The organism is Ectothiorhodospira lacustris, from assembly GCF_022227845.1.
In the GTDB taxonomy this organism is placed as follows: Bacteria; Pseudomonadota; Gammaproteobacteria; order Ectothiorhodospirales; family Ectothiorhodospiraceae; genus Ectothiorhodospira; species Ectothiorhodospira lacustris.
In genome coordinates this window covers 56,764-114,434 of the sequence record NZ_JAJNQN010000006.1, presented here as the reverse complement: position 1 = coordinate 114,434, position 57,671 = coordinate 56,764, and the positions used below count along the sequence as shown (strand labels likewise).

The following is a 57,671-nucleotide window of genomic DNA, read 5'->3' as shown; positions in this document are numbered from 1 at the left end:
CTTCCTTGTCACGGATGATCAGCGCCCCAAATGGCTCACGGAAGATGAGGCCCGGCACTACAACGTGGTACTGGTCGATCACAAGACCATCTTTGCCGGGCATGAACAGGTTCTGCCCACATTCAATTCAACGACCATCGAGACGATGCTCCATCGCATACCCGAATTGTCCGAGCGTTATCTCTATTTTAACGACGATATATTCCTGTTGCGACCAACCCGGGAGCAAGACTATTTCGACGACAACGGTGTGCGATGGCGGGGGCGGTTTCAGGAACGCTACACGGTCAAGAAACTGCTCCAACTTCTACGCTGGATCACCAATACACCAAAGCGTGATGGCTATGTGGGTGTGCGTGGAGAACAGTCCATCCTTGGTAGGAAGCGCATGTTCATGCTCGCACATGCACCCTACCCGTTCGTTCTGGGTTTTACTCGGGACGTGATCGAGCATGACGGTCGTATGGAGAGGAACATCGTCCATCGATTTCGCTGCAGGGAGGTGTTCTTCCCGGCGGCTTTGCTGGCCAATGCCGGGTTTTTGCAAGACCGGGCCACAAAGGGGCCGAATGACTGGGAGTACATCCATGCTCACCACGACGAGGATGAAATCCTACAACGCATCGAACGCTGTCGTAGGAATGAGAGGGTCACATCGCTTTGTGTTCAGTCACTGGATATGATGCCAGTTCACCTCCAGAAACAGATCGAAACACTCTTGCGCGAATGCCTGCAAGAGAGCTGAGCGAAGGTGTTTCGCTAGCGCATGTGATGCCGGGTTTCCAAGTTCCTGCGCCACTGGCCCAGCTTCTGGGAATTCTGACACGACCGGGACAATTGATCCCAGTGGCTATGGGCAACCACCTGGACCCGATCCAGCATGTGGATGTGATCACAGGAGTCCACAATGGTAAGTCGGTGTACGACAAGAGCCATCGCCTGCTTGAAAGAGATTCGGTGTGTGAGACCCGATGCCCCAAGCTCACCAGGAGTCTCAGCACCGCAATCTGTCTCGTCTGCATTACCCGTTGCTTCCGATCTTACTTTTCAGATAATGCCTAGAGCCGCATCTGCCAAAGACCTATAATATGGCCTCAATAAAAACTCAACCCGACTTCAGCATATTCATACCAACCTATAATCGCGCCCACACTTTGGCAAGGACTTTAAAAAGCATTCAGGACTCAACCTACAATAATCTTGAAGTCATCATCATTGATGACGGATCCCAAGATAACACCATGGACTTGGTGAAAACCTGGCAGGTAACTGCCCCCTTCCCCATCACCTACGCATGGCAAGAAAACCAGGGCAAGCATGCCGCTCATAACCATGCTCTAAAGCTGGCGCGTGGAAAGCTTTTCATCACTCTCGATTCCGACGATTCCCTATTACCTGATGCCCTGAAGCAGCTCTGGAAATACTGGAAAAATATCCCACAGGACATTCGGGAAAAATTTGCGGGTGTCGCGGGAATCTGCCTGAATGAAGAGGGCAGATTATCCGGGGACCCCTATCCGAAAGATTTCATGGATTCAAATTATCTGGATATATTCCGTCATTGCCGCATGAATGGTGAGCGCAGGGAAGCACTGAGGATTGAGGTGCTCAGAAAATATCCCTATCCCAGATTTCCCGGCGAGCGTCATATGCGCCCGACTCTTATATTGCGCCGTATGGCTCATGAATACATGATTCGCTTCAGTAACACTCCAGTACAGATCAACCGCCATGCGCCGGATGGCATCAGCGCAAACAGATTCAATTATCGTTTTCGCAATCCCCAAGGATTCACGCTGTATTACCAGGAAGAAATCACTTTACACAAAGAGCATCATTTACCAAAGCAACTGTTCCGTCTCCATATTCAGTACCTTCGCTTTGCCCTTCACGCCCGTATCCCAATTGACGAACAAAAATGCCATTGCTGGAAACGACACTGGTGGTACATGGCACTACCCAAAGCCACCAGCTTATACATTCTGGACATACTCAAGGCCAAACTGCGGGGAATCAGACGATGATCCCGGGCTCCCCATCCCGAAAATTGGCGGTATTCCTCGCCACCTCCGGCCACAGTGGGGTTGACCGCATCATGGGCAACCTGCTGCCGGCCCTGGTGGATCAGGGGCTGTCGGTGGATCTGCTCACCCTTGAGGGTCATGGTCCCCACCTGCCTGATCCCCCGCTGGGCCTGCGGATCGTGCCCCTGGGCCGCGCCCATGTGAGCACGTCCCTGCCGGCCCTGGTGGGCTATCTGCGGCGGCACCAGCCTTTGGTGCTGCTCACCGACAAGGACCGGGTCAATCGTACCGCCATCCTGGCCCGTGCCCTGGCGGGCGTGGATACCCGGGTATATGTGCGGGTGGGCACGACCGTCTCCGTCAATCTGGCGGATCGCAAGCCACTGGAACGATGGCGGCAACGGCTCTCTATCCGTCATCTGTATCCCCGGGCCGACGGGGTGCTGGTCCCCTCTCACGGTTGCGCAGAGGATCTGCGACAGATTTCAGGTCAGCGAATCACCCGCCTGCAGGTGGTGCCCAGCCCCATCATCCGTGACGATCTGGAATCGCTGGCCGCCGATCCGACCGCCCTGCCCGTGGACATGGACGGTGACGATCCCTGGGTGGTGGCCATCGGAGAGTTGTCCCGACGCAAGGATTACGCCACCCTGCTGCGGGCCTTTGCCCTGGTGCTGAAACAGCGCCCGGCCCGGCTGATGATTCTGGGCGAGGGCCGGGAAAGGCCTACTCTGGAAGCTCTGGGCCGAGATCTGGGCATCGCCGACCGGGTGAGTCTGCCCGGGTTCGTGGGCAATCCGTATGCCTGCCTAAGCCGGGCGAGGGTCTTTGCCCATGCCTCCCGCTGGGAAGGCATGCCGGTGGCACTGATCGAGGCCATGGCCCTGGGCATCCCGGTGGTATCCACCGATTGCCCCAGCGGTCCCCGGGAGGTGTTGGACGGAGGACGCCTCGGCAGACTGGTGGACGTGGGGGATGCACAGGCCATGGCAACGAGCATTGGTCATTGCCTGGATCATCCCGCAGACCCGCGGACCCTGAAAAGTGCGGTGACCCGATATCGGGTCGCCGATAGCGCCAGGGCGTACCGGGAGGCCATGGGACTGTGAAACGCGATCTCTCCTCACCTCATCTGGCCATTCTCATCTCCCTCTCCGGCGAGGGCGGCGTCGAACGCATGGTGCTGAACCTGGTCCGGGAACTGACGGGCATGGGCCTGTCCATTGATCTGGTACTGATCCGCGAGGAAAGCCGGCATCTGCAGGCGCTGCCGGAGACCGTCAACATCATCCGCCTGGGCACCCGCCACAGCGCCCTGAGCATCGCACCCCTGGCCCGCTACTTACGGGAACACCGCCCGGTCCTGCTGTTGGCCGCCAAGGATCGGGCCGGTCGGGCGGCGCTCAAGGCCCGACGGCTGGCCGGCGTGGACACTCGCGTCTTTATCCGCCTGGGTACCACCCTGTCGGAGGCACTGGAGGCGCGTTCGGGATTGCGAAAGTGGATGCGTTACCGCCCCATGCGTCGGCTCTATCCCCTGGCGGACGGCATCATCGCGGTGTCCCGGGGGGTGGCCGATGATGTGCGCGGGATCACCGGCCTGCCCGAAGAGAAGGTGCATGTGGTGCGCAACCCGGTGATCACCCCCGACCTGGAAACCCTGGCCGCCGAGCCCGCCCCTCATCCCTGGCTAGAGGATGGAGGTGATCCGGTGATCATCGGCATGGGGCGACTCACCCGGCAAAAAGACTTTCCCACCCTGCTGCGGGCCTTTGCCGGGGTGCGGGGGCGGCGGCCAGCGCGGTTGATCATCCTGGGGGAAGGCGGGGATCGGGAAGCCCTGACGGCCCTGGCCCGCTCACTGGGTGTGGCAGACCGGGTGCTGATGCCCGGTTTTGCCCCCAACCCCTATGCCTGGCTGAGCCGGGCGCGCCTGTTCGTGCTGTCGTCGGCCTGGGAAGGTTCTCCCAATGCCCTCACCGAGGCCATGGCACTGGGGCTGCCGGTGGTGTCCACGGACTGTCGCAGCGGACCACGGGAGATCCTGCGGGACGGGCGATACGGGCCGCTGGTGCCGGTGGGGGATGTGGCCGCCCTGGAGGATGCCATGGTCAGGACGCTGGAGGCGCCGTTGCCGGCCGATGAGATCCGGGCGGCGGTGGCGGAATATCGGGCACGGGTAAGTGCCGAGCGCTATCTGGCGGTCATGGGGGTGGGTCCTGGGACGGGGCCTGAGCATGTCCTGAGCCGCGGGATTACCCGTCATTCCCGCGAAAGCGGGAATCCAGTGATAGACTGACAATTTTGAATTCTGGGCTCCCGCTTTCGCGGGAGTGACGGCGGAGAAAACGACAGTTGAAAAACCTCATATTCAGGCAATGCGGCAATGCAGGATGGTGGCTACCAATGCTCTTGGCCGTCGCATTGACGGGCTGGGTGGCTTCGGTTTCGGCGGGGCAGCCCGGTTCCAGAATCATCGGTGGCGAGGCAGTCAGAAGCGGCGAGATTCCCTGGCAGATCGGGGTGGTCAGGGGCCCCGAGGAGGCCAGGGATCTCTTCGCCCAGACCCAATGTGGCGGCACCCTGATCACACCCCAGTGGATCGTCTCTGCCGCCCATTGTTTCGATAACTACACCGACGAAGGCACCCTTTTCGATATCCCGTTTCCGCAAGACCTTTCTATCGTGGCGGGAATCAATGACCTCCTTCACGCCGATGCCGCCATCATCAGGAATGTGGCGCGCCTGATCATTCACCCGGATTATGATCCAGCCGGCAACGATAACGATATTGCCCTCCTTTTTGTCGAAGAGCCGGTGACATGCCCCGCCTGCCTGCCCATTGACCTGGTGACCCCCGCCAACGAAAGGATTGTGGCGGCGCCCGCCACTCTGGGTCTGATCAGTGGTTGGGGCTCCACGGGGGAACGGCAGGAAGGCTCGGAATTCATCCGCATCTTTCCCACCCTCCTGCAAAAGGCACTGGTACCCATTCTGGACAATGCCAGTTGCATGACGGACATGCAGTACATGGATGGGGACATCACCGACAACATGTTCTGTGCCGGTTACCAGGGCGGCGGCAGGGATACCTGTCAGGGTGACAGCGGCGGCCCTCTGGCGGTCCGTTCAAGCGATGGCACCAGTTACCTGCTGGCAGGGGTGACCAGTTGGGGAGAAGGCTGCGCCAAGCCGTACTATCCCGGTGTCTATACCCGTGTCTCCCGTTTCAGCGACTGGATCACCTTCTACACCCAGGAAGATGAGGGATCATCCCGGGGCGGTGGCGGGGCCATGTCACCGGTTGTGATCGGTCTGCTGGTGCTGCTGGTACTGGGCAAGGCCCTGCTGTCGGCAGGGGCCTCCGGCGGCAGAAGGAGATCATGGATGTCATGATGCGCGCATCAATATTCCCGACCATGGTCATGGCCCTCCTTCTGGTGAGCGGCTGTGCCGCCCACCAGAAGGAATCCGGGTCCATGCAGACAAATCCCCTGTTCAACCAGTGGCAATTGAGCATGGTGGAAGAGCAGGCCCTGCGCTGGCAGCCCGATGCACGGATCGCTCCCTTCACCCTGATCCTGACCGCAGAGGACGAGACCGCCCACGGACAGGTAGCCTGCAACCGATGGCACGGGGCGGTCAGGATCGACGGGCAGCAGCTCAGCATCGGACCGTCTCGCAGCACCCGTGCCCGCTGTGTCATCGATGATCCAGCCCATCGCAACCTGGAGCCGCGCTATCTGGCCGCCCTGCAACGGGTGTCCCGATACCATGTGGAAGCAGACCGTCTGGTACTGGAATGGGAAAATGGGGATCGCTGGGTGTTCAGCGCCCGATAACACCGGGCGGATCCGGCCATCTCGGGCCTTTTCCCTTTGACGGGAAAAGGCCCGCTAACAGGCCCGCCAAGGCGCCGTAAAGGTGGGCCTCGATCACCACTTCCCCACCCATCGGCATGGCCGTCGCGCCGGCGCCCGGGGAACACTGTTCTACAGCCAGCTTGAGAATCAGCACTGACAGCAGGACATAACCGGACCAGGGCCGTGCTCGCGCCCGGGTCCACGCCGCTGCCGCCCACATGCCGTGCAGGACACCGGAGAGCCCCACATACCATGTGATGTCAGGGGATAGCAGCCAGAGCCCCAGGTTGATCCCCGCGGCGCTGAGGACAACAGTCAGCAACCAGCGGCCCACCGGCATCGCATCTCCCAACAGCATCCAGATCAGCATCAGCCCGACTGCATTCATCGCCAGATGCGCCATGCCAAGATGGGTCAGGTGAGCGGTGGCCAGTCGCCACGGCTCATGGAGGAGCAATCCCCTCTCATAGCTCAGCGCCTCCAGGCTGCCAAAGGCGGCCAACAGCAGGGAAATGGCTATCATGCCCACAGGCAGGCATACGCCGGTGAGTTTTCCCCATGGGGCTGCAGAGGCTGGCATGGACATCAGGATGGGTTAGCGCACCACGATGGTTTGCATCATCAGGCCTCAAAATAGAGGCAGGATAACGGTTCAAGCTACTCAAGATCGCCTTGGGCCAGGGCCATGGGAGGTATCCTTGGCCCGGAGCATCTGTCCGCACCCCGAGGTCCATGATGGGGGCGTCGCGCAAACGGGTCAATGTCGTGGCAGGTGCCTTCTGATGGACCCTGTTGGTTACTTCTTCATCCCTTTGGGCATAGAATATCCTGTTCGCTCAGAAGGTTTATCCGTTGCAGTCCCGGGGTGAACCGGGAATGTCCTGAACCGGATTACCCATCATTCCCGGATTACCCGTCATTCCCGCGAAAGCGGGAATCCAGTGAGAGACTGACGATTTTGAATTCTGGGCTCCCGCGTTCGCGGGAGTGACGGCAGAGGAAGAAGCAGGAGTGACGGCAAGGGAAGCGGCAGTAACAGCAGGGGAAGCGGCAGCGGCAGTGGCGGCAGCGGCAGTGGCGGCAGCGGCAACGGCAACGGCAACGGCAACGGCAACGGCAACGGCAACGGCAACGGACCTTTTCACAATTTCAGATCCAATCCAGGACTTTCATTCCCCATGCTCCTGTCCCTGAAACACAACTTCCTGTTCGTCCACATCGCCAAGACGGGCGGCACCAGCGTGCGGGCGGCCCTGTCGAAATACCGCTACCAGGGTCCCTGGGGCGTGCCCATGTTCCTCGCCAACAAGCTGGACCAGGTGTCCGGGCATCGCATCGGCACCAAGTTTCCCCGCCATGCCAAGGCCATCGCCGCCCGGGAGATGCTGCCGGCGGAACTCTATGACGGGCTGTTCAAGTTCGTGTTCGTGCGCAATCCCTGGGACCTGCAGGTAAGCTCGTTCTTTCATATCCGCAAGGAACGGCCCCATGTCCTGGAAGGGGTGGAGACCTTCGAGCAGTTCGTCAGGCTGAAGTTCGACCCGGAACGACCCTGGAACTACCTGCTGGATACGTCACGGGAACTGCAGCGGGATTATGTGGTGGATCTGCGGGGTAACCGGATCGTGGACTTCATCGGCCATTACGAGTCCCTGCAGGAGGATTTCGACACCATCTGCGACCGCATCGGCATCCCCCGGGTCGCCCTGCCCCACCGACGCAAGGCGGAGGGGCGGGACGACTTCCGTCGCTACTACACCGACGAGACGGCCCGGATGGTGGCCGAGCACTACCGGGAGGATATCGAGATGTTCGGCTACCGGTTCGATGGCTGAATAAAGCATTCCCTCCTCCCCCTCAGGCCGCATTGCGCCGGCGCTCCGCCAGCATGATCAGGCGCCGATAGAACAGGGCAACGTCCTCACTGACGCGGCCCATGTCGTACTGGCGGGCAAACCGACGGGCCTGGGCCGATAGCCGGGCCCGCAGCACCGCATCCTCCAACACCGTCTGCAGTCGCTCGCCCCACTCGGCGGGATGCTCTCCGGTCTTATAGCCGTTGATGTCGTTCTGCACCACGTCGTCGATCCCGCTGGAGCGCACCGCCACCACCGGCAGACCGGCGGCCATGGCCTCCAGGATCACCATGCCCTGGGTCTCCGCCTGGGAGGCAAAGACGAAGACGTCGGCCAGATGGTAGTAATCGGTCACCGCGTCGGGGGGCACGGCCCCCACCAAGGTCACGGTGCCCGACAGGGCCAGTTCCCGGCAGCGCTGCTCCAGATGGCCCCGCTCGGGTCCTTCACCGATGATCAGGAGGCTAAAGGCCACCGCCGTATGGCGGCGCACCCAGGCCACCCCCTGGAGCAGGAAATCGATGTTCTTCTCCTTGCTCAGGCGGGACACGGTCACCAGCAACAATTCATCCGCCGGGGCATGGCGGCGGCGCAGCCGGTCCACCCGGTCTTTGTCCACCGTCTGCAAGGCCTTCACGTCCACGCCGGTGGGCTTCACCAGAATCTGTGAACGCACCCCGATCACGTGCAGATATTCTTCCGTGGACAGGGTGGGCACGATCACGCCGTCGCACTTGCTGCCGAACCGTTCCACCAGATAGTGGGAAATGAGGTTCCTGAACAGCAACCCCGGCACCGGCACATAGTGGGCGAAATGCTCCAGACGGGTATGGTAGGTGTAGACCACGGGCACCTTCAGCCTGCGTCCCAGCCACAGGCCCAGGGATCCCAGCCAGAAGGGATGATGAACATGGATGATGTCCGGCCTGAAGGCCCTCGCCTCACGGAACAAGCGGAGAGACAGGGGATTGGCCAGCCGGAACGACCCGCCCTCCCCCCAGGCCAGCCACGTCGACACCCGCAGCACGCGAGGGTCCGTCTCTCGCCCCTCCCCGTAGCAGGGAGCCACCACACGCACCTGGGCACCGCCCCGGGTCAGGCCGTCCACCAGTCGCTGAATGGAGATGGGCACCCCGCCGATGAAGGGCAGATAGTTGTTGGTGAACATCATCACCCGCAGGGGACGGCTGGACGGCGGCACGTCGTCCAACTCGAAATCCCGGTAGTAGTTCTTCTCCACGAAGATGGCCCGGTAGAGCCGGATCGCCACCAGGATCACCACGCACACCAGCAGCAGGAAATTGACATAGCCTACGTAGAAGAGGGAATAGACGATGAACCAGAGGTTTTCCAGCAGGCGCAGGACCCGGTTCTGCACCGGGTCCACCGGGACCACCCTGATGCCCACCCCTTCGGGACCCACATCCACCCGCACGAAGTGGTGATAGCTGCCTTCGTCGCCGGACAGCAGGCCGCCGCCGCCCCCGGTCACCACGAACTGGGAGCCATCACGGAACCGGCGGTCATAGATGGGCAGCGAAGCCGAAAACACCGCATCCACCCCGTAGTGCTCGAACAGGCGCAACAGGTCCGCCCTGAACGCCGGCTGTTCGGAGAGACGGAAGGCGTCGGGGTCGTGCATGATCTGCTCGGGCAAAATGGGCTCACCCAGGAAGACGAACAGGTGCCGGGCATTCCGTGACAGGCTCTCCAGTTCCCCTTCCAGCCAGCGCCGCTGCCAGGCATGGGGAGTCTTGCCGGTCACGTCCAGGAAGATGAAACCGGCCTCGCCCACGGAAAAAGAGAAGAAGTAGGGGCCGAAGTAGTCGTAGAAGCGGAAACTGCCGAACTCGCTGTGTTCGGTCTCACCGAAGGTGAGCAGATAGGGGATCTGCAGCCGTCCCAGGGTGCCGTAAATGGCCTGGTAGTTATCTTCCCCGCCGCCGCTGACCGCATTGCCCGCCGAGATCATGAACTGCAGATCGGAACGGTTGAGCACGGGGATCATGCGGCGCTCGAACAGGCCGATGGAGTTGTTGATGTTCCCCACCACAGCGAAGCTGAAGGACTCCCGACCTGCCAAGGTGGTTTCGATACGTTCCAGTTGCTCCACGTGCAGGGCCTCGAAACCGGCCTTGAAAAAGCTCAGGTAGAGCTTGTAGCCCACCAGCAAGATGAGCAGGCACAGGACGATGAAAAAGACGATGCGAAGGCTGCGCTTACGTGGGTGCACGGGGCTGGAAGTCCTTGCGAAACAAATGCAACAGATCCCGGTGAAGGATGATCAACCCGACGACCATGCCCAGATAGATGGTGAGAAAGCGCCAGGCCAGGACCACCAGCAGCAGGTGCCCCCCCGTCACCAGTCCGGAGAAGAAGTGCCCGAAACTGCCTTCGGCGATCCCCGACGCCCCCGGCGTGGGGGCGAAGTAGCTGATGAACGTGGTCACCACCTGGATGGCCAGCACTTGCAGATAGCCCACTTCGTAGCCCAGACCATGGAGCAGGATGGCGGGAAAAGAAAACAGCACCACCAGGAAGGCCAGGGTGCTGAGCACCGCCAGCATCGGGAAACGGTGCCCCCCCGCCAGGAAACCCCGGAAACCATGACGCAGACGGATCAGTTCACGGCGCATCCGGTAGTGCCGGCGCCGTTGCCTGGCCGGTTGGATGAGACCATTGGCCGCCAGCAGACCCAGCAGGGCATCCAGGGGACGAACCAGCAGTCCGGTATGGAAAATGCAAACCCACAGGAAACCCAGGTAGAGGGCGATGAACACTCCCAGAGAGAGGGCCAGCGAAGCACTCCAGGCCACCTTGTCGGCCACCGCGGGGACGGCCATCAGGACCAGAGGAACCGCTGCAAAGATCATCACCATGGCCAGGGTGGTGCGGATGGTGGTGGCGGCGGTGGCGGTGCCCAGGGGCATGCCCGCCTGCTGCAGGTACAACACCTGGACAAAGCCCCCGCCCGTGGCCAGAGGCGTGATGTTGGAGACAAAGAGGTTCACGAACACCAGGCGGGTCATGCACCCCAGCCCCGGCCGGTAGCCCAGGGCGCGGACGGTGAAATAGAGCCGCAGGCCATCGGCCACAAAGTAGAGCAACAGCAGAAGTGCGCAAAAGGCCAGGGTCCGCGGGGAAAACAGCCGGGGATCCAACTGTACGGGTGTGTCGTCGAAGTGGAGGTAGACCAGCCCGGCCCCGGCCAAGGTGAAGAGGGCGAACAGGGCGGTAAAGACCCACAGGCGCCGTTTTTCAAAGAGATGGGAAAGGCGGTCTACGGGTGACGCGGACATGGTGGTATCCAGACGGCTCAACAGCCCTCCGCCTCGCCGTGGGAGAAGGGTGAAACAGACCGCTTCTCCACGGGAAAGCAGGAGGGAAACCGGACTTCACGGCGCCAGATAGCCCGCGTTGCGAATATGCTCCACGATCAGTTCCGCCGCGTCTTCCGGGGTCATGCGGGTGGTATCCACATGGACCTCCGGTGCTTCGGGGGCCTCGTAGGGCGAATCGATGCCGGTGAAATTCTTCAGTTCACCCCGCCGGGCCTTGCGATAAAGCCCCTTGGGGTCCCGGGCCTCCGCCGCTTCCAGGGGAGTATCCACGAAGATTTCCAGGAACTCACCCTCATTGAGCAGTTCCCTCGCCATCTGCCGTTCGGACCGGAAGGGCGAGATGAAGGCGGTGAGTACGATCAGGCCCGCGTCCACCATCAGACGGGCCACCTCGCCCACCCGGCGGATGTTCTCCACCCGGTCCGCATCGGTAAAGCCCAGGTCCTTGTTCAGGCCGTGGCGCACGTTGTCCCCGTCCAGCAGATAGGTGTGGCGCCCTTCCGCGTGCAGCTTCTTTTCCACCAGGTTGGCGATGGTGGACTTGCCCGCCCCCGACAGGCCGGTGAACCAGAGCACGCAGGGCCGCTGGCCCTTGAGCCGGGCATGGGCCTCCTGATTGATATCCACCGGCTGCAGATGGATGTTCTGGGAACGGCGCAGGGCAAAGTGGATCAGGCCCGCCGCCACGGTGTTGTTGCTCAGACGATCGATCAGGATGAAGCCGCCGGTGTCCCGGTTGTCCGTGTACGGGTCGAAGGCCACCGGCCGGTCCAGGCTGATGTTGCAGACCCCGATGGCGTTGAGTTCCAGTTTCTTCGCCGCCGTGTGTTCCAGGGTGTTCACGTTCACCTGATACTTGATGGCGGTGACGGAGGCGGTCACGGTGCGGGCGCCCAGTTTGAGCAGGTACTGGCGGCCCGGCAGCAGGGGCTCGTCGTGCATCCAGATCAGGGTGGTCTCGAACTGGTCGGCCGTGCCCGCCGGTTCCCGGGCGGCGGAGATCATGTCACCCCGGGAAATGTCGATCTCGTCGGCAAGGGTGAGGGTCACGGACTGACCGGCCACCGCCTGCTCCAGGTCGCCGTCCCGGGTGACGATGCGGGCCACGGTGCTCTCCTTCCCCGAGGGCTGGACCCGGATGCGGTCACCGGGACGCACCACACCGCCGGCCAGGGTGCCGGCATAGCCGCGAAAATCCAGGTTGGGACGGTTGACCCACTGTACCGGCAGGCGAAAAGGCGCCGCCTGCATGCGGTCCTCGTCGATCTCCACCGTCTCCAGATAGCCCATGAGGGTGGGGCCACGATACCAGTCCATGTGAGGGCTGGGGCTGACGATGTTGTCGCCCTTGAAGGCGGAGACCGGGATGAAGGTCACTGCCTCCACGCCGATCTGTCGGGCGAAGGCCTCGTAATCATCGCGGATGCGGCGATAGACCTGCTCGGAATAGTCCACCAGGTCCATCTTGTTGACGGCCACCACGATGGCGCGGATCCCCAGCAGGGACACCAGATAGCTGTGGCGCCGGGTCTGGGTGAGAATGCCCTTGCGGGCGTCCACCATCAGGATGGCGGCATCGGCGGTGGAGGCACCGGTGACCATGTTGCGGGTGTACTGTTCGTGCCCCGGGGTGTCGGCAACGATGAACTTGCGCCGCTCGGTGGAGAAGAAACGGTAGGCCACGTCGATGGTGATGCCCTGCTCCCGCTCGGCCGCCAGCCCATCCACCAGCAAGGCGAAGTCAATCTCTTCTCCCTGGGTGCCCCAGCGGCGGGAGTCGGCCTGCAGGGCGGTCATGTGGTCCTCGAACAGCATATGGGATTCATACAGCAGGCGCCCGATGAGGGTGCTCTTGCCGTCGTCCACGCTGCCGCAGGTGATGAAACGCAGCAGGCCCTTGTGCTGGTGGACGTGCAGGTATTGCTCGATGTCGCTGGCAATCAGATCGGAGACGTGAGCCATCAGAAGTAACCCTCCTGCTTCTTTTTTTCCATGGAGGCGGCGCTGTCGTGGTCGATGACCCGGCCCTGGCGCTCAGAGGTGCGGGTGAGCAACATCTCCTGGATGATGGCCGGCAGGGTGTCGGCGGTGGATTCCACGGCCCCGGTGAGGGGATAGCAGCCCAGGGTACGGAAGCGCACGCTGCGCAGCATGGGGGTCTCGCCCGGGTTCAGGGGCATGCGGTCGTCATCCACCATGATCAGGGTGCCGTTGCGTTCCACCACCGGGCGCATGGCCGCATAGTAGAGGGGCACGATGGGGATGTTCTCCAGGTGGATGTACTGCCAGATATCCAGTTCGGTCCAGTTGGACAGGGGGAAGACGCGGATGGACTCACCGGGGAGTTTGCGGGTGTTGAAGAGCTTCCACAACTCCGGGCGCTGGTTCTTCGGGTCCCAGCGATGCTGGGCGGTACGGAAGGAGAACACCCGCTCCTTGGCCCGGGATTTTTCCTCATCGCGCCGAGCGCCGCCGAAGGCCACGTCGAAACCGTAGTGATTCAGGGCCTGTTTGAGGGCCTCGGTCTTCATGATGTCGGTGTGGATAGCGGAACCGTGGGTGAAGGGGTTAATGTCCTTCTCCACGCCATCGGGGTTGATATGCACCAGCAGATCCAGCCCCAGTTCCCGGACCATGCGGTCGCGGAAGGCGTACATCTCGCGGAACTTCCAGCGGGTGTCCACGTGCAACAGGGGGAACGGCGGCACGGACGGATGAAAAGCCTTCATGGCCAGGTGCAGCATCACGGCGCTGTCCTTGCCGACGGAATAGAGCATCACCGGGTTATCGGCCTCGGCGGCCACTTCCCGCATGATGTGGATGCTTTCCGCTTCCAGGCGTTGCAGGTGGGTAAGGGTCATGGGCTGGTGTGGATCTCTGGCCTTGGTTGAACGGATTGTAAACAGGGTGCTTCTTTCTCTTCGGGAATGGAAGGCCCCGGCATTGAGTCACGGCCGGCTTTCCCCCTCATCCCCAACCCTTCTCCCCCGAGTGGAAAAGGGAGATAAAACAAGCCCCTCTCCCCTTGTGGGAGAGGGGTTGGGGTAAGGGGAAGACCTTGGCACGGAGGCTTAGTCCGGCTTTCCCTCCTCATCCCCGGCCGCGCACCCGATCAGTCTTCCAGGGTATAGACCGTGCTGCAGTAGGGGCACACGATGCGCCCGTCCTGGGCATCCTGGATCGGCAGGTAGACCCGGGGATGGGACGCCCACAGGGCGGTGCCCGGCGCGGGACAGTGCAGGGGCAGGTCACGGTGGCTAACGCTGACGGCGACCTGGGTGTTGGCCGTCTGATAGGCGTCCTGGTTCAGTGCGGTCTGTGGATTCGGCATAAGGGCTCCTTATGAGGATAAGCATGAAGGCTGAATTGCCGGTGCGGAAGGAACCTTTTGTTATTGATTTATTAATTTCATATTTGCGCCCCCTGCCGTCACTCCCGCGCCCCTGCCGTCACTCCCGCCCCCCCTGCCGTCACTCCCGCGCCCCCTTGCCGTCACTCCCGCGAAAGCGGGAGCCCAGGGTTGTCAGTCCGTTGCTGGATTCCCGCTTTTGCGGGAATGACGGATCCAAAGCTCAACGACAGATCCAAAACTCAATAACAGATCCAAAATTCGCGGAAATGACTGATTCGAAACATCCCTAGACGTAGGTCAGCCAGCCCTCATGCTTGGGATGACGGCCCTTGACCACGTCGAAGTACAGGGTCTGCAGCTTCTCGGTGATGGGGCCGCGACCGCCATGGCCGATACTGCGGCCATCCAGCTGACGGATGGGCGTGACTTCCGCCGCCGTGCCGGTGAAAAAGGCCTCGTCGGCTGCATAGACCTCGTCACGGGTGATGCGCTTTTCCCGCACCGGAATACCGCATTCCTCGGCCAGGGTCATGATGGTTCGACGGGTGATGCCGTCCAGGGCGGAAGTGAGCTCCGGCGTATAGATCACGCCGTCGGTAACCAAAAAGAAGTTCTCGCCGCTACCCTCGGCCACATAGCCTTCGGTATCCAACAACAGGGCCTCGTCACAGCCGCAGGCCAGGGCTTCCTGCAGAGCCAGCATGGAGTTCATGTAGTTGCCGTTGGCCTTGGCCTTGCACATGGTCACGTTGACATGGTGGCGGTTGTAGGACGAGGTCTTGACCCGGATGCCCCGCTCCATGTTTTCCGCACCCAGGTAGGCGCCCCATTCCCACGCGGCCACGATAACGTGAACCTTGAGGTTATCGGCGCGCAGTCCCATGCCCTCGGCACCGAAGAAGCACATGGGCCGCAGGTAGGCGCTCTTGAGACCGTTGTCACGCACCGCAGCCACCTGGGCGGCGTTGAGTTCGGCAGGCGTGTAGGGGATGGACATGCCCAGGATGTGGGCGGAGCGGAACAGACGGCGGGTGTGCTCTTCCAACCGGAAGATGGCCGTGCCACGCTCCGTCTGGTAGGCGCGTACCCCTTCGAATACCCCCATGCCGTAGTGAAGGGTATGGGTGAGTACATGGGTCTTGGCCTCGCGCCAGGGCACCATCTCGCCGTCGTACCAGATCAGACCATCGCGTTCGGCCATGGTGGGCATGAAACGTTTCCTCTCGAATTTCGATATGGGGTTCCCGGGTCAGGCATGGGACGGCGCGGAACCCGGCGCACACGCCCCTTCATGATCGCTGTTATGTCATCAGGCGCCGCCAGAAGGCGCGCACCTGCTCACGTTCCCGTGCCCAGTCCGAGGCCGGCACCCTGGCGGGCAGTTCCTGCAGGGTCAGCTCGTGGATCCGGTCCCTGAAGCTCCGGTAGGTGTCCATCAGGAACAGGGCGTCATCCCTGGACATCAGACCGGTCTCGATCAGAGACTCCAGGATGCGGATGTTGTCGGGCCAGGTCGTGAGCTGGGGGTGCCGGCCAGCATGGGCCAGAACCAGATATTGCACCATAAATTCAATGTCCGCGATACCGCCGGGGTCTCTCTTGAGGTCAAACCACGCGGGATCGCGGGTGGCATGTTCCTTCCACATCTTCTCCCGCATTTCCCGCACCTCCCGGCAAAGGGCGGCTTCGTCCCGGGGCTGCTGCAACACGCGGGCACGCATGGCCTGGAAGGCCTCGGCGATGCGGGCATCCCCGGCCACCGGACGGGCACGCACCAGGGCCTGATGCTCCCAGGTCCAGGCGGAGTGGCGCTGATAGTCCTCGAAGGCCGCCACGCTGGTCACTAGCAGCCCCGATGCACCGCTGGGCCGCAACCGGGTATCCACCTCGTAAAGCCGCCCCGCCCCGGTGAAGACCCCCAGGAAGTGCAGTATCCGCTGCCCGACCCGGGCAAAGAATTCACTGTTGTCCAGGGGGCGCTCACCGTCGGTCATGGCCCGCTCGCCCCGGCTGTCGTGCAGGAACACGATGTCCAGGTCCGAACCGTAACCCAGTTCCAGTCCGCCCAGCTTGCCGTAGCCCACCACGGCAAAGCCCGGCTCGTAGGGGGCGCCGTCGATGAGGCAACGGGGACGGCCGTGCCTGGCAACCAGTTGTTCCAGCACCAGACTCAATACCCGTTCCAGCACCACTTCGGCGATCCAGGTCAGGTGGTCGCTGACCTTCATCACCGGCAACACGTCCATGATGTCGGCAGCGGCCACCTTGAGGACCTGTACCTGCTTGAACATGCGCAGCCGGTCCATGACCTGTTCCAGATCATCCTGGGGAACCTGAACCAGTTCGTCGTTGAGGGCGTCCATCAGGCCCTGGCGGCCGGGCGGCGCATAGAGGCTGCGGGGATCCAGCAGCTCATCCAGCAGCAAAGGGTAGCGGGTCAGGTGGTCGGCGATCCACGGGCTGGCCTCGCACAGGCGCGCCAGCTGAGACAGGGCCAGGGGGTTTTCCACCAGCAGGGAGAGATACACGGAGCGCCGGGCGATGGTCTGCACCAACCGCAGCAAGCGCTCCAACGTCACATCAGAGGCACCCAGGCCGGTGAGCAACCCCACCATCAGGGGCATCAGCCGATCCAGCCGCTCGCGCCCGGTGGCGGTGAGGCTGCGGCAAGCACTGCTGTCGCGCAGATGCTCCAAGCCGGCCAAGGCCCGTTCGGGATCGGACAGGCCCAGCTCCCCCAGAATGGCCAGGCTCCGATCCCGGTCCAGGGAACCCAGCCAGAGAGCCGCCAGATCCCGCTGGGCCTCGGGCTGGGCGGCCTGCTCGCCGTCCTCATCGGCCCGCTGGGGGGCGGCGAAAACCTGTTCAAACTGCCCGTGCACCCGGCGCATGTGGCGACTCAGGGTGTTTTCAAAGCTGTTCCAGTCGTCAAAACCCATGGACAGGGCCAGGCGCAGGCGGTCCCCGTCTTCGCGAGGCAGGCGATGGGTCTGCTGGTCCGCCACCATCTGCAGACGGTTTTCAGTGCGACGCAGGAAGTCGTAGGCCTCCAGCAGATGACGCACCGCATAGGCCGGCATCAGATCCTGCGCCGCCAGCCGCTCCAGCACGGGACGGATGCCTCGCAGCTGCAGGGAGGGATCACGGCCGGCACGAATGAGCTGGAAGGCCTGGCCGACGAACTCCACTTCCCGAATACCGCCCTCCCCCAGTTTAATGTCCTGATCCTTGCCCTTGCGCGCCGCTTCCCGGTTGATCAGGGCCTTCATGTCCCGCAAAGAGCCGAAGGCGCCGAAATCCAGATAACGACGGTAGATGAAGGGACGCAGCAGTGCATACAGCTGTTGCGCGCTGTCCCGGTCCCCGGCCACGGCGCGGGCCTTGATCAGGGCATAGCGCTCCCATTCCCGGCCGTGGCTCTCGTAGTAATCCTCCAGGGCATCGAAGCTCATCACCAGGGGGCCGGTGTCGCCGAAGGGGCGCAGCCGCATGTCCACCCGGTAGACGAAACCGTCGGGGGTCTTTTCGTTGAGCACCTTGATGAGCCGCTGCCCCAGACGGATGAAGAACTGCGAGTTGTCCAGGCAACGTTCGCCGTCGGTTTCGCCGGTCCGAGGATAGGCAAAGATGAGGTCGATGTCGGAGGAGAAATTGAGTTCATGCCCCCCCAGCTTGCCCATGCCCAGCACCACCAGGCGCTGGGGTTGCCCGTCGGCATCCCCGGGCTCGCCATGACGACGCACCATGTCCGCGTGCAGCCAGTCGAGGGCTCCGTCGATGAGGTGGTCCGCCAGGGTGGAGAGGTCACGCAGGGTTTCGTCCAGCGTCGCCGTCCCGGTCAGATCCCGCCAGGCGATGCGCACCATCTCCCGGTTGCGCGCCTGACGTAAAAGACGCATCAGGCCGGCCTCGTCCTCGGCCGTTTCCAGGGCGTCCCGGACCCGACGGCGCATGTCCCCATCGGCATAGGCCCGCTCCAGATCACCGGAATCCAGCAGGGCCAGGAACCGATCCGGGTGGCGGATGGCCGTGCGGGCGACGAAGTCGCTGTAGTACCAGACCCCGGCCAGGGCCTCGGGCCAGGGACCGGGACTCAAGCCCTGGCCGCGACAGGCGGACAGGTAGTCTTCGGCCAGGTTGAGCAGGCCCGGCCGGGCCGCCTGGGGGATGCCGTCCAGGCACAGGTCTTGGGGAGTGGGCGTGGTCATCGGACCAGCTTACGAGATGGGAGGCAAGGGTTCAATTTCAGTGACGCGGCCTGACCTCAGCCCTGTTCTCGCACGGTCTCGAACTCGGCCTTGCTGATGGCCTGCCGATAGGCCTCCCGACCTGTGATCCGGCCGGCATCCAGCAGACGGCGCAGGGCAGAATCCAGGGTCTGCATGCCCACCAGGGCACCGGACTGCATGGTGCCGACCAGCTGTTCGGTCTTGCCCTCCCGCAGCAGATTGGCCACCGCCGGGGTATTGACCAGGATCTCCACCGCTGCCATGCGCCCCTGACCATCCTGACGGCGCACCAGCTGCTGGGAAATCACACCGCGCAGCGAAGTGGACAGCATGGCCCGGATCTGGGCCTGCTTCATGGCGGGGAAGGCGTTGATAATACGATCCACGGTGGCGGCAGCGCCGTTGGTGTGCAAGGTCCCCAGCACCAGGATCCCCGTCTCCGCCGCGATCATGGCCATGATCATGGAATCCACGTCCCGCAGTTCACCCACCAGGATCACATCCGGGTCCTCGCGCAGGGCATTGCGCAGTCCATGGGCATAACTGGGGACGTGATTGCCCACCTCGCGCTGGATCACCTGGGCGCGCTTGCTTTGGTGCACGAACTCCACCGGATCTTCCAGACTGATGATGTTCACCGCCCGGTGTGTGTTGATGTAGTCGATGATGGCCGCCAGAGTAGTGGACTTGCCGGTGCCGGTGGATCCCGTGACCAGGACCATGCCCTGATGATGTTCGATCAGTGTCTTGACCACCGGCGGCAGACCCAGGCTGTCCAGATTCGGGGCCTGTGCGGGGATATGGCGAAAGGTGGCGCCGATGCCCGTCGCCTTGCGGTAGAGGTTGGCGCGAAAACGCCCCACCTCATCGGTCACGTAGGAGAAATCCAGATCATCCCCCTCGCCGAAACGCTGTTTCTGCGCCGGAGTCAGGATCTCCATGACGTAGGCCTCCAGCTCCCGGGCCGCCAAATCCCGGAAACGGATGGGCATGATGTCGCCGTTCATGCGCAGCAGCGGGGGCAGGCCCACGGCCAGATGGAGATCCGAGCAGCCCTGCTCGCGGGCCAGCTTCAGAAAGGCGTCAATTCTGGGCATGCAGCACCTCGCGCACCTGGGCCATGCTCTGGTAACGGGCCTCCGGGTCCACCGCCATCATCCGGGCCACCACCTCGGCCAGGGCCGGATCGATGGCCGGGTTCAGCTCGGGCAATGGAACCGCCTGACCCTGCACATGCTGATACATGATGGAGACCTGATCTTCCCCCAGGAAAGGCGGACGCCCCGCCAGCATCTCGTAGAGCAACACCCCCAGGGCATAGATATCCGAACGCACCGAGACGGGCTTGCCCAGGACCTGCTCGGGTGCCATGTACTTGGGGGTGCCGATGAGGATGCCCGTCCGAGTCAGGCGGGTATCCCCCGCCCCGGTGACTGCGGCCACGCCGAAGTCCACGATCTTGAGGACGTCCCGGCTATTGATGAGCACATTCCCCGGTTTGAGGTCCCGATGAATGACCCCCACGTCATGGGCGGCGGACATGCCGGCCGCGATATCTTCCGCATACCGCAGGGCACGCACCACCGGCAGCGGGTTTGTCTTCTGCAGGATGGCCCCCAGAGTGGCGGAAGGAAAATACTCCATGGAGATGGCCAGCGCCCCTTGGACCACCAGAAAATCATGGATGCGAATGACGTTCTCGTGGGTAATCTTGCGGGACAGGCGCAGTTCCTGGATGAAGCGTTTGATCATTTCCTCGTCGGCGGCCAGCTGAGGATTCATCACCTTGAGAATGATGGTTTCCGAAATCATGGTGTCGTCCATGAGCAGGACCGTCCCGAACGCCCCCTTGCCGACACGACGAACAAAGCGATACCGATCCCCCAGCATATCACCGGGCTCCAGGGCGTTCAGATCCAGGGCGGCCTGCGTCGGCGCCCTTGGCGTACCGGGCATCTTGCGCACCGTCCCGGTGACACCACCTCCGGTATCATCCCCCAGCATGGAGGTGACATCATCCGTGAGCAATGTCCGCTCCATCACCGCAGCCCCGCCCCCGGTCAGGGCAAACCGGGCACCCAGACGGGCCGAGACGTCCCGCCCCGTGATTTCCAGCTCTCCCTCCGTACCCGAGGCGTGCCGTTCTATCGCCTGCAGGATGCGCTGCACATTGGATGAATCCGCCAGTTGACCCAGGGCCTGCACCGCATCCACGCGGACCGCGTCACTGGCCCCGGCCAGCTGCTTCAGCAACGGCTCCACGGCGCGGTCATCCTTCAGCTTGGCCAGGGCCCGGATGACAGCGGGCGCCGCTTTGGTATCCCGCTCCATCAGATCGATCAATACCGGTACCGCCGCCTGATGACCCAGGTCACCCAAGGCATCCACGGCCCGCTCCCTGACCCACCAGTCCGAGTCATCCAGAGCGACCATGAGATGTTCCAGCGCCCCTTCGTCACGGGTCGCATTCAGGATCTCCACGGCGGAGCGGCGAATGAACTCATCGTCATCCCGCAGCAGTTCCACCACTGCCTTGACCACCCGCGGCCCACCGATCCGGGCCAGGGCATCGGCGGCCCGGGCCCTGACCCACCAATCCTCGTCCTTCACCGAGGTCAGCAGCTGTTTCACGTCGTGGGCCGTGCCGATACTGTTGAGCACCTCCACTCCGGCCCGACGTACATATTCGGACTCATCCCGAAGAATCGGCAGCAGATGGGTCATGGTGGCAGGGTCATGACGGCGGATGACGGCGTCCACGGCCTGCTCCTGTATGTTCATGTCAGGGTCTCGCAGCAGATCGCACAGGGACGCCAGGTCCACGGCGACACCCCGTCCCACCAAAGCGGCCATCGCTGCCTGACGCACGCCCTTGTCGGCATCTTTCAGACAGGCCTCCAGGGTCTTGCGCGCCTCCGGCGTATCGAAACGACCCAGGACCCTGACCACCTGCTGCCGTACCCCCGGGTCCTTACCCGAAGCGCGGTTGATCAGTTCGGGGATCATGGCAGAGTCGGCCACCAGCTCGATGACCTGGAACAGGGCGTTACGATCCGCCGGCTGCAACTGGTGGGCGATCCGTAACAAGGTGCTGCCGTCCAGGCGATCCTTCTGGGCGGTGAGGATCTGGATCAGCGGTGCCTTGGGCAGTTCCGGGACGCTGAACGCCTCGGCCAGGCGATGAGGGTCATAGCCCCGGCCATGGCTGAGCAAACGCATGATTCGCGCCGTCCCACGTTGTCCCGCATCCCCCAGACGGGACAGAATCAAAGGCAAGGTTGACTGATCCAGCAGGCCTTCCAGCATCCACTCAACGGACTTCAACCTGGATTCATCCGCCTCCGGCAACAGGCGCAACAACCGCTCCACCGCAGGCTGTCCCAGCGCCTTGAGCTTGTTCCGCAGACGCAATGACTCGGCGCTGTCCAGGTCCTTTGCCCGCAGCAATCGGGCAATCATCCGCTCTGCGCGAAAATCAGCCAGAAAACTCATGGGACACGTCATCCACCGGCCGCTCTTCCACTCGTACGATATAGGCCTTGCTGACCAGGGTTACGGTCTGGTCGGACAGGAAAAGCCGCACAAAGCGCTGGTCAAAGATATTGATGTAGTCATACAGACGGGCATTGCCGGGAGGCAGTACTTCCCGGATCTTGCCCTCCAGGCGAGAGCCATCCATGAGATAGAGTCGGGCCAGCAGACAGGAGGCATAGTCGGCCTCAAGACGGGCTGCCTGTGCCGAGTACTCCACACGGACCACCGCATGCTTGTTGTAAAACCGCAGTTCACCCGACCGGCTGCGCATCGCAAAGAAGTCATCGTTACCGTTCAGGACCTCCGCCGGCTCCTCCTCCCCATCGTGCTGATTACTTTGAAAGTGGACGAAGATCTCCCCCACAACCAGGCCATCCGGATGCACCCAGACCTTCACCGGAATCAGTTTTTTCGGGATTTTCAGGGAATCGCTATCCATCATTTCTCCAGGATCTTTGGGAAGTTCTGAAAAAGCTCCTCGCCGTCGCTCCCGCGAAGGCCTCTTGTGTCACTCCCACACCGTTCCTTGTGTCACTCCGACACGTTCCCTGCACCACCACGGCACCGTTCCCTGCACCACCACGGCACCATTCCCTGCACCACCACGGCACCATTCCCTGCGTCACTCCCGCCACCTTGCTTACGTCACTCCCGCGAAAGCGGGAGCCCAGGGATTTCAGTCCGCAACGCTGACGTCCCCGAGCTCGATATCCCTTGGCGACGGCAACGTCTCACTACCGACACCGCCGAGGTCATTCGTCAGTATGCAGCAATCCCCGATCTTTTTTTCACCGCCGGCCGCCCGTAATCCCACGTCTGTTAACACGGTCTCAATGACGCTGCCTCAATGGCGCCTCTTTCAGGAGCATCTTGACAGCACTCGAGAAACAAATGACACTCGTTCTTGTTTGCAGTCCGTTTACCGGATTCATCCCAGCACCGGTCCGGCATCCCTCGATCATCAGCACCTGAAGGAGTGATTCACCCCATGGTCAAAGCAACGTTCCAAAAGCCGGCCGCCCTGCTCGTGGCCTGTGCACTGGCATTCACCCTGCCCGTGTCGGCCCTGGCCCAGGGTGAGGTCAACGTCTATTCCGCCCGCCAAGAGGCCCTTATCAAGCCCCTGATGGACGAATTTACCGAACAGACCGGCATTCGCGTGAACATCGTCAGCGCCCAGGCCGACGCCCTGCTGCAGCGCCTGCGCAGCGAAGGCCGCAATACCCCGGCGGATGTGCTCATCACCGTGGACGCGGGCAATCTGCACAGCGCCAAGGCCGCCGGCGTCCTGCGACCGGTGACATCAACCGTGCTTGAAGAGTCCATCCCCGAGAGCTACCGCGACCCGGAAGGCTACTGGTACGGTCTGTCCATGCGCGCCCGCCCCATCATGTACGTGAAGGGCAAGGTGGATCCGGCGGACCTGTCCACCTACGAGGCCCTCACGGACGCCAAGTGGCAGCGCCGCATCTGCATCCGCTCTTCCAGCAACGTGTACAACCAGTCCATGACCGCCTCCATGATCATCGCCAACGGCGAGGCCGAGACGGAAACCTGGGCGCGGGGCCTGGTGGCCAACATGGCGCGCCCACCCATGGGGGGCGACCGGGACCAGATCCGGGCCGCGGCGGCGGGACAGTGCGACCTGGCCATCGCCAATACCTACTACCTTGGTCAGATGCTGAATTCCGATGATAACGCAGAGCGTACCGCCGCGCAGTCCATCGGCGTCTTCTGGCCGAACCAGGATGACCGGGGCGTCCATGTGAACGTGAGCGGCGCCGGCGTGGTGACCCATTCCCGCAACGCGGACAATGCCGTCAAACTGATCGAGTTCATGGCCGGTGACAGTGCCCAGCGCTGGTATGCGGAAGCCAACCAGGAGTACCCGGTCAAGCCCGGCGTGGAATGGAGCGGCACCCTGGCTGAACTGGGTGAATTCCAGGCCGATGCCGTCAACCTGGGCCTGCTGGGCGACTTCAACGCCGCCGCCGTGCGACTGATGGACCGGGCCGGCTGGCGCTGAGTTGTTACCTTCTTCCTCACCCGTCCTTCTCCCCTGGCGGGGAGAAGGACGGGTGAGGAATGACCGATAGCCCCCATGCGGAAAGACCGGCACCACCCATTCCGTCATCCCATGAAAGAATGCCCTTCCGTCACTCCCGTACCCCCTTTCCATCACTCCCGTGCCTTCCCGCGAAAGCGGGAGCCCAAGGCTTGAACGGTTTTGAGGCCATGACCGGATTCCCGCTGGCGCGGGAATGACGGACTCAGACACAGGAATGACTGACCCGGACGCGGGAATGTGATGACCCGGAACATTATTAAGGAGAATCAATCTCCGGATCATTTGTCATCTGCTCGATACGCAGTAGACTATGCCCCTTCCCAAAGACCCGATCCCCAGACACCTCCCCATGACCAGCCACCCGACGACCCCATGAGGACTGCCCCGGTATCCCTGCAAGGGCTGTTCTCGCCGGGCCGTCTCAAACGCCCCGATGCCTGGAGTCTGGGCATCCCCCTGATCGCCGCCATCCTGGCCCTGCCGGTACTGGTGATTTTTGCCCATGTCTTCATCCCGGCCTCGGACGTCTGGCTGCATCTGCGACAAACCGTGCTGCAGGACTATGTCACCAATTCCCTGATCCTGATGGGGGGCGTGGGCGTGGGGGTCCTGCTCATCGGCATCCCCACCGCCTGGCTGGTGAGCATGTGCGACTTCCCCGGGCGACGCCTGTTCGAATGGGCGCTGCTGCTGCCCCTGGCCATGCCGGCCTACATCATCGCCTACACCTATACCGGCATGCTCGACTTCGCGGGTCCGGTGCAGACCCAATTGCGGGAGTGGACCGGCTGGGGCTGGGGTGACTACTGGTTCCCTCAGGTCCGTTCCCTGCCCGGGGCCATCGTCATGCTGTCCCTGGTGCTCTACCCCTATGTCTACCTGCTCAGCCGCGCCGCCTTCCTGGAGCAGTCCGTCTGCGTGCTGGAGGTCTCCCGGACCCTGGGCGCCGGACCCTGGGCGGGCTTTCGTCGCGTGGCCCTGCCCCTGGCCCGGCCCGCCATCATTACCGGCCTCTCCCTGGCCCTGATGGAAACCCTGGCGGACTACGGCACGGTGCAGTATTTCGGCATTCCCACCTTCACCACCGGCATCTTCCGCACCTGGTTCGGCCTGGGCGACCCGGGTGCCGCCGCCCAGTTGGCGGGGATCATGATGACCTTCGTCCTCGTGCTGATCGTGCTGGAGCGCTACTCCCGACGCCGCGCCCGCTTTCACCACACCAGTGCCCGCTATTCCCGTCTGCCCCGCTACCGGCTTCGGGGCAGGCACCTAGCCGCCGCCCTCGTGGTCTGCACCCTGCCCATCGTCCTGGGTTTTATGATCCCTTCCGCACAGCTGCTGCTGTGGGCCCTGCGCACCCCGCACATGTGGATGCAGCCGGAGTTCCTGGGCCTGGTCTGGAACAGCGTCTCTCTGGCCGCCATCGCCGCCGTGCTGGCAGTGGCCCTGGCCTTGATCCTGGCCTACGGCAAGCGCCTGCGCCCCTCCCTGCCGGTCAATGGCGCGGTGCGGGTGGCCGGCATGGGCTATGCCATCCCCGGCACCGTCATCGCCGTGGGCGTGATGCTGCCCTTTGCCTGGATCGACAACACCATCGACGGCTGGATGCGCGACGCCTTCGGCATCTCCACCGGCCTGATCCTCTCCGGCACCCTGGTGGCCCTGGTGTTCTCCTACTGCGTGCGCTTCCTGGCCGTCTCGCTGCAGACGGTGGAAGCAGGTCTGGCCAAGATCAAGCCGTCCATGGATGATGCCGCCCGCTCCCTGGGCACACCGCCGCGGCAGGTCCTGGGCAAGATCCACATGCCCATCATGCGCGGCAGCCTGCTCACCGCCCTGCTGCTGGTGTTCGTGGATGTCTTGAAAGAGCTGCCGGCAACGCTGATACTGCGCCCCTTCAACTTCAACACCCTGGCGGTGCGCGCCTTTGAGCTGGCCTCGGACGAGAGGCTGGCGGACTCCGCCAGCGCGGCCCTGGCCATCGTCCTGGCGGGGATCATCCCGGTGATCCTCATCAGCCGCACCATCAGCCGTTCCAGACCCGGACATGACACGCCTGCTTGAAATCGACCACGTCAGCGTGGGCTACGACGGCACCACCGTCGTCCACGACGTCAGCCTCGCCCTGAACAAGGGCGTCATCGGCTGCCTGCTGGGCCCCAGCGGCTGCGGCAAGACCACCCTGTTGCGCACCATCGCCGGCTTTGAGCCGGCAGGCGCGGGGCGGGTGCTGCTGGACAGCCAGGTGGTGAGCCAGGCCGGGTGGACCCTGCCCCCGGAGCGGCGACAGGTGGGCATGGTGTTCCAGGACTTCGCCCTGTTCCCGCACCTGACCGTGGCGGAGAACATCGCCTTCGGCATCCGTCGCCAGTCCAGCCGCGCCCGGCGGGAACGGGTTACCGAATTGCTACGGCTCATCGGCCTGCCGGACTACGGTCCGGTCTATCCCCACGCACTGTCCGGTGGGCAGCAGCAGCGCATTGCCGTGGCCCGGGCCATGGCCCCGCGCCCGCGGCTGCTGCTGCTGGATGAGCCCTTTTCCAACATGGACGTGGAACTGCGCGAGGGCCTGGCCCGGGAAGTCCGGTCCATTCTCAAGCAAGAAGACATCACCGCCATGCTGGTCACCCATGACCAGAACGAGGCCTTTGCCTTTGCCGACCGCATCGCCGTCATCAACGCCGGTCGGGTGCTGCAATGGGATACCGCCTATAACCTCTACCACAAGCCGGCGGCCCGGTTCGTGGCGGACTTCATCGGCCAGGGCAGAATGCTGATGGGCACCGTGCTCAACGAGCACGAAGTGGAGACCGAACTGGGAGCCATCACCGGCATGATCCCCGATGCCTGTCGACCCGGAGACCCGGTGGACGTGCTGGTACGCCCCGATGACATCCTGCCCGACGACGGCAGCAGGATTTTCGGCGAGGTCACCGACAAGGCCTTCCGGGGGGCCAATTTCCTCTACACCCTGCGACTGGGCAGCGGCAACACTGTGCTGTGCCTGGCCCCGTCCCATGAAAACTACGCCCTGGGGGAACGCATCCCCCTCAAGCTGGGCTTCAATCACCTGGTGATCTTTCCTCGCTGAGTCGGGTCATTTTCGGGGCACCCGCGTATCCAGGGCGCCCCACAGATCCACCTTGCGCCCGCTCAGACACACCCCGCGGCCGTGGATCAGCACCTGTCCCGCAGCCGGCAGTATGGTGATGCCGCCGCCACCGGTCTGAATGCGGATCGGCGCCGCTCCCAAGGGCTCGATCCGGAGTCCCCGGTCCGCCATGACCCGCAGGTCTCCCGCCACCCGCCATTGCAGCCCGCCCTGGGCCACGTACAGCACCAGATCATGCCCGGCCAGCAGATGCATCTCCCTGCCCGCCCGGACCCGCAGTTCCCCGCCCGCCGTCATCGAGAGGTCCCCGCCGGCCGACCCCCGCAGATTCGTCGCGGCCCTGCCCTGCATGTGCCCATCGCTGCGCCGCAGGACCGAACCATGGACCTGTTCCAGCTGCCCGCCCCCGATCCGGGCGGTCAGGGAACCACCGCTGCGCACGTGCAGACAGGTGCCGGCACGCAGGATCAGGGCACCCTGGCGGCAGACCAGGGACAGCAGATGACCATCCGTGCCGGCTTCAAGCGACAGCCAGTGCTGAGCACCCGCCGTATGCAGGCGGATCACCGGGGCATCCCGACGATCATCCATGAGCAGGGTCAGCCCGCCCGGGGTCTGGTAACGATGCTCGGCCGGATGCTCCCGGTTGACGGGCGAGGGATGCCGGGCATCCGGGAAGGCCCCATCCAGGACCGCAAAACCATCGGGGTCCCCCCCCAGACACACCAACATCAGCCGCTGCCCCGGATGCCACGGGGCATGCCAGCCGCCGGCACGTCCCGTGGTCCCGGGCGGGGCCGCGTAAGGTGTCATACGATCCAGCCACGGCGTCACGGACGCCGGATCGGTTTCCCCCTCCAGCCGGGCCCTGTAACACCCGGCACCATCCAGCCGGGGTCCGGCGACCTGCCCCGGGCCTCCCGCCACCGCCACCGGCAACAAATCCGGCAGCGCCCGGGCGCGCCTGGGCTCCGGCGGCCGCCAAGGCAGATCCCGAGGCGCCAGCGCCATCCGGCCCAGATAGTTGAGCCGCCCGTCATCCCCGGCCATGGCCAGGTGATGCATGGCCGTCACCAGCCAGGCACCCGCAAGACCGGGGCGGCCCGGGACATCCTTGAGCCATACCCATTCACCCACGCCGGGTCCCAGGACCGTGGTCTCCAGAGACAGGGTGCGATACCGACATCGGGCCCGTTCCGCCAGCAGCCGGGCCCGACGGTCCAGTGCCTCCACCGTATGCAGCCCGTACCCGGTCCAGTCCTGTACACCCGCCCCGTATCCGGTCAGCGCCGAGGCCCGGTAGGCCCGGCCGTCCGCCAGCCGCCCGGTGACCGTGAAATGCCCCGGCACCGGGCGAACCCGCTCATGGACGGACAGTACCCCGGGCGGTCGACGGCTCCAGCCGCCGGCCGGACCCAGCCAGGTCAGTTCCGAGGGCGCGGCCGACATCAGTCCGGCGGGGTCATCCACCAGCACCAGGGTTTCCAGACCCTGGTGTACCGTGGCATGCCAATGGATACCGGCCCTGGACAGGACCCGGGCCAGCAGACTCAGGTCAGACTCATCCGCCTGCAGGATGCCCGCGCGGGGTGGGTAGGCGTGCATCAGCCGGTTCGTCAGCAAGCGGAGCCCCGTCGGCGCCACTAAGCACCCCGCCAGATCAGGTGGGCTCAGGCCGGTAAACAGGCGAGTCCGCCGACTCAGGGCAAGCCGACACAGGCGGGAACGCAGCAGGACACGGAACCGATGCACGCCGACCCAGGGGACATCCAGCCCGGGGACGGGACCGCAACTGCAGAGGATGCCGTCGAACACCTTGCAGGCACCGTATTCGTCCCGCAGTTCCAGACGGGCGATCGCCCCCGATTGCCTCAGGTAGGCGCTACCGGCCCCCATGACTTCCAGATGCAGTCGCCAGACCCCGCTAAGGCACTCCCTGCCTCGCAGGGACAGCACCGGAAGCGGCCGCCCGGCCAGGGTGAGATGGGCCTCAACGGGTAGACAGGGTAAGCCCCTGGACATGGTCAGCCTCCTTGCCGACAAGGGAACGGGAATTGCGTTGTATCATCCTTCCAAATGCCCCAACGGATCAACACCCACCCATGAGCAACCAGACCGACTCCCCATCGACGCAACCCCGCCTGGGCTGGCGGGAACGCATCGCCCTGCCCGAACTGGGCCTGGACAGCATCACCTGCAAGGTGGACACCGGTGCCCGCACCTGCGCCCTGCACGCCTTTTACGTGGAACCCTTTACGCGGGACGGACAGGCCTGGGTGCGTTTCGGCGTGCATCCCCTGCGGCGACGGCGGGACATGGTGGTGGACTGCGAGGCCCCGGTATCGGACCGGCGGGTGGTCACCGACTCGGGTGGACACCGTCAGCGACGCCATGTGATTCACACCCCCATCGTCATCGGCACACGGGTCCACCTGGTAGAGATCACGCTCACCAACCGGGACACCATGAGTTTTCGCATGCTGCTGGGTCGTAATGCCCTGCAATGCGCCACTTATCTGGTGGATTCCACGGCTTCCTGGCTGGCCGGCGAACCCCGCGGCAGGCCCGCTTAGCACTGCTGTAAAAAAACTGTAAAAACGCGAATCAAAGGGCTTTCAAAATTGCGGCCGACGGGGTATCTTTGCGCCCGTCCCCGGCCGTGTCCGGGGGCACATGTCAGGCCACAGAGGACTTCGTGTTCGTATGGACAGTTGCTGTACAACTTGCACACGCGTGACGACCATTTCGGGTCCGGCATGGGTGTGGTGCAGCGTCCGTCGAGACGAGTTCCCCGCCACGGTCATCTGACCGTCCGGGGCTCCTGATCCCGACGCGCCGATCCCATCCAGGGCACGTACGGGAGCCCCCCACTTTACGCATGATCCCTCCGCCGCCGTCTGGGCGGTGTTTTTCGTGATGGGTTCATGCGGCTTTTCTTCCCGTCGTGTCATGGCTTCCACCCGAAACCGGTCGACGTACCCAACCGGACACCCTTGCAGCATGCCCCCGGGGGCAGGAAGGAAAAGTAGACATGACCAATCTGATGAACAACGCAGCCACCCCTTTCGAAGCGGCCAATGACGCCATCCACGCCCTGCCGTGGACGGACATGGCGCTGGAGACGGTGGATACGGCGGTGCGGATGGGGGAATACGGCGCTGCGCGCCTGCGGTTTCTGAAACTGGCGCAGCAGTCCCAGATTCGGGTACTGCTGCATATTTCGCCGAAGGATGCAGTACGCCTGGCCGAAGGGCTGCCCACCTATACGGTGGCCCGTCTGTTCGAGCAGTTGCCCCGCCCGCTGGGCCGGGCCATCGTGCAATCCCTGCCGGAGGTCAAGCGGCAGGGTGTAGTGGTCATCCTGAACCACCGCCGCCGCCGCTCCCCCCGGCAGCAGGCCATGGGCTGATGGCTGCCCCGCCCTTCTTCCTCGGCGAGGAAGAAGGGCTTTTCCTCTTGCCCAAGCCCACGCAAAGCCTCAAGCTTGGCCCGCCTTTTCCAAGCCCCGAAGCCTTGCATGAAAATTGCCATTCTCTCGCGAAATTCCCGCCTGTATTCCACCCGTCGGCTGGTCGAGGCCGCCAAGGCCCAGGGACATCAGGTCCAGGTCCTGGACCCCCTGCGCTGCTACATGAACATCACCTCCGACAAGCCCAGCATCCACTACAAGGGCAGCGAGCTGACCGGTTTTGACGCCGTGATCCCCCGCATCGGCGCCTCCATCACCTTCTACGGCACCGCCGTACTGCGCCAGTTCGAGATGATGGGGGTGTTCCCCGTCAACGAGTCCGTGGCCATCAGCCGCGCCCGCGACAAGCTGCGCTGCCTGCAGCTGCTGTCCCGGGAAGGGATCGGCCTGCCGGTGACCGGCTTCGCCCACTCCCCGGACGACATCGACGACCTGCTGCGGGAGGTGCAGGGTGCACCGCTGGTGATCAAGCTGCTGGAAGGCACCCAGGGGGTGGGGGTGGTGCTGGCGGAAACCCGCAAGGCCGCCGAAAGCGTGATCCAGGCCTTCATGGGCCTGCGCCAGAACATCCTGGTGCAGGAGTTCATCAAGGAGGCCGGTGGCACGGATCTGCGCTGTCTGGTGGTGGGCGGCAAAGTGGTCGCCGCCATGATGCGCCGGGCCAAGGAAGGGGAATTCCGCTCCAACCTGCACCGGGGCGGCACCCCGGAGCCGGTGAAACTCACCCCCCAGGAGCGGACCACGGCGGTACGGGCGGCGAAGATCGTCGGCCTCAACGTCTGCGGTGTGGACATCCTGCGCTCCGACCATGGCCCGGTGGTCATCGAGATCAACGCCAGCCCCGGCCTGGAAGGGATCGAAACCGCCTCCGGCGTCGACGTGGCCGGCCGCATCATCCAGTTCATCGAACAGAACGGCAAACCCCACAAGACCCGCACCCGGGGCAAGGGTTGACGGCGAGGCCCTTCCCGAACGGTGAGCTTTGCGGCTAACCTGATAGGGAAACAAGACCAGGACGCCGTCATTGATGACCGCCTTTCACCCGCCTGCCGGACACCTTGGCCCCGCCAGGCGCCCGCTGCCCGTGCTCATCCTGCTGCTGGGCCTGCTCCCCGGCCTGGCCCAGGGCGAGCCCAGCATCCGCATTTCCGATGTGGGCGATGAAATCACGGACAACATTCGTGCCCATATGGGCCTGTCCCGGGAGGGATGCGATCTGCCCGAGTGGCGGGAACGCCCCCTGCTGCGTGCCGCCGACCGGGAAATCCGCAGTGCCCTGCGTGCCCTGGGGCATTATGAACCCCGGTTCACCCTGGACTTCCAGCGCAACGAAGCCTGTTGGTCCCTGCAGGTGGACCTGGAGCCCGGCCCCCCGGTGCGGGTCCGCAGCCTGGACCTCCGGGTCATCGGCGAGGCGGAACAGGATCCCGCCTTCGATGAACTGCTCCAGTCCCCACCCATCCGCCCCGGTGATCGGCTCCGCCACGATCGCTACGAACAGATCAAGAGCGGCCTCAACCGCCAGGCAACGGCACGGGGCTACCTGGATGCCCGCATCGCCACCAGCCAGATGCGGGTCGACGTACAGGAACAGGCAGCGGACCTGGTGGTCCATCTGGAAAGCGGTCCCCGCTATTTCCTGGGTCCGGTCACGCTGGAGCAGGACACCTTCCATGACAGGCTGGTGCGTAAATTCATCCCGTTCGAACAGGGGGATGTCTATGACAGTCGCCGCCTGATCAGCATGCAGCAGGCCTTCATGAACAGCGGCTATTTCAGCGACGTGCGCGTGGACCCCCGCGCCGATGAGGCAGAGGACCTGGAGGTCCCCATTCACATCACCCTGACCCCGCGCAACAAGTGGTCTTACCTGGCCGGGATCGGGGCCAGTACCGACAAGGGACCGCGCGTGCGCCTGGGGGTGGAAAACCACCGCGCCAACCGGGCCGGCCACCGCTATAACGCCGAACTGGAAGTCTCAGCGGTAAATACCCGGGTGGGGATCGGCTATGAGATCCCCCTGGGTGATCCGGCCCGGGAACGCATCAACCTCACCGCCGGCTACCAGAGCGAAAGCACCGACACCTCCGAGAGTGACGTCTACGGCCTGGGCATCGCCCATCTGCGACAACTACCCTCGGGATGGATCCAGACCCGCTCACTGGTGTTCGAGCGCGAAGACTTCAAAGTGGCCGATGTCCGTGACAGCACCACGCTGCTCATGCCCGGATTCCAGATGTCGCGCGTACAGGCGGACCATCCCATCTTCCCGCGCCGGGGCTGGCGCCTGAACTTCAGCCTGCGCGGGGCATCCGAGGAGCTGCTGTCTTCGATCAGCTTCGCCCAGGCCACCGGCCGCGCCAGGTACATCATGCCCCTGGGGGAAGGACGCCTGCTGCTGCGGGCCGATGCCGGCACCACCTCCGTGCAGGACTTCGCCAAATTACCCGCCTCCATCCGTTTCTTCGCTGGCGGTGACAACAGCGTACGTGGTTACGGCTACCAGAAACTGGGGCCCACCAACGACGACGGCGACATCATCGGCGGCCGCCACATGGCCAGCGGCAGCATCGAGATGGACTACCCGTTCGCAGACCAATGGAGCGTGGCCGTGTTTGCCGACGGCGGCAACGCCTTCAATGATCTCAACGAATGGAATGCCCGCTACGGGATCGGTGCCGGGGTACGCTGGCGCTCACCCATCGGCCCCATCCGGGTGGACATCGCCCATCCCATCGACGGCGATGACAACTTCCGTCTGCACCTGACCATGGGAATGGATCTGTGATCCGGCGTCTTCTTGCTGCACTGTTGCTGATCGTTCTGCTGCTGTTCACCCTGTTCACCTTCCTGGTGGGCACCCAGTCCGGTGCCCGGCTACTGGTACAGGTGGGGGGCGGCGTCATCCCCGGAGAGCTGGAGATCGGGCGCCTGGAAGGCAATCTGCTCAAGGGCCTGACCGCTCGGGATGTCCGGTACCGCCACGACGCCGTCACCGCCGAACTGGCCCACCTGGAGGTCCGGGTAGCCCTGCTGCCGCTGACCGGACTGCGGATCGAGGTACTCACCCTGCAGGCGGCGGAGCTGGATCTAACCCTCACCCCGGACCCGGACGCGCCGCCTGCCGACGAGCCCTTCAGCCTCCCCGAGTCGATCCCCATGCCGGTGGTGGTGAACCTGCCCGAGGGACAGATCCGGCAAATCCGCTTTCGCACCGGCCCCGAGGCCGAACCCCTGGCAGTGGACAGCCTGCGCCTGTCCCTGCATCTGGATCAGGAACACGTACTGATCCGTCACCTGGCGATGGAAAGCCCGCTCGCCCATGTCCTGGCCGCGGGCCGCGCCGGACTGGCGCAGCCCTACCCGGTGGACTTGGGGCTGGACTGGAACCTGCCCCTGCCCGAGGCTGCCGGCGACCTCCTGCCGAACGCCGAGCAGGCCCGGGGACAGCTCACCATGCAGGGTGATCTGACCCGGCTGACGCTCCATCACCGGGTGTTTGCCCCCGTGGCTCTCGTCAGTGAGGGTGAGATACAAAACCCCATCACCGCCCTGTCCGTGGACCTGACCCACCACTGGCAGGCCCTCACCCTTGATCTGGCGGAAGCAGGGTCCCTCACCCTGGCAGAGGGTAGGCTGGTAACCCGGGGCCGACCTGATGCCTATACCCTGAACCTGGACACCGCCGTTACCCTGGATCAATGGCCTACCCTCACCCTGAGCCTGGCCGCCGAGGGCGACATGGAATCCCTGCACCCGACTCCCCTCTCCATCCGCAGCGAGGCGGGTGACCTGGATCTGAGCGGCCGGGTGACCTGGCACGAAGGCCTGGCCTGGGCACTGGACCTGCAGGGGCGGAATCTGGAGCCCGGCCGGTTTGTCGCCGATCTGCCCGGCCGACTGCAGCTGGGATTGCGCAGCGAAGGGCGCCTGGATGACACCCGGGGAGTCATAACCCGGATTGATCTGCGCGAGCTATCCGGCAACCTGCGCGGGTTCCCCGTGCGTGGACAGGGCCGGATCGACGTGACCGGCACCCATCTGGAATCCCCCGGCCTGCAGCTTGCCGTAGGTGACAACCGTCTCAACGCCCGGGGTACGGTTACGGAACGTCTGGATCTGGCCTTTGACCTGCAGGCCCCGGACCTGCCGGGGCTGTGGCCCGGCCTGGAAGGCCGGCTTCAGGCCCGCGGACAGGTTCAGGGTCCCTTGGACAGCCCGCAGATCACCGCCACGGCCCAGGGCCAGGGCATGGGTTACGGCGATCTGAACCTGCGTCGTCTGAATCTGGACCTGCGGGCCGGCCTTTCACCTCAGAGCCCGCTGCAACTGAACCTGACCGTCGAGGCACTGCGCCTGGGCGAGGCCCTGAACCTGGAACGCCTGACCCTGACGGGAGAAGGGCGGGGTGACGATCACCAGATCCGGCTGGATCTGGACGCCGACCAGGGGCGACTGGGCCTGAGCCTGGCGGGCAGCCTGGCTGACTCGGTTCCCACGGCCTGGAGCGGCCGCCTTACCCGTCTCAACCTGGACCAGCCCCTGGCGGGCACTTGGCAACTGGAAACCCCCGTCCCCCTACGAGCGTCGGCCCAAAGCGCCGAACTGGGACAACTCTGCCTGCTGCAGAATGAGGCCCGACTCTGCCTGGACGGCACCTGGTCCGACGGTGCCGGCGGCCAGGCCCGGCTACGCCTGTCGGATCTGGCCCTGGAGGGCCTGACGCCCCTGCTGCCTCCGAATCTGCAACTGGACGGCTATCTGGACGCCCGGGCCGACCTGCGGCTGGATGAACACCTGAGCCTGGAGGCCCGGATCCTGCCCAGTGACGGCAACCTGCGCGTACAGGGGCTGGAGGGCGATGAGCAGATCATCGCCTACCAGCAGGCCCGTGTGGACCTGCGGGTTGAAAACCGGGACATCGAGACAACCCTGCAATTCGGGTTTCTGGAGGGCGGCACCGTCAATGCCCGGGTCACCGCCCAGCCTCGGCCGGACGGTGAACTGACCCTGCAGGGCATTGCCCGAGCCGACCTGACCGAGTTGCGCTGGCTGGAGATGCTGGTACCCCAGATCCGGGAACCGGCAGGCCGGATCGGTGCCGACCTGACCCTGGCCGGCACCTTATCCGATCCATTGATCGACGGGCAGATCACCCTGACCGACGGCCGCATGCAGGTCCCGGATCTGGGGATCAGCCTTGATGAACTGACCCTGACCGCCCGCAACGAAGGGACTGAGCGCCTGGTGTTTGATGGCGGTGTACGTTCCGGACCCGGACGGCTGTCTCTGAGCGGCCATGCCCTGCTGGACCCGGGTAACCAATACCCCGTCAGCCTGAGCATTCAGGGCGAGCGCTTCCAGGCCGCCCGACGCCCTGATGTGGAACTGCTGATCAGCCCGGACCTCAGCATCACCGTGCAGGGTGAACGGGTGATCGTCAGGGGCGACGTGACCATTCCCGAGGCCACACTCACTTTGCTGGAGATGCCCCAGCAGGCGGTCTCCGTGTCCCGGGACGAAATCATCATCGATGCCGGCACCGATGAGACCCTGCCCCTACAGGTGATCGCCCGGGTCAGGGTGATCCTGGGCGAGCAGGTCCGCATCAGCGGCTTCGGCCTGGAGGCGCGGCTCAGCGGCAACGTGATGGTTCAGGAGACGCCGGGGATGTCCACACGACTGATCGGTGAAGTGCGGGTCGATGAAGGGCGCTACAGATCCTATGGCCAGGATCTGACCGTGGAACGCGGGGTGTTCCTGTTCCAGGGGCCGCCGGAAAACCCCGGCCTTAATCTGAGGGCCTCCCGACGCATACCGGTCCATGACGTGCTGGTGGGCATCGAAATCATCGGCACCCTGGAGGAGCCCCGTTCACGGGTCTTCTCCGATCCGGCGATGGAAGACAGCGAGGCCCTCGCCTTTCTGGTCACCGGCCGCCCCCTATCCGGTGGCAGCGAGACGGATGCCGGCGCCATTGCCTCGGCCATTGCCATGTACGGCATTGAGCGGGGCGCCTTCATCACCGACCGTATCGGGCAGCAGTTGGGCCTGGACGAATTCGCGGTGGACACCGGCACGGACCTGGACGATGCCGCCCTGATGATGGGACGCTATCTCTCCCCCAGGCTGTATCTGCGCTACGCGATGGGGCTGTTCCAACAGAGCTCCACGGTGATGCTCAATTACCAGCTCACAAGGACCTTGAGCCTGGAAACCAGATCCGGTACCGACGCCCAGAGCATGGACCTGATCTATCGCCGGGAGCGATGATCCGAACATCCCATTCAGGCAAGTTCACCAACACCATGGGAATCCTCTGAACATGTCCAAGCTTACTTTCCTGGGTGCCACCGGCGAAGTCACCGGCTCGCGCTATCTGCTGGAAACCCAACAGAGCCGCCTGTTGCTGGAATGCGGCATCCAGCAGGGCGGTGCGGAGGCCGACAAAGCCAACCGCCGCTCCCTCGGCCACCTGGCCAAAACAGTGGACGCCGTGGTCATCTCCCACGGCCACCTGGATCATGCCGGTCTGCTGCCCAAGCTGGTGCGCGACGGCTTCCAGGGTCCCATCTACTGCACCGATTCAACCCTGGAACTGCTGGGAATCATGCTGCGGGACGCCGCCCATGTCATGTCCAAGGACATTGAATGGGAGAACAAGTGGCGGGAACGGGCAGACAAACCCCTGATCGAACCCGTTTACACCCAGGAAGACGTGGATGCCACCCTGATACTCTGCCGACCCCTACCCTATGGCCGGGCGGAATCCGTGACCCCGGACATTCACCTGACCTTTCGCGATGCGGGCCACATACTCGGCTCAGCCATTGTGGATTTGATCGTGGATGACGGCGGGCGCAAGCGGCACCTGGTGTTCTCCGGCGACCTGGGCAACCCCGACTCCGCGCTGATGCACGCACCGACCCAGCCTGAGCATGCCGACGTGGTCCTCATGGAAAGCACCTACGGCGATCGGGATCATCGTCCCCTGGGGGACACTCTGGAAGAACTGGCCCGGATCCTGACCCAGGCGGACCGGGACGGCGGTAACGTGCTGATCCCTGCCTTCGCCGTGGGGCGGACCCAGGAAATCCTCTATCACCTGGGCATGCTCTACCATGAGGGCCGCTTGCCCCAACAGAAGGTCTTCCTGGACAGCCCCATGGGCATCCAGGTCACGGAACTGTATGCCAGGCGCCGCGGCGCCCTCAACGGCAAGGATCTCAAGCAGCTCCGCCAGGCCTCCGGAGAGCGCCTGGAGGCATCACTGCCCATCCTGCAGTTCACCCGCCGTATGGATGAGTCCATGGCCATCAATCGGATCAAGTCCGGGGCCATCATCATCGCCGGCGCCGGCATGTGTACCGGCGGGCGCATCCGCCACCATCTCAAGTACAACCTGTGGCGCAAACAGAACCACGTAGTGATCGTGGGCTTCCAGGCACGGGGCAGCCTGGGACGCATGCTGGTGGACGGGGTGCAGCGGGTCAAGCTGCTGGGCAGCGAAGTGGCGGTCAAGGCCCAAATACACACCCTGGGCGGGTTCTCCGCCCATGCGGGGCAGCGTCAGCTGGTGGCCTGGGCGAAGGGGTTCAAGGACAAGCCGGTGTTCTACATGGTGCACGGCGAACCCCGGGCCCGGGATGCGCTGGCGAACCTGCTGCGGCAGGAACACGGCATCGATGCCCGGGTGCCGGCGTACGAGGAGACGATCACCCTTTAGCCGGGGTTATGCTTCCCCCCTCATCCCCGCCCTTCTCCCCCCGGGGGAGAAGGGAGAACCTCGCCATAGGCAATCAAATCCCTTTGGAAGGATGCAGGAAAAGCCCCTCTCCCCTTGCGGGAGAGGGGTTGGGGTGAGGGGAAACGCCGAAAAACCTACCGCTTCACCTGCAGCTGGGAAATATCCCGCACCGCACCCCGCGCTGCGGAAGTGGCCATCAGGGCATAGGCCTTGAGCGCCTGGCTCACCACCCGCTGACGGTCCAGCGGTTGCCAGGCCTTGTCACCCCGCTGCTCCATGGCCGCCCGCCGACGCTCAAGCTCCGCGTCCTCCACGGCCATGCGGATCACCCGCGCCGGGATATCGATCTCGATGATGTCACCCTCTTCCACCAGACCGATGTTGCCGCCTTCGGCGGCCTCCGGGGACGCATGCCCGATGGACAGGCCCGAGGTGCCGCCGGAGAAACGTCCGTCCGTCACCAGGGCGCAGGCCTTGCCCAGCCCCTTGGACTTCAGGTAACTGGTGGGGTAGAGCATCTCCTGCATCCCCGGGCCACCGCGAGGGCCTTCATAACGGATGATCACCACATCCCCCGCCTTCACCTGATCACCCAGGATCGCCGCCACCGCCGCGTCCTGGCTTTCGAACACCCGGGCCGGGCCGGAAAACACCAGGATGCTCTCGTCCACCCCGGCGGTCTTGACGATGCACCCTTCCGGAGCCAGGTTGCCGTAAAGCACCGCCAGTCCGCCATCCTTCGAATAGGCATGTGCCACCGCACGGATGCAGCCCTGATCCCGGTCCAGATCCAGAGCATCCCAACGCCGGGACTGGGAGAAGGCCTCCTGGGTCGGCACGCCGCCGGGGGCGGCCAGGAAGCGTTCATGGGCCTCGGCGGCATCGCTTGCGGCCACATCCCAACGCGCCAGGGCATCGGCCAGGGTGGGGCTGTGTACCGTGGGCACACCCCGGTGCAGCAGTCCGGCACGGTCCAGCTCACCCAGGATCGCCGGCACACCACCGGCCCGGTGCACATCTTCCATGTGATACTTCTGGGTGGCCGGGGCCACCTTGCAGATGTTGGGTACCTTGCGGGAGAGGCGGTCGATGTCCGCCATGGTGAAATCCACCTCCCCCTCCCGGGCCGCCGCCAGCAGGTGCAGCACGGTATTGGTGGAGCCCCCCATGGCGATGTCCAGGCTCATGGCATTCTCGAAGGCCTCGCGGCTGGCGATGGCGCGGGGCAGCACGGCGGTGTCGTCCTGCTCGTAGTAACGCCTGGCCAGATTCACCACCAGGCGCCCCGCCTCCAGAAACAGCTCCCGGCGCCCGGCATGGGTCGCCAGCAGGGAACCGTTGCCCGGCAGGGACAGGCCCAGGGCCTCGGTGAGGCAGTTCATGGAGTTGGCGGTGAACATGCCGGAACAGGAACCGCAGGTGGGACAAGCAGAGCGCTCGTACTCCATCACGGTTTCATCGCTCTCATGGGGATCGGCAGCAGCCACCATGGCATCCACCAGGTCCAGGCTGATGACCTGTTCGCCGCGGGTCACCTTGCCCGCCTCCATGGGGCCGCCGGAGACGAACACCACGGGGATGTTCAGCCGCATGGCGGCATTGAGCATGCCGGGGGTGATCTTGTCACAGTTGGAGATGCACACCAGGGCATCGGCACAATGGGCGTTGACCATGTACTCCACTGCGTCGGCGATCAGCTCCCGGGACGGCAGGGAATAGAGCATGCCGCCGTGGCCCATGGCGATACCGTCGTCCACGGCGATGGTGTTGAACTCCTTGGCCACGCCGCCGGCCTTCTCGATCTCGCGGGCCACCAGCTGGCCCAGGTCCTTGAGGTGTACGTGCCCGGGGACGAACTGGGTGAAGGAGTTGGCGATGGCGATAATGGGCTTGCCGAAATCGCCGTCCTTCATGCCGGTAGCACGCCACAGGGCGCGGGCGCCGGCCATGTTACGGCCATGGGTGGAGGTGCGGGATCTGTACTGGGGCATGGTGAACTCCGAAATGCTGCCAAGACCGCACAGTTTACACCGTCGGCTCACGGGACAGAAAAAAAGCGGGCGGGTTACACCACACCGACCGCCGCCCCCCCCTTCCATTCATGCACGGTCACTCCCCTCCATTCATGCATGGTCACTCCCGCGAAAGCGGGAGCCCAGGGGCCGGCCTGCGACTGGATTCCCGCGTTCGCGGGAATGACGTGCTAAGAAGGAGGTAACCTATTAAGGAGGTGACCTTTTCAAACGGGGCCATGTCCTGTTAAACACGGGGATGACTTGTTCAGCCCCCGAAGATTCCGTCATTAAAGGAGGTCCGATCCATGAGCATCACCCTCAATGTCAGCAACATCCAGTGCGGCGCCTGCGCCAACAGCATTAAGAAAGGCCTGGGACAGATACCCGGGGTCCACCAAGTGGCGGTGGACGTGGCCGCGGGCACCGTCACCGTGGATGCCGACCCGACCCTGCGGGACACCCTGGCCGAGCGCCTGGACGAACTGGGCTTTCCGGAAAGATGCTGATGGGAATGGGCCTGCCGCTGCTGGTGCTGCTGCCGGCACTGCTGGTCACCGCCTGCCTGCCCACCCAGGAGCAGGCAGGCGGTGAGGCATCGGACTCCGGCACCCTGGCCATCATCCCCCTGCAGATCGGCACCCATCATCTGACCGCCGAAGTGGCCGACACCGCCGACCTGCGTGCCCGGGGACTCATGTTCCGGGAATCCCTGCCCCCGGACCACGGCATGCTCTTCGTCTGGGAGCAGCCCGAACCGGTGGCCATGTGGATGCTCAACACGCCCCTGCCGCTCTCCGTCGCATTCATCGACGAGGAGGGGCAAATCCTGAACATCGCCCGGATGCAACCCCACAGTCGCACCCTGCACCATTCCACGGGAGCGGCCCGCTATGCCCTGGAGATGCGCCGAGGATGGTTCCAGGATCACGGGGTTCAGTCCGGGCAAACCGTGACAGGACTGCCCCGCTGATTCGCCCGAATCGTCGAAATTATTTACATAAAATAACCTTCACCCATAAGAAATAACGATAAGTCTCTGTAATTAATAAATTTAAAAAAAACGGCGCGATTAATGCATTCAAATCCACGGTCATCTGTCACACGCCGCCAAGGAAAGGGACGTACCGGGGGAGTACCACATGGACCCAGGCCGAGATTCCCATCACCGGCTACTTTGGATCGACTTTTCCCAGGCACCCAGCCCACCGCCGCTGGGCAGCAACTGGCATGTGCTTGCGGCTACAACCCTGGCCGAAGCCGAGGCGTTCCTGCGCCAGAACCCCGTGCCGGTCGGCGCCTTCCTGCTGCAGCCGCCCACCCTGAACACCCTGCCGAACCTGGAAGCCTTTTTGCGCCGGCACCGCGACACCGAATGGGTGGCCCTGGTGGAACCCTCTCTGCTGTGGGACAACCGGATCAGAGAGTTGCTTCGCCATTGCTGCCACGACTTTCACTCCCTGCCCATTGATCCCTATCGCCTGAAAGTGGTGCTCGGCCATGCCTCGGGGATGGCGCAACTGCTCCACACGACCCCCATTCTCCCCGTGAAGCTTCGGGACAGCCCCCTGATCGGGGAAAACCCGTCCATGATCCAGGTGATGCGTACCATTGAAAAGGTGGCCCGGGTGAGCGCCCCGGTACTCATCACCGGAGAAAGCGGCACCGGCAAGGAAGTGGCCGCCAAGGCGGTCCATGACCAGTCCCCGCGGGCCGACGGCCCCTTTGAGGCCATCAACTGCGCCGCCGTCCCCGCCTCCCTGATCCAGTCCGAACTCTTCGGCCACGAGCGCGGGGCCTTCACCGGGGCCCACAAGGCCCGGGCAGGCCGGGTTCAGGCGGCCAACGGCGGCACATTGTTTCTTGATGAGATCGGCGACCTACCGCTGGAAGTCCAGGCAGCCCTGCTGCGATTCCTGCAGAACCAGACGGTCCAGAAGGTGGGCAGCGATCATGAGGAAAAGGTTGATGTCCGGGTGGTCGCCGCCACCCATGTGGACCTGGAAGCCGCGGTCCATTCGGGACGCTTTCGGGAAGACCTCTACTACCGACTGGATGTCCTCCGCTTCGAGATGCCCCCACTCCGGGAGCGGGGCTGCGACTCGGTCTTGCTGGCCAGGCATTTCTTCCGCAAGTTTTCCACTGATCGGACCACCCCGGTCAAGGGGTTCAGCCCGGCCGCCATGGAGGCCATTCGTGACCATCGCTGGCCGGGCAATGTCCGCGAACTGATCAACCGGGTACGGCGAGCGCTGGTACTGTGCGAACATCGCTACATCCAGCCGGTGGACCTGGGACTGGAGGATGTCCTGGTCGCCGAGAGCAAACACGCCAGCCTGGAGACCATCCGCGCGGATGCCGAACGCCAGGCCATCCTGGATGCCCTGCAACTCTGCGAAGGGAATGTCTCCGCCGCCGCACGTCGGCTCGACGTCTCGCGCATCACGTTGTACCGACTGGCCCGCCGCCATGACATCCCGTTATCGGGGCAAGAACCCACGCGGCAGTCCGTGTCCAGCAATCCCTGAAACGTTTCAGCCATGCAGGATCACCCCCACATAGACCTGCCCACATAGGAATGACTGCATGTCACAGTCTGGGAAATTCGTATTTTTCGCAACCGGCTCCATCCTTTCCATCTACCTGGCCTCATCCCCGGCCTGGGCGCAGACCCCGGAAGTCGTGGGGGAACGCCCCCCCGAGGATCAGCGGCAGGCCGATGTGGCAGCGGTCTTCGAAGAGCGTGGACTGCTCACCCCAAAGGGCAAGTGGGTGGTGGAACCCTCATTACAGTACATCCACAGTTCATCCACCACCGTGGCCATCGACGGCTTCACCATCCTGCCGGCCATCGCCATCGGGCTCATCGACGTCAGCGAGGTGCAAAGGGACACCCTCACGGCGGCCATCGCCCTGCGGTATGGCCTGACCGACCGGGTGGAAGTGGGCTTGCGGATTCCCTACGTCTGGCGGGATGAGTCCTTGCGACGCCGGGAGATTCTGGTGGGGACACCCGCGGACCAGGTCACAGGGTCCGATGGCATGGGACTTGGCGATATTGAACTGGGTTTACATTATCAGTTCAATCGCGCAGTCACCGGGAAGCCTTTCTTTATCGGCAATCTGCGCGTCAAAAGCACCACGGGAACCTCACCTTTTGAGGTGGACCGGGTGCCGGCAAAAGACAGTACCGGAGAAGAAATCCCTGGCGTTGATATCTTCCTTGAACAGCCTACCGGCTCAGGGTTTTGGGCGGTACAGCCCAGCCTCACGGTCATTTACTCCACAGACCCCGCCGTGATCTACGGCAACATCAGCTATGTGTGGAACCTGGAAAGGGACGTGGGCAATGACCAAGGCAAGATCGACCCGGGTAATGCCCTGGGCTTCAGCCTGGGGACCGGATTTGCCCTGAACAATCGAACTTCCTTGAGTTTCGGCTATGACCACAGCATCGTGTTCAAAACCAAGCGCGAATTAGGAGACCCTCTCAATCCGACCTTTGACCGCGTGCAGGTGGGAACCTTTCTATGGGGCCTGTCCCACCGCCTGTCGGACCGAACCAGCATGAACTTCTCCGTCGGTATCGGTGCCACCTCCGCAGCACCGGATGCGCAGGTGTCCCTGCGTTTTCCAATCAGATTCTGAGGCATTTTCAGCCCTCAAGGATCAGTAGCTGCGCAATCCCTGGATCAGGCCCGCATCCATGACACGCTGTAGTTCCATCCGGGACAGGTCCAGGCCGGCCAGACCGATATTCATGATGGTGTGGTTGACGATCATCTGCTCATTCAGCGTGTTCTGAATGACGGTGGCCCACCCGGCCCCGGAAAGCTGCTCGATCCGCATGCCGTCCAACCCGGTCATGACGTGGAGGCCACCCAAAGCCTCCAGGCCCACGCGCGTACCGGCCGAGTCAAGCAGGACGGTGTGGGCCATCACCTCACCATTGATGGCGGTGATGCGCTCCAGGCCCAGCGTCAGCTCGAAACCACCTCGCCGCACCAGCCCCCCGCGCTGCTCTGCCAGTTCAGCATCCGGCACCCGCGCCCATTCCAGGGACTCCAGGAAGGAGGGGTCCGCCTTGGACGAGGCAAACGGTGTTGCCGCCACCCACAGAAAGACGGCCATCCTTCGAACCATGCCATGCAGCACGTCACCCATATGCCCTCCTCAACTACCAGTCGGAAGCCCTGGGCAGGGACAGTATGAAATTGGACAGCCCATCGCGTGCCAGTGCCGTCCCGTAGGGTGGTTTCGTCAGCGCATCCCAAGCCACCGGCGCATTGAAATGCTCACGACCACGGCTGACCTCGTCACGGATCAGGAACAGGATATCGTTGCTCCAGATATCCTTGAATCCGGCCACGGAGTAATCCCGAACACCCAAGGCCGGGTCCCCCAGCAATACACGGCCGTCACGAATCCCCTTTATCACAACAAAGTGCCGATACCCGTCAATATCCACCAGGGCGATGGCCGGCACACCCAACTCATCCAGCTTTTCCAGGGGGAGACGAAACCCGTCCGACCCCAGCCCCTGTCGTGTCTGCAGATAGCGCTTCATGTCCAGCATGGAAAAACCCTGCATCCTGATCCGTTCCTGGTCTCCCATTTCGAACATGGCATTGAAGGTATCCTGTTCCGAAACAGGCCGTCCGTAATGATAGGTCAGCAAGGTTGCCAGTGCCGCGGATCCGCAACTGAAGTCATAGCGCTGACGGATCACCGTCTTGAAGCGCATCGCCTGCAGGCTGGTCACGCCCACCTCATGGCTGCCCACAAGACCCGGAACATGCACCACCCCGGATGCCTGCAAACCGGCGGGCAGGGTCAGCATGACAGCACCGACCAGCATGCCCACGACAAATAGCCTCGCCATCACGGCATCAGGGTGAAACATTGACATTCAGTATCAGGGACTCCTGGATGATGACATTATGTCCCGTATTTTGAATGATCGTATTGATACCCTGAGCGTGCTCCAATACACCCATACTCAGGACGTTGTCCCCGCTGGAAAATACCCCCTCCATGGTTGTATTCGAAAGACCCGCATTGGAAGTCATATGACTCAGCTGAAGGGTCGATATATTTTGTTTGGCCCTCTGCATCTCCAGAGTGTCCACATCCACCGCGACGGGCAAAGCAAAATCATCTGCATGAACAGGTAGGAGCATGGTCGTTCCTACCATCAGCAGCATGGTGGTGCCGGCAAGGACTGCTCTTGACTTTTCGTACCCGAACATCCTCGCATACCTCCACAGTCTGGGATTTGGTTTCAGCCGCGAACGGCGGACATGAAGTCCGCCGTTCGCGCAGTACCTGAGCCATCACGAACTCAGGTCCATCTCTCAGTTGCTGCCACCATTCCCGCCCGGCAGACCCAGGTGAGCCTGGACAGACACCTGTTGCTGCACCAAGCTGTTGGTCCCGGCATTCTGTGCCACTTGGGTGATACCTGCGGAGTTGCTGAATCCGCTGTCCCCAATCATGTTGGAAGAGTTATAGCTGCCTTCCCCTTCAATGTACAAATAGGTATCCGTCACCGCACCGCTCAGGTCATTTTCAGACACCACCATGGAAGCAATGTTGACATTGAAAGAGTCAGCCACGCTGTTATCGATGGTCGTCGTAGTCACGACACTGTTATCGGAGTTATTGGAATTATCCGACGAGTTATTGCCCGAGTCGGCAATGTTCGTATTGAAGGAGTCATTGATGCTGTTATCGGAATTATCGGAATTATCCGATTGATCATTACCGGAGTCGGAGATATTGAATGAGCCGTTCACACTGTTATCCGACTGATCATTACCGGAATCGGCAATGCTGGTATTGATGCTGTTGTCCGACTGATCATTGCCGGAATCGGCGATGCTGGTATTGATACTGTTGTCCGACTGGTCATTGCCGGAATCAGCGATGCTGGTATTGGTGCTGTTGTCGGAGTTGTTATCCGCCTGGCTGTTGCCCGAGTCGGCAATGCTGGTGTTGATACTGTTATCCGACTGATTATTGCCAGAATCGGCAATGCTGGTGTTGGTGCTGTTGTCGGAGTTGTTGTCCGCCTGGCTGTTGCCCGAGTCGGCAATGCTCGTATTGATGCTGTTATCCGACTGGTTATTACCGGAATCGGCAATGCTGGTATTGGTGCTGTTGTCGGCCTGGCTGTTGCCGGAGTCGGCAATGCTCGTATTGAGGCTGTTGTCCGACTGGTTATTGCCCGAGTCGGCAATAGTGGTGTTGGTGCTGTTGTCGGAGTTGTTGTCCGCCTGGCTGTTGCCCGAGTCGGCAATGCTTGTATTCAGGCTGTTGTCGGAGTTATTGGAATTATCCGAATTGTTCGAATTGTCCGACATGTTGTTGCCGGAGTCGGCGATGTTCGTGTTCAGGCTGTTGTCGGAGTTGTTGTCCGCCTGGGTATTGCCGGAATCGGCAATGCTCGTGTTCAGGCTGTTATCGGAGTTGTTGTCCGCCTGGGTATTGCCGGAATCGGCAATGCTCGTGTTCAGGCTGTTATCGGAGTTGTTGTCCGCCTGGGTATTGCCGGAATCGGCGATGTTCGTGTTCAGGCTGTTATCGGAGTTGTTGTCCGCCTGGGTATTGCCGGAATCGGCAATGCTCGTGTTCAGGCTGTTATCGGAATTGTCGTTGGCAGAGTCGGTCCAGCTGTTGTTGCCGGAGTCCGATGCCGTATTGTTGAAGGAATCCGCGGCAGTGGCGTTGAAGGAATCATAAGCACCCTGTGCGCTTCTGTCGCCATCACCGTCACCGGGATTACCAACATCCGCCCATGCAGCGCCGGAAAGGCCGAATGCCAGGGCAACAGCGGCTGAAATCGCAGTCTTCTTGAAAGTCATCATGAAATCGTTCCTCCTCACATGGGCCAGGTTCGGATATGCAGGTGCATACGACCTGCCGTACCCGAGGGCTCATTGAGCAAGGACCGAGCCAGCAAAGGAAAAAACCAGTATTAATAGATACTTAAGAATAGGCCGCCCATATTTTTGCGGGATAGTGCCGATTTACCCCGCCAAAACTGTATCTATGCTGTTACACCCCGCCCCGCCTTCAGTGCCGTGAAGATCAAGTACGCACCTTTACCCAAGCGACTTTCAGCAACCTCGGGCCGGGTGTAACAGCCGTGATACATCAACGCCTGCGCATCAGATCCAGACGCCGTACAAAGTCCTTCATGATGGCCTGATACAGTCCCTCCTTGAGTACCTCGTCTTCCACGCCCGCATCCAGATTGGGATTATCATTCACCTCGATCACCATGACGCCGCGCTCGGTCTGCTTGAGATCCACGCCGTACAGGCCGTCACCGATCAGGTTGGCAGCCTTGAGGGCCGTCTTCACCACCAAGGGGGGGGCCTGATCCACCGGCAGGGTGCGGAATCCACCTTGGCGCAGGCTGCCCTTGGCCTGGTGGTTGACGATCTGCCAGTGTTTCTTGGACATCAGGTACTGGCACACGTACAGGGGCTGCTTGTTCAGAATCCCCACTCGCCAGTCAAATTCCGTGTAGACGAATTCCTGGGCCAGGATCAGATCCGACTCCTTGAACAGACGTTTGCTGATCTCTTCCAGCGCCGCCCGGTCCTCCGCCTTGAACACCCCCCGGGAAAAGGAACCATCGGGGATTTTCAGCACCACCGGATAGCCGATCACCTCCTCGGCCGCCAGGATGTTCTCCTTGCGCAGGATCAGCGTCTTAGGCGTGGGCACCTTCTGTCCCGCCAGCAGTTCCGCCAGATAGACCTTGTTGGTGCACTTGAGAATGGAATCCGGATCATCGATCACCACCATCCCCTCGCTGTCCGCCTTGCGGGCAAAACGGTAGGTGTAATGGTCGATCCGGGTCGTCTCGCGGATGAGCAGGGCATCGAACTCGGCCAGACGGCCGAAATCCTTGCGGTCGATCAGGTCCACCTCCAGCCCCAGGGCCTTGCCCTGGCGAACGAACTGGTTCAGCGCCGCCCGATTGGACGGCGGCAGATCCTCGTCCGGGTTCTGCAGGATGGCCAGGTCATACTTGAAGTTTCGCGGCCCCCGCGGCTTGCGCCAGGGACGCTTGAGATAATGGTCCAGAGCCTCGAAGAAGGCCGTTTCCTGCTCCGGGGTCAGGCTGTTCAGGGCCAGGGGCTTGATGGCTTCGATGCGCCACTGACCGACCAGCCTGAATTCCACCTTGAACATGGGCGCCCGAAAGATGGAGAACAGCTGCTGGCCGATCTCGTGCATTTCCTTGGGGGCGCACTGGCCGAAGAAGACCGTGATCTCGAAGGCGGTGGGCTGCAGGCCGGCACGCTTGCGCCCCAGCACCCGGGCCACCTTGCGGTCGATGTCCTCGGTATCCAGGCTGTAGATGGATTTTCTGGACAGGTCCTGCAGGGTACGCACCGTGGGCACCACCTTGTGCTGACGGGCTTCCGCCAGCAGAGAGCAGTAATAGCCTTCGCTCAGGTAACGGTGACTGCGGCACAGGTTGATGACCCGCAGACGGGTATGACTGGAATACCTGGGATTGGTGAGGTAGTCCTCAGCCACCACCACGGGGTATTCGGGGAAATGGGGCTTCCAGTCCCCGGGCTGCTCGATGAGCAGGACGTGATCCGACATGGATAGTGTTCTCCTTTTTGTGGTGGGGAAGACTACGAACGAGGATAGACCACCAGCACGGCCTTGAGCCCGGCCTTGCCGTACCGGGCCATGCGCTCAAAATCCCGCTGCAGGATGGGCATATTGATGGAATCCATTGGGGTTTCACCGTTGTCATAATCCACGAAGGGATCGTGCACGTAGATGAAGTGATCATCAAAACCGGTCACTACCACCCAGTGGGGAAACTTCTCACCGTAGATCTGGTAGGAGCTGATCAGCACCACCGGGATGCCCCCGGCCTCGAAACGGGCGCGCAGATCCGCCGCGCTCAGGGTACCGTAATGGACCGGTACGCACCGCTCCCGCAGCTCATCCAGCATGTCCTCCTGCACCAGCCGCATGACCTCCTTCTTCTCCTCACTGCGCACGGAATCCAGCAGGGGCATGCGCTCGTCGTTCAGGGTGAGTTCCACCCCGAAGCCGCGATGGGCGGCGGAAAGCGCCAGACCGAAAGGGCCGCACCCCCCATGTCCGGCGGTCATGAAAATGGTGGTAGCCTCTCGCCACAGACGCAGCTCCAGACGCCGATCCATGTGCATGGCGGGGTCCAGCGCCTTCATGGCCATCATCACCGATGAAGGTCCACAGGTGAAATCCAGGGTCTGTTCGTAGAAAGGCACCCGCACCATGTCCGGCTGCAGATGCGGCGCCAGGGATTTTTCGTAACGCCAGGCATCCATGTGGTCTTCGTAGTAATCCCCGTACTCGCCGAAGCGGCGATAGCCCAGGGATTCGAACAGGCGGATGGAGGCCTGATTGTCCTTGCGAATCTCCAGGCGCAGATAGGCACAGTCCTGTTCCCGGGCCTCGGTTTCAGCGGCCTCCACCAGTTGCAGGCCGAGACGCCGTCCGCGGGCGGCACCATCCACGGCAATGGAATACAGTCGGGCCATGGACGTGCCGCGACTGAACAGCAGCAGCACATACCCCAGAATCCCCTCCCCTTCGTCAAACACCAGGGTATGGGCCTTACCCTTGGTCAGCAGGTAGCGAAACTGGCGGCGGGAGAGTCGATCACTGGAAAAGCATCGCTGCTCGATTGCCAGCAGAGCGGGGATATCGGAAAGCTGGGCGGGGCGGATCACTAAAGGGAGGACCGGGACGGAAAGGGGGCCCGTAGAGCCGGGAAGATGACGAGAAGTCTACACCACTTAACGATAGCAAAACCGCTGTATCAGCCCCTTGATCAGGTCCTGGGCGGGTTTGGTCTGATCCAGACCCAAAAACTCGTCCGGCTGATGGACCTGACGGATGTCGCCATGATGGAAAACCCGCCGGCCGGGGGATGTCGGCCTGGGGTCCGATTCTATTAGGATATGACCCTTTCCACCGAGCTTTCAGGACATCAAGGTATTGAAACACGCCCCCATCGCCCCCCACGTCGCCTGGTTCCGCGACGCCGCCCCTTATATCAACACCCACCGGGATCGCACCTTTGTGATCGCCTTCGGCGGCGAGGCGGCCCTGCAGCCGGGATTTGCCGCCCTGCTCCACGACATCGCCATCCTGCAGACCCTGGGGGTCCGTCTGGTGCTGGTGCACGGGGCACGCCCACAGATCGAGGCGCGGCTACGCGCCCAAGGGGCTGAAATCCGCTATGTCAACGGCCTGCGGGTCACCGACGAGCAGGCCCTGCGGGCGGTCAAGGATGCCGCCGGTTCCCTGCGGGTGGAGATCGAGGCCCTGCTGTCCATGGGACTGGCCAATACCCCCATGTCCGGGGTGCGGGTGCGGGTCTCTTCCGGCAATTTCGTCACCGCCCGCCCTCTGGGGGTGCGCGACGGGGTGGATTACCTGCACACGGGCGAGGTTCGCCGGGTGGATACGGAAGGACTGCGGCGACACCTCCAGTCCGGCGAGATGGTCCTGCTGCCGCCCATGGGCTACTCCCCCACCGGCGAGATCTTCAACCTCAGCGCCGAGGACGTGGCCATCGCTGCCGCCGTCGCGCTCAAGGCGGACAAGCTGATCTTCTTCAGCGACACCCAGGACCTGCGGGACGGGGATCAGGTCCCCATCACCCATCTCACGGCGGACCAGGCCGAGGAACTGCTCCAGGGACCACGCAGCATCCCCGATGAACTGGCCGCCCACCTGCGCAGCGCCATCACCGCCTGTCGTCAGGCGGTGGAGCGGGTACATATCGTCGATCGGTGCCAGGACGGCGCCCTGCTGATGGAGCTGTATACCCGCGAAGGGGCCGGCACCCTGATCACCGGCGAACGCTTCGAACGTCTGCGCCAGGCGCAGATCGAGGATGTGGGCGGCATTCTGGAACTCATCCAGCCGCTGGAGGCGGAGGGTATCCTGGTGCGCCGTTCCCGGGAGCAGCTTGAGCTGGAGATCGAACGGTTCTCCGTGATCGAACGGGACGGCATGATCCTGGCCTGCGCGGCCCTGTATCCGTTCCCGGAGGAGCAGGTGGGAGAACTGGCCTGCGTGGCGGTCCACGCCGACTATCGGGGGGGCGGTCGCGCCGAGATGCTGGCGGAATATCTGGAGTCACAGGCACGGACCATGGGCATCACACGGCTGTTCGTCCTCACCACGCGAACCGCCCACTGGTTCCGGGAACGGGGGTTCGAGCCGGGCGAACTCAAGGCCCTGCCCATCACCCGGCAGCAGATGTACAACTATCAGCGCAATTCCAAGATCTTCATCAAGCCCCTGCCGGAGGCCCGACGCAAGCCGGGCTGATCACGGCCTGATCAGGAGAAGCGCTCGTCGCGCTCATGCCGCTCCTGTGCCTCGATGCACAGGGTGGCGATGGGACGGGCCTCCAGACGGCGTAGGCCGATGGGCTCGCCGGTCTCCTCGCAATAACCGTAGCTGCCGTCATCGATGCGCCGCAAGGCGGCGTCGATCTTGCCCAGCAGCTTGCGGTAGCGATCCCGGGTGCGCAGCTCCAGGCTGGCATCGCTTTCACGGCTGGCCCGGTCGTTGGGGTCCGGCTCCCGCCACTGCTCCTCCTGAAGATTGCGGATGGTCTGCTCCGACTCATCCAGCAGTTCGTCACGCCATTGCAGCAGCTGACGGCGAAAATAGCTCAGATGTCTGGGGCACATGTAGGGCTCATCCGCATCGGGACGATACCCTTCGGGCAGATCGACGTTCATCACGGATCCTCACTGCCGAAAAGACCGGAGAGGGTGAAAGGACGAAGTATACCCTCCTCTTCACCGCCGGGGGAGCAGGGCTCAGCGTTTCCGGGCCACCGTCAGCCCATCCCCGATGGGAACCAGGCTCAGGCTCACCGCGGGGTCCTCATGAATCAAGGCGTTGAAGGCCCGGATGGCCTCGGTTTCCGGGGCATGGTCATCCGGGTCCGCCACTCGGCCGGCCCACAGGGTATTGTCCAGGCAGATCAGCCCACCCTGACGCACCAGCCGCAGGCAGCGACGGTAATAGTGGACATAGTTGGCCTTGTCCGCATCGATGAATGCCAGGTCGAAGGTACCGGCCGCACCGTCCGCCAGCAGGCCATCCAGGGTATCCATGGCCGGGGCCAGCCGCAGCTCGATGCGATCACCCAATCCCGCTTCCTCCCAGTAACGGCGGGCAATCCCGGTCCAGGTCTCGTTGACGTCACAACAGACCATGCGCCCCTCTTCCGGCATCGCACCCGCCATCCACAGGGCACTGTAACCGGTAAAGCTGCCGATCTCCAGCACCCGGCGGGCACCGGTCAACTCCACCAACAAGGCCAGGAACTGCCCCTGTTCAGGGGCCACCTGAAAGTTGTGTTCGGGCAGATGGGCCGTTTCCTCCCGCAGACGCTGGTACAACGGGGGCTCGCGCAGGGAAACCGACCAAAGATAGGCCTGCAGACGCTGATCCAGCTCCGTGGTGAGATTGGACATGCTCATTTGTCTCCAAAAAGACCGATTCCATGCAGCCTGTCAAGGCAGCGTCAAACTCTTTCGTTATACTCGGAAACCAACCTGCCGTACATGCATCAAACTGCCTGAGTATCGATGGAACCCGTTTGGGTCAAGGAGAAGTCGCTTATGAGCCTGAATGGACCCTTCGCAAGACCGCAGCGCATCATTCAGATCACCGACCTGCATCTGCGCGAACGCCCCGGGGATATCATGAATTCCGGCATCAATACGGATCACAGCCTCCGGCTGGTGCTGGAGCAGATCCGCCGCCGGGAAAAGGCGCCGGACCTCATGCTGGCCACCGGCGACTTGGTGCATGACCCGGTCGCTGGCGCCTATCGCCGGCTGCGCACCCTGCTCAACCCCCTGCCCTGGCCCATCCAGTGTCTGGCCGGCAACCATGATGACCCCCAGGTCATGGAGGACGTGCTCTGCAAGGACAACCTCAGCTGCCGCAAGGCCGTGTCCCGGGGCGAGTGGCTGTTCGTCAGTCTGTGCAGCGTCGTGGACGGTGAACCCCACGGCCACCTGGATGAGGGCGAGCTGGCTTTTCTGGATGAAGTGCTCACCCGTCACCCTGCCCGCAACGCCCTGGTTTCCCTGCATCACCCGGTGGTATTCGTAGGCAGCACCTGGATGGATGCCATCAACCTGCGCAACACCGAAGCCTTCTTCCAGGTACTGGACCGGCATCCGCAGGTTCGCGGCGTGTTGTTCGGACATGTGCACCAGCAGGTGGATCAGGTCCGCAACGGGGTCCGGCTCATGGGCACCCCCTCCACCTGCGTGCAGTTCGCCCCCCGCACCCGCAATTTCCAGCTCGACCTCCTGCCCCCGGCCTACCGGCGGCTACAGCTTCACGCCGACGGGCGCATCGATACGGAGGTGGTTTACGCCTTCAGCGAGACCGATACCGACAGCGCGCCCCATCACCCGACGGCGGCGCCCCTGGAAAACGCCGCAGACCGGATCAGCATGGTCTGACCCGGTGACGTTCAGTCGCCGCCGTTCTGCCGCCGCACCGGCCGGCTGGCATTGAGCATCAGCACCACCGCCCGCGCCTGCAGGGGATACACCTCATGGCTGTGAAACATCCGGTGGTCCGGGCGGGGTCCGCGAGGATAGACCGTATCCAGCAGCACTTCCCAGCGGGTACGGGCAGGCTCCGGTGGTAGCCGGAACGAGATCGGCTCGTGGCCGGCATTGAACAGCAGGATCATGTCCGTATCCCGCACCCGGCGGCCGCGCTCGTCATACTCCTCGAAGAGATCACCGGCGATGAACATGCCCAGGCTGCGGGCAAAGCCCTGCTGCCAGTCTTCTTCCTTCATCTCCTCACCGTCAGGGCGCAGCCAGGCCAGATCCTTCACCCCGGCCCCCATGATGGGGCGTCCCTGGAAGAAATGTCGCCGACGCAGGGCGGGATGATCCTTGCGCAGCCTGATCAGATACTGCACGAACGGGATCAGATCCCGGGCATGCTCATCCAGCTCCCAGTCCACCCAGGACAGCGGCGCATCCTGGCAGTAGGCATTGTTGTTGCCCCGCTGGGTGCGCCCGCGCTCATCCCCCGCCAGCAGCATGGGGATGCCCTGGGACAGGAACAGGGTGGCCAGCATGTTGCGCTTCTGGCGCGCCCGCAGATCCAGGATCTCCTTGTCGTCCGTGGGTCCCTCCGCGCCGCAGTTCCAGGACAGGTTGTGGTTTTCCCCATCCCGATTGTCCTCGCCGTTGGCTTCGTTGTGCTTGTGGTTGTAGCCCACCAGGTCTTCCAGGGTGAACCCGTCATGGCAGGTAACAAAATTGATGCTGGCATAGGGACGACGTCCATTGGACTCGTACAGGTCTGAAGAACCGGTGAGACGATAGGCCATGTCACCGATCAGTCCGTGCTCTCCCTTCCAGAAAGCCCGCACGGTATCCCGGTAGCGACCGTTCCACTCGGTCCAGCCCACAGGGAAGTTGCCCACCTGATAGCCCCCCTCCCCCAGATCCCAGGGCTCGGCGATCAGCTTCACCTGGGACAACACCGGGTCCTGGTGGATGATGTCGAAGAAGGCCCCCAGCCGGTCCACCTCATGCAGCTCACGGGCCAGGGCGGAGGCCAGATCGAAGCGGAAACCGTCCACGTGCATCTCCAGCACCCAGTAGCGCAGGGAATCCATGATGAGCTGCAGCACCCGGGGATGGCGCATGTTCAGGGTATTGCCGCAACCGGTGTAATCCATGTAATAGCGCCGGTCTTCGGGAACCAGCCGGTAGTAGGCGCTGTTGTCGATACCCCGGAAGGAGAGGGTCGGTCCCAGATGACTGCCCTCGGCGGTATGGTTGTAGACCACATCCAGGATCACCTCGATCCCCGCCGTGTGGAGGGTCTTCACCATGGTCTTGAATTCGTTCACATGACCGGAAGCGCAGTAGCGCATGTCCGGCGCAAAAAACCCCATGGAGTTGTAGCCCCAATAGTTTCGCAGCCCCTTCTCCACCAGGTGCCGGTCATCCAGAAAGGCCTGCACCGGCATGATCTCCACCGCCGTCACGCCCAGACGCTGCAGATAGGAGATCACCGGCGCCGTGGCCAGGCCCGCATAGGTCCCCCGCAGGGCGGTATGGACATGGGTGTGCAGCGCAGTAAACCCCTTCACATGCAGTTCATAGATCACCGTCTCATGCCAGGGGGTGCGGGGCGGCCTGTCATCCCCCCAGGTGAAGGCGGTATCGATGACCTGGCACTTGGGCATGCCGGTAGCCGAGTCGCGGCGATCCATGAGCAGGTCTTCCCGGCTGGAACCGATGCGATAACCGAACAGGGCATCGCTCCATCGCACCTGGCCATGCAGGGCCTTGGCATAGGGGTCCAGCAGCAGCTTGTTGGGATTGAAGCGGTGACCGGCCTCCGGCTCATAGGGGCCATGGACCCGATAGCCGTACAGCAGACCCGGACGGGCCTCCGGGAGATAGCAATGAAAGACCAGGTCCGTCTGCCAGCGCACCTCGATGCGCTCCAGCTCCCGCCGACCGTTGGGGTCGAACAGGCAGAGCTCCACTTTTTCAGCGTGTTCCGAAAACAGGGCGAAATTCACCCCTTCACCGTCCCAGGTGGCCCCGAGCGGATAGGGACTCCCAGGCCAGATCGCCCAGTTGGAATGGGGCATGCAGCATACCTTCCGCACCGAACGGGGTGCGCGCTTGAAACGTACCGGATATTGGCCTGCAGTATAGGGTCCGGCGGAAACCCTCCGCAATCGCGAACCCGCGCTTGGCGAAGCCTGCAGGCGTGTAATAATGAAGGTCCCCCCACCGAAACCCGCCCTGCAAACTGATGAAAACCAGTGCCACCCCCAATACCCGACGCGCCGATCTGCATGCCTGGCTACGGGGAATGATCGGGGAAGACACCCCCATGCCCCGACTGCTGTCCGCCGATGCCAGTTTCCGGCGCTATTACCGAATCTGGGAATACAACCGCAGTTGGGTGATCATGGACGCCCCGCCGGACCGGGAGTCCGCCGGCGACTTCGTGCACATCGCAAAGATCCTCCGGGAACTGGGCCTGAGTGCCCCGCGCATCCATGGCTTTGATGCCGAGCAAGGCTTTCTGCTGCTGGAGGATTTCGGCGATCACACCTTCAGCCGTGCCCTCGCGGACGGCGCCGATGAACACGGACTCTACCGCCTGGCTACCGACGCCCTGATCGCCCTCCACCGGAGCTGGAGCCATCACCATGCCCATCGGATCGAGGCCTACAGCGAATCCGTACTGCTCAACGAGGCCCTGCTACTGCTGGACTGGTACTGGCCGGAAGCCAGGGGCGACCGCTGTCCCGATGAGATCCGCCGGGACTTCGTCACTGCTTGGCAAGGCATCCTGCCTCAGACCGGCGCCCTTCCCCATACCCTGGTGCTCAGGGACTACCATGTGGACAACCTGATGGTCCTGGCCGGTCGCCAGGGGGTCGCCGCCTGCGGCCTGCTGGACTTCCAGGATGCCCTCATCGGCTCGCCCGCCTATGATCTGGTATCCCTGCTCCGGGATGCCCGCCGGGACGTGGACCCCGGGGTGGCCGAGACCATGATGGCACGCTACCGGGACGCCTTCCCCGGTCTGGATGCCACCGCCCTGGACGACAGCTTCTGGATTCTGGGCGCCCAGCGTACCACCAAGATCATCGGCATCTTCACCCGTCTGTGGCGCCGGGACGCCAAGCCCGCCTATCTGCGCCACCTGCCGCGGTTGTGGCGGCTGCTGGAACAGGAACTGGCCCACCCGGCCCTGGCCCCGGTACGGGCCTGGTATGACGCCCACCTGCCCCACACCCACCGTCTGGCCCTGGCCCGCAACGGCATGCACCAGCCCTGGGAGCCCTCGCGCATGAACGGCTTGGCGACGACCCTGCCGGACCCGGCCCCGGGCCTGCCGGAGGCTCGCTACTGATGCACGCCATGATCCTGGCCGCCGGTCGGGGCGAACGCATGCGACCGCTCACCGACCATACCCCAAAGCCCCTGCTGG

Annotated in this window: 46 protein-coding genes (2 of these 46 only partly in view); 24 read left to right on the top strand and 22 right to left on the bottom strand. The window is 63.2% G+C overall.

Translation table 11 applies throughout. From position 1 onward, the window contains the following. The 6 genes from LQ956_RS06515 to LQ956_RS06490 all read left to right on the top strand — a co-directional run. On the top strand, positions 1-745 hold the 3' portion of the coding sequence (locus LQ956_RS06515; RefSeq protein WP_238629433.1) for a stealth family protein. Its footprint begins 197 nt before the window's first position; only the last 745 of its 942 coding nucleotides appear in the window; its start codon lies off the left edge, out of view; the stop codon is at positions 743-745. Positions 746-1,088: 343 nt separating this feature from the next. After that, positions 1,089-2,024, top strand: a complete 936-nt coding sequence (locus LQ956_RS06510; RefSeq protein WP_238629432.1) for a glycosyltransferase family 2 protein — start codon at positions 1,089-1,091, stop codon at positions 2,022-2,024. Continuing rightward, positions 2,021-3,133, top strand: coding sequence for a glycosyltransferase (locus LQ956_RS06505; RefSeq protein WP_238629431.1), 1,113 nt, complete (start codon positions 2,021-2,023; stop codon positions 3,131-3,133). The genes LQ956_RS06510 and LQ956_RS06505 overlap by 4 nt, the downstream gene beginning before the upstream one ends. Beyond that, positions 3,130-4,323, top strand: a complete 1,194-nt coding sequence (locus LQ956_RS06500; RefSeq protein ID WP_238629430.1) for a glycosyltransferase — start codon at positions 3,130-3,132, stop codon at positions 4,321-4,323. The genes LQ956_RS06505 and LQ956_RS06500 overlap by 4 nt, the downstream gene beginning before the upstream one ends. Before the next feature lie 107 nt (positions 4,324-4,430). Then, positions 4,431-5,420, top strand: a complete 990-nt coding sequence (locus LQ956_RS06495) for a S1 family serine peptidase (protein WP_238629429.1) — start codon at positions 4,431-4,433, stop codon at positions 5,418-5,420. A gap of 83 nt (positions 5,421-5,503) precedes the next feature. Further along, positions 5,504-5,866, top strand: a complete 363-nt coding sequence (locus LQ956_RS06490) for an META domain-containing protein (RefSeq protein WP_238629428.1) — start codon at positions 5,504-5,506, stop codon at positions 5,864-5,866. Here LQ956_RS06490 and rrtA read toward each other — a convergent pair. Beyond that, the gene (gene rrtA / locus LQ956_RS06485) at positions 5,853-6,410 is read right to left on the bottom strand and encodes a rhombosortase (RefSeq protein WP_238629427.1); all 558 of its coding nucleotides are present in this window, start codon (positions 6,408-6,410) and stop codon (positions 5,853-5,855) included. The two genes, LQ956_RS06490 and rrtA, sit on opposite strands and share 14 nt — an antisense overlap. Positions 6,411-7,065: 655 nt before the next feature. On the opposite strand from rrtA, the gene LQ956_RS06480 reads away from it, so the two are divergent. Then, positions 7,066-7,722 (top strand): sulfotransferase family 2 domain-containing protein, encoded by a 657-nt coding sequence (locus tag LQ956_RS06480; protein ID WP_238623001.1) that lies wholly within the window; start codon positions 7,066-7,068, stop codon positions 7,720-7,722. A 22-nt stretch (positions 7,723-7,744) separates the two neighbouring features. Here the strand turns inward: LQ956_RS06480 and LQ956_RS15055 are convergent, their stop codons facing one another. From LQ956_RS15055 to LQ956_RS06430, 10 genes are all read right to left on the bottom strand, one after another. Continuing rightward, positions 7,745-9,976 carry a glycosyltransferase gene (locus LQ956_RS15055; protein ID WP_238629426.1) on the bottom strand — a complete coding sequence of 744 codons (2,232 nt, stop codon included), beginning with the start codon at positions 9,974-9,976 and terminating at the stop codon, positions 7,745-7,747. Then, positions 9,963-11,042 carry a lysylphosphatidylglycerol synthase transmembrane domain-containing protein gene (locus LQ956_RS06470; protein ID WP_238622999.1) on the bottom strand — a complete coding sequence of 360 codons (1,080 nt, stop codon included), beginning with the start codon at positions 11,040-11,042 and terminating at the stop codon, positions 9,963-9,965. The genes LQ956_RS15055 and LQ956_RS06470 overlap by 14 nt, the downstream gene beginning before the upstream one ends. A gap of 96 nt (positions 11,043-11,138) precedes the next feature. Next, on the bottom strand, positions 11,139-13,046 hold the full coding sequence (gene cysN / locus LQ956_RS06465; protein WP_238622998.1) for a sulfate adenylyltransferase subunit CysN: 1,908 nt from the start codon (positions 13,044-13,046) through the stop codon (positions 11,139-11,141). Next, entirely contained in the window at positions 13,046-13,981 is a 936-nt protein-coding gene (gene cysD / locus LQ956_RS06460) for a sulfate adenylyltransferase subunit CysD (protein WP_347402084.1), read from the bottom strand. The genes cysN and cysD overlap by 1 nt, the downstream gene beginning before the upstream one ends. Positions 13,982-14,196: 215 nt before the next feature. Continuing rightward, entirely contained in the window at positions 14,197-14,415 is a 219-nt protein-coding gene (locus LQ956_RS06455; RefSeq protein WP_238622996.1) for a zinc-finger domain-containing protein, read from the bottom strand. Positions 14,416-14,722: 307 nt separating this feature from the next. Then, positions 14,723-15,646 carry a branched-chain amino acid transaminase gene (locus LQ956_RS06450; RefSeq protein ID WP_238622995.1) on the bottom strand — a complete coding sequence of 308 codons (924 nt, stop codon included), beginning with the start codon at positions 15,644-15,646 and terminating at the stop codon, positions 14,723-14,725. A 91-nt stretch (positions 15,647-15,737) separates the two neighbouring features. After that, a complete protein-coding gene (gene glnE, locus LQ956_RS06445; protein WP_238622994.1) occupies positions 15,738-18,644 on the bottom strand; it encodes a bifunctional [glutamate--ammonia ligase]-adenylyl-L-tyrosine phosphorylase/[glutamate--ammonia-ligase] adenylyltransferase in 2,907 nt (968 codons plus the stop codon). Positions 18,645-18,700: 56 nt separating this feature from the next. Then, positions 18,701-19,762 (bottom strand): type IV pilus twitching motility protein PilT, encoded by a 1,062-nt coding sequence (locus LQ956_RS06440; protein ID WP_238630369.1) that lies wholly within the window; start codon positions 19,760-19,762, stop codon positions 18,701-18,703. After that, complete coding sequence (locus LQ956_RS06435; protein ID WP_238622991.1) at positions 19,749-22,157, bottom strand: HEAT repeat domain-containing protein; 2,409 nt, start codon at positions 22,155-22,157, stop codon at positions 19,749-19,751. Before LQ956_RS06435 ends, LQ956_RS06440 begins: the two co-directional genes overlap by 14 nt. Then, positions 22,141-22,638, bottom strand: coding sequence for a hypothetical protein (locus LQ956_RS06430; RefSeq protein WP_238622990.1), 498 nt, complete (start codon positions 22,636-22,638; stop codon positions 22,141-22,143). Before LQ956_RS06430 ends, LQ956_RS06435 begins: the two co-directional genes overlap by 17 nt. 549 nt (positions 22,639-23,187) lie before the next feature. Between LQ956_RS06430 and LQ956_RS06425 the strand changes: the two genes are divergently transcribed. From LQ956_RS06425 to LQ956_RS06415, 3 genes are all read left to right on the top strand, one after another. Further along, a complete protein-coding gene (locus LQ956_RS06425) occupies positions 23,188-24,225 on the top strand; it encodes a Fe(3+) ABC transporter substrate-binding protein (RefSeq protein ID WP_238622804.1) in 1,038 nt (345 codons plus the stop codon). 414 nt (positions 24,226-24,639) lie between these two features. Then, positions 24,640-26,331: an ABC transporter permease gene (locus LQ956_RS06420; RefSeq protein WP_238622803.1), complete on the top strand. Its 1,692-nt coding sequence runs from the start codon at positions 24,640-24,642 to the stop codon at positions 26,329-26,331. Beyond that, the gene (locus tag LQ956_RS06415) at positions 26,315-27,358 is read left to right on the top strand and encodes an ABC transporter ATP-binding protein (RefSeq protein ID WP_238622802.1); all 1,044 of its coding nucleotides are present in this window, start codon (positions 26,315-26,317) and stop codon (positions 27,356-27,358) included. The genes LQ956_RS06420 and LQ956_RS06415 overlap by 17 nt, the downstream gene beginning before the upstream one ends. Positions 27,359-27,364: 6 nt before the next feature. Here LQ956_RS06415 and LQ956_RS06410 read toward each other — a convergent pair whose 3' ends face one another. Next, positions 27,365-29,401: a type VI secretion system Vgr family protein gene (locus LQ956_RS06410; protein ID WP_238629425.1), complete on the bottom strand. Its 2,037-nt coding sequence runs from the start codon at positions 29,399-29,401 to the stop codon at positions 27,365-27,367. 80 nt (positions 29,402-29,481) lie between these two features. Here LQ956_RS06410 and LQ956_RS06405 point away from each other — a divergent pair, with 80 nt between their 5' ends. The 6 genes from LQ956_RS06405 to LQ956_RS06380 all read left to right on the top strand — a co-directional run bounded on the left by LQ956_RS06405 (position 29,482) and on the right by LQ956_RS06380 (position 38,574). Continuing rightward, positions 29,482-29,952, top strand: coding sequence for an ATP-dependent zinc protease family protein (locus LQ956_RS06405; RefSeq protein ID WP_238622800.1), 471 nt, complete (start codon positions 29,482-29,484; stop codon positions 29,950-29,952). A gap of 458 nt (positions 29,953-30,410) precedes the next feature. Continuing rightward, positions 30,411-30,788, top strand: coding sequence for a hypothetical protein (locus LQ956_RS06400; RefSeq protein ID WP_238622799.1), 378 nt, complete (start codon positions 30,411-30,413; stop codon positions 30,786-30,788). 108 nt (positions 30,789-30,896) lie between these two features. Continuing rightward, positions 30,897-31,802 (top strand): 30S ribosomal protein S6--L-glutamate ligase, encoded by a 906-nt coding sequence (gene rimK, locus LQ956_RS06395; RefSeq protein ID WP_238622798.1) that lies wholly within the window; start codon positions 30,897-30,899, stop codon positions 31,800-31,802. 73 nt (positions 31,803-31,875) lie between these two features. Next, positions 31,876-33,636, top strand: coding sequence for an autotransporter assembly complex protein TamA (locus LQ956_RS06390; RefSeq protein ID WP_238629424.1), 1,761 nt, complete (start codon positions 31,876-31,878; stop codon positions 33,634-33,636). After that, a complete protein-coding gene (locus tag LQ956_RS15050) occupies positions 33,633-37,121 on the top strand; it encodes a translocation/assembly module TamB domain-containing protein (protein WP_238629423.1) in 3,489 nt (1,162 codons plus the stop codon). The genes LQ956_RS06390 and LQ956_RS15050 overlap by 4 nt, the downstream gene beginning before the upstream one ends. A gap of 52 nt (positions 37,122-37,173) precedes the next feature. Continuing rightward, on the top strand, positions 37,174-38,574 hold the full coding sequence (locus tag LQ956_RS06380) for an MBL fold metallo-hydrolase RNA specificity domain-containing protein (RefSeq protein WP_238622795.1): 1,401 nt from the start codon (positions 37,174-37,176) through the stop codon (positions 38,572-38,574). A gap of 155 nt (positions 38,575-38,729) precedes the next feature. Here the strand turns inward: LQ956_RS06380 and ilvD are convergent, their stop codons facing one another. Then, on the bottom strand, positions 38,730-40,586 hold the full coding sequence (gene ilvD, locus LQ956_RS06375) for a dihydroxy-acid dehydratase (protein ID WP_238629422.1): 1,857 nt from the start codon (positions 40,584-40,586) through the stop codon (positions 38,730-38,732). Positions 40,587-40,915: 329 nt separating this feature from the next. Here ilvD and LQ956_RS06370 point away from each other — a divergent pair, with 329 nt between their 5' ends. The 4 genes from LQ956_RS06370 (at position 40,916) to LQ956_RS06355 (ending at position 44,255) form a co-directional block, all read left to right on the top strand. Next, a complete protein-coding gene (locus LQ956_RS06370) occupies positions 40,916-41,116 on the top strand; it encodes a heavy-metal-associated domain-containing protein (protein WP_238622793.1) in 201 nt (66 codons plus the stop codon). Then, on the top strand, positions 41,116-41,580 hold the full coding sequence (locus LQ956_RS06365; RefSeq protein WP_238629421.1) for a DUF192 domain-containing protein: 465 nt from the start codon (positions 41,116-41,118) through the stop codon (positions 41,578-41,580). The genes LQ956_RS06370 and LQ956_RS06365 overlap by 1 nt, the downstream gene beginning before the upstream one ends. A 169-nt stretch (positions 41,581-41,749) precedes the next feature. Continuing rightward, complete coding sequence (locus LQ956_RS06360; RefSeq protein WP_238622791.1) at positions 41,750-43,135, top strand: sigma-54 dependent transcriptional regulator; 1,386 nt, start codon at positions 41,750-41,752, stop codon at positions 43,133-43,135. Between the two features lie 58 nt (positions 43,136-43,193). Further along, on the top strand, positions 43,194-44,255 hold the full coding sequence (locus tag LQ956_RS06355) for a transporter (protein ID WP_238629420.1): 1,062 nt from the start codon (positions 43,194-43,196) through the stop codon (positions 44,253-44,255). A gap of 21 nt (positions 44,256-44,276) precedes the next feature. Here the strand turns inward: LQ956_RS06355 and LQ956_RS06350 are convergent, their stop codons facing one another. The 6 genes from LQ956_RS06350 to LQ956_RS06325 form a co-directional block, all read right to left on the bottom strand. Then, entirely contained in the window at positions 44,277-44,771 is a 495-nt protein-coding gene (locus LQ956_RS06350) for a hypothetical protein (protein ID WP_238629419.1), read from the bottom strand. Between the two features lie 13 nt (positions 44,772-44,784). Further along, positions 44,785-45,516, bottom strand: coding sequence for a C39 family peptidase (locus LQ956_RS06345; RefSeq protein ID WP_238623553.1), 732 nt, complete (start codon positions 45,514-45,516; stop codon positions 44,785-44,787). Further along, entirely contained in the window at positions 45,497-45,856 is a 360-nt protein-coding gene (locus LQ956_RS06340; RefSeq protein WP_238623554.1) for a hypothetical protein, read from the bottom strand. The genes LQ956_RS06345 and LQ956_RS06340 overlap by 20 nt, the downstream gene beginning before the upstream one ends. Positions 45,857-45,961: 105 nt before the next feature. Next, positions 45,962-47,473 carry a beta strand repeat-containing protein gene (locus LQ956_RS06335; RefSeq protein WP_238629418.1) on the bottom strand — a complete coding sequence of 504 codons (1,512 nt, stop codon included), beginning with the start codon at positions 47,471-47,473 and terminating at the stop codon, positions 45,962-45,964. A 289-nt stretch (positions 47,474-47,762) separates the two neighbouring features. Continuing rightward, complete coding sequence (locus LQ956_RS06330; protein ID WP_238629417.1) at positions 47,763-49,235, bottom strand: RimK family ATP-grasp domain-containing protein; 1,473 nt, start codon at positions 49,233-49,235, stop codon at positions 47,763-47,765. 32 nt (positions 49,236-49,267) lie between these two features. Continuing rightward, positions 49,268-50,362: a peptidase C39 family protein gene (locus LQ956_RS06325; protein ID WP_238621735.1), complete on the bottom strand. Its 1,095-nt coding sequence runs from the start codon at positions 50,360-50,362 to the stop codon at positions 49,268-49,270. 268 nt (positions 50,363-50,630) lie between these two features. On the opposite strand from LQ956_RS06325, the gene argA reads away from it, so the two are divergent. Further along, positions 50,631-51,974 (top strand): amino-acid N-acetyltransferase, encoded by a 1,344-nt coding sequence (gene argA / locus LQ956_RS06320; RefSeq protein ID WP_238621736.1) that lies wholly within the window; start codon positions 50,631-50,633, stop codon positions 51,972-51,974. Between the two features lie 11 nt (positions 51,975-51,985). On the opposite strand, the gene dksA is transcribed toward argA, so the two are convergent. Both dksA and LQ956_RS06310 read right to left on the bottom strand, forming a co-directional pair. Continuing rightward, positions 51,986-52,393, bottom strand: coding sequence for an RNA polymerase-binding protein DksA (dksA, locus tag LQ956_RS06315; RefSeq protein WP_238621737.1), 408 nt, complete (start codon positions 52,391-52,393; stop codon positions 51,986-51,988). 81 nt (positions 52,394-52,474) lie between these two features. Beyond that, complete coding sequence (locus LQ956_RS06310) at positions 52,475-53,137, bottom strand: O-methyltransferase (protein WP_238629416.1); 663 nt, start codon at positions 53,135-53,137, stop codon at positions 52,475-52,477. A 147-nt stretch (positions 53,138-53,284) separates the two neighbouring features. Here LQ956_RS06310 and cpdA point away from each other — a divergent pair, with 147 nt between their 5' ends. Continuing rightward, a complete protein-coding gene (cpdA, locus tag LQ956_RS06305; protein WP_238629415.1) occupies positions 53,285-54,142 on the top strand; it encodes a 3',5'-cyclic-AMP phosphodiesterase in 858 nt (285 codons plus the stop codon). Between the two features lie 11 nt (positions 54,143-54,153). Here the strand turns inward: cpdA and glgX are convergent, their stop codons facing one another. Next, positions 54,154-56,313 carry a glycogen debranching protein GlgX gene (gene glgX, locus LQ956_RS06300; RefSeq protein ID WP_238629414.1) on the bottom strand — a complete coding sequence of 720 codons (2,160 nt, stop codon included), beginning with the start codon at positions 56,311-56,313 and terminating at the stop codon, positions 54,154-54,156. Between the two features lie 167 nt (positions 56,314-56,480). Here glgX and LQ956_RS06295 point away from each other — a divergent pair, with 167 nt between their 5' ends. Both LQ956_RS06295 and murU read left to right on the top strand, forming a co-directional pair. Beyond that, positions 56,481-57,593 (top strand): aminoglycoside phosphotransferase family protein, encoded by a 1,113-nt coding sequence (locus LQ956_RS06295; RefSeq protein ID WP_238621741.1) that lies wholly within the window; start codon positions 56,481-56,483, stop codon positions 57,591-57,593. Beyond that, positions 57,593-57,671: the start of an N-acetylmuramate alpha-1-phosphate uridylyltransferase MurU gene (murU, locus tag LQ956_RS06290; RefSeq protein ID WP_238629413.1), read on the top strand. It continues 587 nt past the right edge of the window; 79 of the gene's 666 nt are visible here — the first part of the coding sequence; its start codon is at positions 57,593-57,595; its stop codon lies beyond the right edge, outside the window. The genes LQ956_RS06295 and murU overlap by 1 nt, the downstream gene beginning before the upstream one ends.

Coding starts and splice junctions, on each gene's coding strand:
- LQ956_RS06510 (WP_238629432.1), top strand. CDS start 1,089: ATGGCCTCAATAAAAACTCAACCCGACTTCAGCATATTCATACCAACC.
- LQ956_RS06505 (WP_238629431.1), top strand. CDS start 2,021: ATGATCCCGGGCTCCCCATCCCGAAAATTGGCGGTATTCCTCGCCACC.
- LQ956_RS06495 (WP_238629429.1), top strand. CDS start 4,431: ATGCTCTTGGCCGTCGCATTGACGGGCTGGGTGGCTTCGGTTTCGGCG.
- LQ956_RS06490 (WP_238629428.1), top strand. CDS start 5,504: ATGCAGACAAATCCCCTGTTCAACCAGTGGCAATTGAGCATGGTGGAA.
- rrtA (WP_238629427.1), bottom strand. CDS start 6,410: ATGATAGCCATTTCCCTGCTGTTGGCCGCCTTTGGCAGCCTGGAGGCG.
- LQ956_RS06480 (WP_238623001.1), top strand. CDS start 7,066: ATGCTCCTGTCCCTGAAACACAACTTCCTGTTCGTCCACATCGCCAAG.
- LQ956_RS06470 (WP_238622999.1), bottom strand. CDS start 11,042: ATGTCCGCGTCACCCGTAGACCGCCTTTCCCATCTCTTTGAAAAACGG.
- cysN (WP_238622998.1), bottom strand. CDS start 13,046: ATGGCTCACGTCTCCGATCTGATTGCCAGCGACATCGAGCAATACCTG.
- LQ956_RS06455 (WP_238622996.1), bottom strand. CDS start 14,415: ATGCCGAATCCACAGACCGCACTGAACCAGGACGCCTATCAGACGGCC.
- LQ956_RS06450 (WP_238622995.1), bottom strand. CDS start 15,646: ATGCCCACCATGGCCGAACGCGATGGTCTGATCTGGTACGACGGCGAG.
- glnE (WP_238622994.1), bottom strand. CDS start 18,644: ATGACCACGCCCACTCCCCAAGACCTGTGCCTGGACGGCATCCCCCAG.
- LQ956_RS06440 (WP_238630369.1), bottom strand. CDS start 19,762: ATGCCCAGAATTGACGCCTTTCTGAAGCTGGCCCGCGAGCAGGGCTGC.
- LQ956_RS06435 (WP_238622991.1), bottom strand. CDS start 22,157: ATGAGTTTTCTGGCTGATTTTCGCGCAGAGCGGATGATTGCCCGATTG.
- LQ956_RS06430 (WP_238622990.1), bottom strand. CDS start 22,638: ATGGATAGCGATTCCCTGAAAATCCCGAAAAAACTGATTCCGGTGAAG.
- LQ956_RS06425 (WP_238622804.1), top strand. CDS start 23,188: ATGGTCAAAGCAACGTTCCAAAAGCCGGCCGCCCTGCTCGTGGCCTGT.
- LQ956_RS06420 (WP_238622803.1), top strand. CDS start 24,640: ATGAGGACTGCCCCGGTATCCCTGCAAGGGCTGTTCTCGCCGGGCCGT.
- LQ956_RS06415 (WP_238622802.1), top strand. CDS start 26,315: ATGACACGCCTGCTTGAAATCGACCACGTCAGCGTGGGCTACGACGGC.
- LQ956_RS06410 (WP_238629425.1), bottom strand. CDS start 29,401: ATGTCCAGGGGCTTACCCTGTCTACCCGTTGAGGCCCATCTCACCCTG.
- LQ956_RS06405 (WP_238622800.1), top strand. CDS start 29,482: ATGAGCAACCAGACCGACTCCCCATCGACGCAACCCCGCCTGGGCTGG.
- LQ956_RS06400 (WP_238622799.1), top strand. CDS start 30,411: ATGACCAATCTGATGAACAACGCAGCCACCCCTTTCGAAGCGGCCAAT.
- rimK (WP_238622798.1), top strand. CDS start 30,897: ATGAAAATTGCCATTCTCTCGCGAAATTCCCGCCTGTATTCCACCCGT.
- LQ956_RS06390 (WP_238629424.1), top strand. CDS start 31,876: ATGACCGCCTTTCACCCGCCTGCCGGACACCTTGGCCCCGCCAGGCGC.
- LQ956_RS06380 (WP_238622795.1), top strand. CDS start 37,174: ATGTCCAAGCTTACTTTCCTGGGTGCCACCGGCGAAGTCACCGGCTCG.
- ilvD (WP_238629422.1), bottom strand. CDS start 40,586: ATGCCCCAGTACAGATCCCGCACCTCCACCCATGGCCGTAACATGGCC.
- LQ956_RS06370 (WP_238622793.1), top strand. CDS start 40,916: ATGAGCATCACCCTCAATGTCAGCAACATCCAGTGCGGCGCCTGCGCC.
- LQ956_RS06365 (WP_238629421.1), top strand. CDS start 41,116: ATGGGAATGGGCCTGCCGCTGCTGGTGCTGCTGCCGGCACTGCTGGTC.
- LQ956_RS06360 (WP_238622791.1), top strand. CDS start 41,750: ATGGACCCAGGCCGAGATTCCCATCACCGGCTACTTTGGATCGACTTT.
- LQ956_RS06355 (WP_238629420.1), top strand. CDS start 43,194: ATGTCACAGTCTGGGAAATTCGTATTTTTCGCAACCGGCTCCATCCTT.
- LQ956_RS06350 (WP_238629419.1), bottom strand. CDS start 44,771: ATGGGTGACGTGCTGCATGGCATGGTTCGAAGGATGGCCGTCTTTCTG.
- LQ956_RS06345 (WP_238623553.1), bottom strand. CDS start 45,516: ATGTCAATGTTTCACCCTGATGCCGTGATGGCGAGGCTATTTGTCGTG.
- LQ956_RS06340 (WP_238623554.1), bottom strand. CDS start 45,856: ATGTTCGGGTACGAAAAGTCAAGAGCAGTCCTTGCCGGCACCACCATG.
- LQ956_RS06335 (WP_238629418.1), bottom strand. CDS start 47,473: ATGATGACTTTCAAGAAGACTGCGATTTCAGCCGCTGTTGCCCTGGCA.
- LQ956_RS06330 (WP_238629417.1), bottom strand. CDS start 49,235: ATGTCGGATCACGTCCTGCTCATCGAGCAGCCCGGGGACTGGAAGCCC.
- dksA (WP_238621737.1), bottom strand. CDS start 52,393: ATGAACGTCGATCTGCCCGAAGGGTATCGTCCCGATGCGGATGAGCCC.
- LQ956_RS06310 (WP_238629416.1), bottom strand. CDS start 53,137: ATGTCCAATCTCACCACGGAGCTGGATCAGCGTCTGCAGGCCTATCTT.
- cpdA (WP_238629415.1), top strand. CDS start 53,285: ATGAGCCTGAATGGACCCTTCGCAAGACCGCAGCGCATCATTCAGATC.
- glgX (WP_238629414.1), bottom strand. CDS start 56,313: ATGCCCCATTCCAACTGGGCGATCTGGCCTGGGAGTCCCTATCCGCTC.
- LQ956_RS06295 (WP_238621741.1), top strand. CDS start 56,481: ATGAAAACCAGTGCCACCCCCAATACCCGACGCGCCGATCTGCATGCC.